This is a genomic window from Mycobacterium sp. GA-2829 (assembly GCF_001499965.1).
Lineage (GTDB): Bacteria > Actinomycetota > Actinomycetes > Mycobacteriales > Mycobacteriaceae > Mycobacterium.
Window position 1 is genome coordinate 57,272 of sequence record NZ_LQIT01000012.1, and the last position, 57,671, is coordinate 114,942.

Below are 57,671 nucleotides of genomic sequence, written 5' to 3' on the forward strand. Positions count from 1 at the left end.
TCGCAACGTAGGAGCGACATCGATGCGATCACCCGGCGTAGCTCCGCACGGGCTGCCCTGTGACACCCGGGCGGGTACTGAACAGTGACCCGGCAAGTGGGTCCTCACCGGGTTGCAGATTCTCGCGCGTGGTCGTGATGAACAGGGTGCCGAGGTCGTCTCCACCGAAGGTGCATGCGGTGACCTTGGGCGTCGGGAGCGTGATCACCGCGTCGAGACGACCGTCCGGGGTGTAGCGATGCACGGCACCGCCGTCGTACAGCGCCGTCCACACTCCACCTTCGGCGTCGACGGTGAGCCCGTCGGGCTTGCCGTCGTCCGGGATCTCGACGAAGGGTCGTCGATCATGCAGGCCGAGATCAGCACTCCACGAGAAGACGTCGATGCGGTGGGTGTCGGTGTCGTTGTAGTAGGCCAGTGTGCCGTCCGGCGACCAGTCCAGTCCGTTGGACACGGTGACCCCGGGGACGGCGACGCTGACGGTGTGGTCAGGGGCGAGCCGGTAGAGGTTCGCCGCGCCGGTTTGCTGGTCGTAAGCCATCGAGCCGCAGTAGAACGCGCCATCCGGGGCGCACCCGCCTTCGTTCATCCGAACACCCGGATCGTTCCACAGCGGCGGTAACGCTACCGTCGTGCCGTCCGGCTCCTCGAGCAGAAAGCCACGCTCGACGGCGATGACGGCTCCGCCGCCGTGCCGGGGCCGCACCGCTGCGACAATCGTGTCGACATGCGTCCGGGTGACCGAACCGTCGTCAGCGAACGCCAGAATGTCCCCCGCGGTCATGTCGACCCATCGAAGCCCACCCCACGAAGGGGACCACACCGGCCCTTCGCCGTGCGCAGCGATCGAGTCGGTGAGGCGATCGACCGTCATGGTCATACGGTGTCCCCGTGATTCGGTATTGCTAACCATCGTCCGGGTCGGCGATACCGCAGGGGTACGGCGGTAAGCCCGCATCACCGGTACTCGCCCCGTGCACGCTGTGCCCGTGCCCTACACCACGGTTGTGAATCGCGCGGCCACGCCGCGGATCGCAACCCTGGTGTAGGTCCGGCGCGCAAGGACGCATTTGCGGACACGTCTCGACGGCGACGAGCGTCCACACCGGCTCGCTTGAGAAGACGACCTAATGGGTAGGAGGGCTCAGTAATCGTTGCCGAGCAACGAGTCGACCATGAATGGAGAAGTGGCGAATGGCCCAACGTCAGTTTTCACGTCGTGTCCGTGTTGCCGCAGGGATAGCCGCCGGGCTCGCGGTCGCCACGCTGACCGTGGCATGCGGCGGAGACGACAGCGGTTCGGACGAGTCGACCTCGAGTACGACTCCGACGACCAGCGTGACCACGGAGACCACAGCCGCCACCACGCCCGCGGCGCCGCCTGCCGGTACCGGGGCGCCGGGCGCGGGCGCCGGACCGGGCGGCGCCACTGCGGGCGTACCGGGTGCCGGCGCCGAAGCCGGACCGGGCGGCGCCTCCGCCGGTGTGCCAGGTGCCGGTGCCGAAGCCGGGCCCGGTGGGGCCGGCGCCTGCGCCGGTGGCGTCTGCGTCGGCACGGGCGGGTAACCGCTCACGGATCCGAAAAAGTAGCCGTCTTGGGCGGCTGATCAGCCCTCGCGGATGCCGTCCAACCGCTTCGAGGCCTCGTCGAATCCGGACACCAGTTCGGCGATGATGTCGGCAACCGGCCGGATCTCGTTCATCCGTCCGACGATCTGACCCACCGGCATCGACACCGTGTCCGGATTGTCCGATTCGTTCATCCGCTGATGCGCCTCGCTGACGAGGATGTTCTGCAGCGGCATCGGCAGCGGTTCGGGTGCGTCGGGAGCGTCCCACGCCTCAGTCCACTTGGTCTTGAGCAGGCGGGCCGGCTTACCCGTGTAGATCCGCCGCCGCACGGTGTCGCTGGACGTCGCGCGCAGCATCGCCTCCTGGATCGTCGACACCCCGCTCGGTTTGCGGTGTCCCAGATCGTATTCCGCGGACGTCAGGAACGCCGAGCCCATCCAGACCCCGGATGCTCCGAGCGCCAGCGCCGCGGCGACCTGACGTCCGGTGCCGATACCCCCGGCGGCCAGCACCGGCGCCCTGCCGTCGATCGCATCGACGATCTCCGGCCACAGCACCATCGAGCCGATCTCACCTGTGTGCCCACCGGCCTCATGGCCCTGGGCAACGACGATGTCGACGCCGTTGTCGACATGCCGCTGCGCATGTTTGGCGCTTCCGGCCAACGCCGCCACGGGGACGCCCGCCTCGTGCACCTGCTCGATCACGTCCTTCGGCGGGGAGCCCAAGGCGTTCGCGATCAACTTGATCGGGTGCTTGAGCGCCACCTCCACGTGCGAGCGCGCCACCGAGTGCAGCCAGCCCAGCACGCCTTCGTTGCGCGCCTCGTCCTCCGGCAGCGGCGGGACGCCGAGGTCGGCGAGCGTCTTGTCCACGAATTCGCGGTGGCTCTGCGGGATCAGCTTGTTGATGTCGACGGCGGTGCCCTCGGTGGGGATCTTCGCCGGCATCACGACGTCGACGCCGTATGGCTTGCCATCGGTGTTCTCGTCCATCCACTGCAGGACGTTCTCGAGGTCGTCGGCGTCGTTGAACCGCACGCAGCCGAGCACGCCCATCCCGCCGGCGCGGGTGACGGCCGCGGCCACCTTCTCCGACGGTGTGAAGACGAAGATCGGATACTCGATGCCGAAGCGGTCACACAGTTCGGTACGCATTGTCATTTCGCTCCAACGTGATTTGCGTGCGTCTCGTCTGCGGGACGCGATTCGGTCTGTTCCTTGGCCCAGCGGTAGTCGGGCTTACCGGCCGGGGTGCGTTGGATCGCGTCGACCCACCAGATCTTGCGCGGCACTTTGTATCCGGCGATCTCGTTGCGGATGAAGGTGTCGAGTTCGGCCAGCGACGGGGTAGCGCCCTCGCGCCGGGCGATCACGGCCGCGACGCACTGCCCGTACCGCTCGTCGGGGACACCGACCACGAGCGCGTCGAACACATCGTGGTGGCCCTTGAGCGCGCCCTCGACTTCTTCGGGGTAGATCTTCTCGCCACCGCTGTTGATCGACTGCGAACCGCGCCCGAGCATGGTGACGCTGCCGTCCTCCTCGACCGTGGCGTAGTCGCCGGGGATGGCGTAGCGGACGCCGTTGATCGTGCGGAACGTCTCGGCGGTCTTCTTCTCGTCCTTGTAGTAGCCGACGGGGATGTGCCCGGACTTGGCGATCATGCCGCGCACACCGCTGCCGGGTTTGACGAAGTTGCCGTCGTCGTCGATCACGACGACGTTCTTGTCGATCGTCACCCGGGGTCCACCGGTGTGCGTCTGCCCCTTGGCCACCACGCTCGACCCACCGAATCCGGTCTCCGACGAGCCGATCGAGTCGGTGATGATGCGGTTGGGCAGCAGTTCGAGCAGTTGGTCCTTGAGCGCGGGCGAGAACAGCGCGGCGGTGCTGGCCAACAGGAACAGGTTGGACAGGTCGAATTCATCGCCGCTCTCCTGGTGGGCCACCAGTGCGTCGAGCAGGGGGCGCGCCATCGCGTCACCGGTGAAGAACAGCAGGTTCACCTTGTGCTTGGCACAGGTGCGCCACACCTCTTCGGGGTCGAATTCCGGTGCCAGCACGACGGTTTGACCGGCGAACAGCGCCATCCAGGTGGCCGACTGCGTTGCGCCGTGGATCATCGGCGGGATCGGGTAGCGGATCATCGGGGCGTTCTCTTTGGCCTGATTGGCCAGCCCGTACTCGTCGGCGATCGGCTCACCGGTCGCGAAGTCGGTGCCGCCGAACAACACTCGGTAGATGTCCTCGTGGCGCCACATGACGCCCTTCGGGAAGCCGGTGGTGCCGCCGGTGTAGAGCAGATAGATGTCGTCTTCGCTGCGCGGACCGAAGTCGCGCTCCGGCGACCCCTGGTCCAGCGCGGCGTAGAACTCGACGCCGCCGTAGCCGGAGAAGTCCTCGCCGCTGCCGTCCTCGACGACGAGCACCGTCTTCAGGCTCGGGATGTCGGGCAGCACGTTGGCGACGCGGGGGCTGTACTGGCGCTCGTGGATCAGCGCGACCATGTCGGAGTTGCCGAACAGGTAGCGCAGTTCGCCTTCGACGTAGCGGAAGTTCACGTTGACCGCGATGGCGCCGGCTTTGACGATGCCGACCATGCCGATCACGATCTCGATGCGGTTCCGGCAGTAGAGACCGACCTTGTCGTCCTTCTTGACACCTTGGTCGATCAGGTAGTGCGCCAGGCGGTTGGCCCGCTCCTCGAGCTGGCCGTAGGTCAGTGTTTCGTCGCCGCTGATCAGGGCGACACGGTCAGGCACGGCGTCGATGGCGTGCTCGGCAAGATCGGCGATGTTCAGGGCCACGAACCCAAACTAGAACGTGTTACATTTCCTGACAAGTCTGTGGCATCGACGCTGGAAAGAGAACCGTACGTGACCAACACAGAAATCTCTGAAAAGGGCCCGGACGCCCTCATTGAGCAGCGCGGACACACGCTGATCCTGACGCTCAACCGCCCCGAGGCGCGCAATGCGCTGTCGACCGAGATGCTCTCGATCATGGTCGAGGCGTGGGACCGCGTCGACAACGATCCGGAGATCCGCTCGTGCATCCTCACCGGGGCGGGCGGCTACTTCTGCGCCGGGATGGACCTCAAGGCCGCCACCGCCAAACCGCCGGGCGATTCGTTCAAGGACGGCAGCTACGACCCGTCGCGCATCGACGGGCTGCTCAAGGGCCGCCGCCTCACCAAACCGCTGATCGCCGCCGTCGAGGGTCCGGCGATCGCCGGCGGCACCGAGATCCTGCAGGGCACCGATATCCGCATCGCCGGTGAGAGCGCCAAATTCGGTATCTCCGAGGCGAAGTGGAGCCTGTACCCGATGGGCGGCTCGGCGGTCCGCCTGTCCCGGCAGATCCCGTACACGATCGCGTGCGATCTGCTGCTGACCGGACGCCACATCACCGCTGCAGAGGCCAAGGAGTACGGGCTCATCGGCTACGTGGTGCCCGACGGTACGGCGCTGGACAAGGCGCTCGAGATCGCCGAGGTGATCAACAACAACGGCCCGCTGGCCGTGCAGGCGATCCTGCGGTCCATCCGCGAGACCGAGGGCCTGCACGAGAACGACGCCTTCAAGATCGACACCAAGATCGGTATCGAGGTCTTTCTCTCCGACGACGCCAAGGAAGGCCCGCGGGCGTTCAAAGAGAAGCGGTCCCCGAACTTTCAGATGAAGTAGGTCGGCCTGGGCACGCCGAACGTGCGGTGAGTGCGACTTTCCGCCCGGAATTTCGCAGTGAGCGCACATTCGGCGGGATGTCGGACCACATCGGCACACTCCCGACATGGCGAAGCCATTCATCGGCAGTGAGGCCGTCGCGTCGGGGGCGCTGACGCCTTACGCGCTGCGCAGCAGGTTCCGCGCCATCTATCCGGATGTGTATCTGCCACGGGGCGTCGAGCCGACGGCGAGGCAGCGCGCGAAAGCTGCGTGGCTGTGGACTCGACGCCAGGGTGTGGTCGCCGGACAGTCGGCGGCTGCGTTGCACGGCGCAAAATGGGTCGACGCAAAGCAACCGGCCGAGGTCTTGTGGCCGAACCGGCGCCCGCCACCCGGCCTCCGAACGTGGTCGGACCGCGTCGCCGACGACGAACTCCAGATCGTCGACGGCATCAGGGTCACCACGCCGGCACGCACCGCGCTGGACATCGCCTGCCGCTACCCCCTCGGCCCTGCGGTCGCGGCGATCGACGCACTGGCCCGCGCCACGCACCTGAAGATCGCCGACGTCGAACTCCTGGCCGAGCGGTACCGCGGTCGTCGCCGAATCCGCCACGCGTACAGGGTGCTCGGACTCGTCGACGCGGGCGCCGAGTCTCCGAAAGAGACGTGGCTGCGCCTGCTGGTGATCCGCAACGGCTTCCCGCCCCCGCAGACACAGATCCCGGTGTACGACGAGCACGGTGGCCTCGTCGCGGTCGTGGACATGGGTTGGGACGACATCAAGATCGCGCTCGACTATGAGGGCGGCCACCACCGCACCCCGGACAAGTTCAACAAGGACATCCACCGCCATGACGCCGTGACCGGTCTCGGGTGGATCGACATCCGGGTGACCTCCCGCGACACCGAAGGCGGCATCGTTCGCCGGCTACAGGCGGCCTGGGCACGCCGAACGTGCGCTCACTGCGAAAAACTGCCCGGTTCTTCGCAGTGAGCGCACGTTCGGCGTGGACGTCACCGGTAGTAGCCGTGGAACCCGTAGGGCCGTGGGAACAACCACGGGTTGTAGTACGGCCGCGGGAAGAACTCGCGGCCCGGGTGGAACCCGTACCCGTACGCGGGCCGGAACTCGGCGAAACCGGTGTCCACCGCCGTCACATGCGTCTCGGGCACGGCGGACGGAGTCGGCACCGCGGCCTGCGCCGCGCCGCTGCCCAGCCCGACCGTCGCGGCCAGCACACCGCCGCACAGCACCGCACCGCCGACCCACCGGCGCACCTTCTGCGAACCGTTCATCTCTGCCTCCTGTCGATCGCGACAACACGCGATAACAGAAAGCCTTCGCCCGCACTATGTGATGCCGGTGCGCGGCGGGTGGGAGGTTGCTGTCAGTCCAGCACGCGGGCAGTTGGGGTGAACACCACCGGCATCGCCTCCGGTCCGCTGACGAAGTTGGCCGGCCGCAGCGGGACCGCGGCGTCGTCGGCCAGTCGCAGATCGGGTAGCCGCTGGAGCACCTTGGTCAGCATCAGCCGCAGCTCCAACCGCGCCAACTGGTTGCCGAGGCAGAAGTGGGTGCCGAAGCCGAAGGCCAAGTGGCTGTTCGGGTTCCGGTCGATACGGAAGTTCTCGGGGTCGCCGAACACCGACTCGTCGAAGTTCGCCGACTCGAACATCAGCATGAGTTTCTCACCCGATTTGAGCTCGGTGCCGTGGAACTCGGTGTCGGCGGTCAGCGTGCGGCACATGTTCTTCACCGGCGACGTCCAGCGCAGCATTTCCTCGATCGCGCCGGGCAGCAGCCCGGGGTCGGCCACCAGCGACTCCCACTGATCCCGGTGCCGGAGTATCTGTTCGGTGCCGCCGGACAAGGTGTGGCGGGTGGTCTCGTCGCCGCCGATGAGGATCAGCAGCGTCTCGAAGACGATTTCGTCGTCGGCCATCCGCGAGCCCTCGACCTCAGCGTTGACCAGTACCGAGAACAGGTCGTCGGTGGGTTCGGCGCGACGCTTGGCGATCACGTCCATCGTGAACGCGGTGTACGCGGCAAAGGTGTCCATCAGCTTCTTGATGGCCGCCTCGTCGACGTGTGAACTCAACCCGGAGACCAGGTCGTCGGACCAGGTGAGCAGCATCTCGCGTTCTTCTGGCAGCACGCCGAGCATGTCGCCGATGACGGCCATCGGCAGCGGCGCGGCGATGTCGCGGACGAAGTCACACTCACCGCGCTCGCACACCGCGTCGATCAGCGTGTCGCACAGCCGCTCGATCGAGGGCACCTTGTCCATCACCCGTTTGCGGGTGAAGCCGGAGTTGACGAGCTTGCGGCGCAACAGGTGTGCGGGATCGTCCATGTCGATCATGTACGGCATGCCCGGCTGGTCGGGTCGGATACCGCCGGTCGACGAGAACAGCTCCGGGTTGCGTTCGGCGTCGAGCACGGCCGCATACGTCGCGGCCGCGGCCTGCCCGTTGCGGTCGCGGAACACCGGCTCGTTGGCCCGCATCCACCGATACGCCTCGCGTGCGGCGGGCCCGTCGGCGTAGAACGTACCGTCGGTCAGATCGACGTCCGGTTTGATGCTCAACGTCTGGGTCATCGAATCTCCTGTGCGTCACCGAATGTCATCTCGACATTGGCAGATGCCTGGCTGGCGATGGCGCGTTTCGGCAAACCCAGTTCGGCCAGTTCGCGCGCGTAGGGGTGGGCGCCCAGCCGCAGCCGTGCGCCGCCGAGCCGTGCCGACATACCGGTATTGCGCATCTCCCAGGGGATTTCGCGAGTGACGCCGTCCAGACAGCTGTAGGTCCGCAGCACCTGCGGGCGTTTGGTGACCGCAGACGGAATCGGCACCCCGCGACTGAACTCGATGCCGGCGATGAGCGTGCCGTTCTCGCTGACCTCGAAATCGAACTTCGGCGTCTCGCGCACCGTGAAGTCGGCCATGATCTTCGGGAAGCCCCAGATGCTGCGTCCGGCCTCCAGCGTGAAGCCCTGGTCGACGGGCAGGTGGTGGATGAACGCCGCGGCGGAGGCGAGCGCCTGCGGCCCCCTGGCCTGCTGTCCCGGCGGGTTGACCATGACGGCCGTGCCGAACTCGTGATACTGCCCGAGATCGCCGTCGACGTAGCGGACCAGCATCAGCATCACGACCGCCCGCCCCGGCAGGTACTCACACACCGGCAGACCGGAGTAGTCGATCATCCGCTGGGCGGCCGGGGCGGCGACGGAGAACATCGCCACGTGGGTGTTGGCCTTGCGGATGCGCACCGGCATGGTGAGCACCGTGTCCTGGATCGTGTGCTGGGAGACCGAGTCCGTCATCCGGTCAATCTAGAACGCGTTCTAGACACGTCGCAAGAAGTGTTCACTCGCCTCAGACGAGCGCGGCGAGCTCCCGGATCTGCTCGGGCGACCGCGCGCCGACCACCATCATCGTCACGCCCGCCGCTTCCCAGATCTTGATCTGCTCGCGGACGTGGTCGATGTCGCCGACGATCGCGGCGTCGTCGACGAGTTCGTCGGGGATCACCTTCGCGGCCTCGTCCTTTTGTCCACTCCGGAACAGCTTGGTGACGTCCTCGACCACCTCCGCGTATCCCATCCGCCGGTAGACGTCGGCGTGGAAGTTGGTGTCCTCGGCGCCCATTCCGCCCATGTAGAGGGCGAGGAACGGTTTCATCATCTCGTAGGTGGCGGCCCGGTCATCGGTGATGACGACCTGGGCGGTCGCGCATATCTCGAAGTCCTCGCGGCTGCGGCGGGCGCCGGGCCGGGCGAACCCCTCGTCGAGCCACTCGTTGTAGGTGTCGGCCATCCGCGGGGTGTAGAAGATCGGCAGCCAGCCGTCGCAGATCTCCGCGGCCAGTGCGACGTTCTTCGGGCCCTCGGCGCCGAGCATGATCGGGATATCGGCGCGCAGCGGATGGGTGATCGGCTTGAGGGCCTTGCCCAGCCCCGTGGTGCCCTCGCTGCTCAGCGGCAGCGGGTAGTGCGGGCCATCGCTGGTCACCGGCGCCTCGCGCGCCCACACCTGGCGCAGGATGTTCACGTATTCGCGGGTGCGGGCCAGCGGCTTCGGGAACTTCTGCCCGTACCAGCCCTCGACCACCTGCGGTCCGGACACCCCGAGTCCGAGGATGTGGCGGCCACCGGAGAGGTGGTCGAGCGTCAGCGCGGCCATCGCGCAGGCGGTGGGCGTACGCGCCGAGAGCTGGACCACCGAGGTGCCAAGGCGCATCCGCTGCGTCGCCGACCCCAGCCAGGCCAGCGGGGTGTAGGCGTCCGAGCCCCACGCCTCGGCGGTGAAGACGGTGTCGAAGCCGGCCTCCTCGGCCGTGGCGACGAGTTCGGCGTGGTTCGTCGGCGGCTGTGCGCCCCAATAGCCGAGCTGGAGTCCGAGCTTCATCGTGTCGCCTTCCCTAGCCTGTCTAGATGGTCTCTTGAAACCATAGTTAGAACCTGTTCTACTTTGTGCTGTGACCGCCAGCCAAAGCAGCCCGGCGCTGATCGAGACCCACGAACCGCCCCTCTCGGCGCCGCTCAAACTGTCCTTCGACTACACCCGTTCGGTCGGGCCACTGCTCGGCCAGTTCTTCACCGCACTGCGTGACAAACGCATCGTCGGTGTCCGGGGCTCCGACGGACGTGTGCACGTCCCGCCCGCCGAATACGATCCGGTGACCTACGAACGGTTGACGGAGATCGTACCGGTGGCCGGTGTCGGCACGGTGGTGTCGTGGACATGGCAGCCCGAACCGCTCGAGGGCCAACCCCTGGACCGGCCGTTCGCATGGGCGCTGATCAAACTCGACGGCGCCGACACTCCGCTGCTGCACGCGGTCGATGCGGGCGAGCCCGGCAACATCAGCGCCGGCGCGCGGGTGCATGCGCTCTGGGTAGACGAACCCGTCGGCGCGATCACCGACCTCGCCTGGTTCGAACTCGGCGACGAGGCGGAGCCCGAAGCAGAACCGTCGGACAAGGATCCGGTGACCATGCTGGTGGTGCCGAGCGCCATCGAGATCCAGCACACCGCGTCCGCCCCGGAGAGCACGTTCCTGCGCGCGCTGCAGGAGGGCAAGCTGTTGGGCGCCCGCACCGGCACGGACGGCAAGCTGTATTTCCCACCGCGCGAAGCGGATCCGGCCACCGGGCGACCCACCACCGAGTTCGTCGAACTGCCGGACAAGGGCACGGTGACGACGTTCGCGATCATCAACATCCCGTTCGCCGGGCAGCGGATCAAACCGCCTTACGTCGCGGCCTACGTGCTGCTCGACGGCGCCGACATCCCGTTCCTGCATCTGGTCACCGAGATCGAGGCCGATCAGGTGCGGATGGGGATGCGCGTGGAGGCAGTGTGGAAACCCCGCGAGGAGTGGGGCCTCGGCATCGACAACATCAGTCACTTCCGGCCCACGGGTGAGCCCGACGCCGAGTACGACACCTACAAGCACCACCTCTAGAGGGATCAGGCGATGACAGGTTCGAATGATGTAGCAGTGGTGGGCTTCGCGCACGCCCCACATGTGCGCCGCACCGAGGGCACCACCAACGGCGTCGAGATGCTGATGCCGTGTTTCGCCGAACTGTACGAAGAGTTGGGCATCACGAAGGCCGACATCGGCTTCTGGTGCTCGGGGTCGTCGGATTACCTTGCCGGCCGGGCGTTCTCGTTCATCTCGGCGATCGACTCGATCGGCGCCGTGCCCCCGATCAACGAATCGCACGTCGAGATGGACGCCGCGTGGGCGCTGTACGAGGCCTACATCAAGATCCTCACCGGCGAGGTCGAGACCGCACTGGTGTACGGGTTCGGCAAGTCGAGTGCGGGCACGCTGCGCCGCGTGCTGGCGTTGCAGACCGACCCGTACACCGTCGCTCCGCTGTGGCCCGATTCGGTGTCGATCGCCGGCCTGCAGGCCCGGCTGGGGCTGGACGCAGGCAAGTGGACCGCCGAGCAGATGGCCCAGGTCGCGCTGGATTCGTTCGCCGTCAGTGAGCGGACCGACCGCGAGAAACCGGCCACGAGCATCGACGAACTGCTCGACCGCCCCTTCTTCGCCGACCCGTTGCGCCGCCACGACATCGCCCCGATCACCGATGGCGCGTCGGCGATCGTGTTGGCATCCGGGGACCGGGCCCGTGAACTGCGCGAAAACCCGGCCTGGATCACCGGTTTCGAGCACCGCATCGAGACGCCGATCCTGGGCGCCCGCGATCTGACCACCTCCCCGTCGACCGCCGCGTCGGCTCAGGCCGCCACCGGCGGGGACGCCGGGTCGATCGACGTCGCCGAGATCTACGCACCGTTCACCCATCAACACCTGATCCTCAAAGAGGCGATCGGGCTCCCGGATTCCACGAAGATCAACCCGTCCGGCGGTGCGCTGGCCGCCAACCCGATGTTCTCGGCGGGCCTCGAGCGGATCGGGTATGCCGCGCGCCACATCTTCGACGGCTCGGCGCAGCGGGTACTCGCCCATGCGACGAGTGGCCCAGCGCTGCAACAGAACCTGGTCGCCGTGTTGGAGGGAAAGAACTGATGGCCGGTAAGAATCTGGCCGCGGTGCTCGGCACCGGGCAGACCAAGTACGTCGCCAAGCGGCAGGACGTGTCGATGAACGGCCTGGTGCGCGAGGCCATCGACCGCGCGCTCGCCGACTCCGGCATGACGATGGACGACATCGACGCGGTCGTGCTCGGCAAGGCGCCGGACTTCTTCGAGGGCGTCATGATGCCGGAGCTGTTCCTCGCCGACGCCGTCGGCGCGACGAACAAGCCGATGATCCGTGTGCACACCGCAGGATCGGTCGGCGGTTCGACCGCGGTCGTGGCCGCCAGCCTGGTGCAGTCCGGGAAGTACCGCCGGGTGCTGGCGATGGCGTGGGAGAAGCAGTCCGAGTCGAATGCCATGTGGGCGTTGAGCATTCCGGTGCCGTTCACCAAGCCGGTGGGCGCGGGTGCGGGCGGCTACTTCGCACCGCACGTGCGCGCCTACATCCGTCGCTCGGGTGCGCCGACGCACATCGGGGCGATGGTCGCGGTGAAGGACCGGCTCAACGGCGCGAAGAATCCGCTGGCCCATCTGCACCAGCCCGACATCACGTTGGAGAAGGTGCTGGGTTCGCAGATGCTGTGGGATCCGATCCGCTTCGACGAGACCTGCCCGTCGTCCGACGGCGCGTGCGCGCTGGTGATCGGTGACGAGGCGACCGCGGACAGCCGTGCCGCAGAAGGACATCCGGTGGCCTGGATCCACGCCACCGCGCTGCGCACCGAACCGCTGGCCTACGCCGGCCGCGATCAGGTCAACCCGCAGGCCGGCCGGGATGCGGCCAAAGCGCTGTGGGCCGCGGCGGGTATCAGCAGCCCGATCGACGAGATCGACGTCGCCGAGATCTACGTCCCGTTCTCGTGGTTCGAGCCGATGTGGCTGGAGAACCTCGGCTTCGCCGCCGAGGGTGAGGGCTGGAAGCTCACCGAGGCCGGCGAAACCGCAATCGGTGGCCGGTTGCCGGTGAACCCATCCGGCGGTGTGCTGTCGTCGAATCCGATCGGCGCATCCGGCATGATCCGCTTCGCGGAGGCCGCCATCCAGGTCATGGGCAAGGCCGGCGACCACCAGGTCGAAGGCGCCCGCAAGGCGCTCGGCCACGCCTACGGCGGTGGCTCGCAGTACTACTCGATGTGGGTCGTCGCCACCGACAAACCCTGACTCGCCGGCGCTACGGTTGTTGACGCGAAACGGCCGAAATCCGTCAACAACCGTAGGCTCGGCGCACTCGGCGCACTGAAGTCAGCGGGTGAAGCGGTCGGCGGCGCTCATCGCCAGCCCGAACACCATCCGCTTACCGCGCCTGGCGACGTCGGCCAGGGGGCTGCGCCGGTGCGGCCGCAACGCCACCTCGTCGCCCACGGTCACCACGCCCCCGGAGTCCACCCAGCAATAGCTGCCCAGGCAGCGGTCCGCCCGCTGGGCCACCGCCTTGGTGATCCGGCGATCCACGTCGAGGCCCGGTTGCGCCCGGCTGGGGATCACGCAGCGGATCGTCGGCATCGTCACCTCGAGCACCGCGCCGCCGAGGGTCAGGTGGCCGCCGGTCCAGTGCGATTCCGGGAGGCCGTCGGCCGGGTCGTCGACGGCGAGCAGCACGTTGGGCCGGAAGCGTCGGACGTCGACGGCGTCCTCGCCGAGTTCGGCGCCGATGGTCGCCAGGCTCGCGGTGGTCATCACGTGCACGGGCGCGAGGTCGACGAACATCCCGGGCGGGGTCGAGTACCGCGCGAGCAGCGTGAGGTCGGCGATCCGCATCATCGACAGGTCGGGCAGCCGCTCCCCTTCGGCGATTCCGAAGTCCGAGCGCATCGAGGCGATCGGCGAATTGTCCGGATCGCCGCTGTTGAGCTTGTGCAGGCTGGTGTCCGACGCCGGCGGCAACGCGGTCAGCCGCATCTCGCGTCCCACCAGCTCGGACAGCTTCGCGTGCACGGCCGGGTCGTCGGAGCGCAGCACCGTGCCGTCGGGGAAGGTGATCTCGACGTCGGGCACCCGCCCCGGCCCGGCGTCGGGCGGGGGCGGCGCGCAGTAGCGGGCGGTGGCGGTCAGCAGTTTGGGGGTCCGGCGGGCGGTCGCGGTGATGTCGTGTTCGACGTCGCGGACCGCCCACAGCCGGTCGCCGTGGACACCCTGCGGCCCCAGCTCCACCTCGTCGACGGCCTCGCCGCCGAGGGATTTGACCGGATAGCGCCACATCGCGGCGACCTGACCCACTCGCATCCCGCAACCGTACGGCCGGACCGGAGCGGCCGCGCGGGAACCCGTTCAGAACCCCCGCCCACCGGGTATGCGCCAGGTCACGCCCCGATCATTGCGAGACCCACCGGCAAAACTGTAACGTGTTCTAGTTAGAGGCCCCGGGTTCGGGGCCGGGACTTTGGAGGCGCCCAGGTGAGTACCGAGACCGCACACAGCGGCATCCGCGAGATCGACACCGGAACTCTGCCCGACCGCTACGCCAGGGGCTGGCACTGCCTCGGCCCGGTCAAGGACTACGTCGACGGCAAGCCGCATTCGGTGGAGGCGTTCGGCACCAAACTCGTGGTGTTCGCCGACTCCAAGGGCGAGGTCAAGATCCTCGACGGCTACTGCAGGCACATGGGTGGCGATCTCTCGCAGGGCACCGTCAAGGGTGACGAGGTGGCCTGCCCGTTCCACGACTGGCGCTGGGGCGGCGACGGTAAGTGCAAGCTGGTGCCCTACGCCAAGCGCACCCCGCGACTGGCCCGGACGCGCGCCTGGACCACCGACGTGCGCAGCGGTCTGCTGTTCGTGTGGCACGACCACGAGGGCAACCCGCCCCCGCCGGAGGTCCGCATCCCCGAGATCCCCGAGTACGCCAGCGACGAGTGGACCGAGTGGCGGTGGAACTCGATCCTGATCGAGGGCGCCAACTGCCGCGAGATCATCGACAACGTCACCGACATGGCGCACTTCTTCTACATCCACTTCGGCCTGCCGACGTACTTCAAGAACGTCTTCGAGGGACACATCGCCAGCCAGTACCTGCACAACGTGGGCCGGCCCGACGTCAACGACATGGGTACCACCTATGGCGAGGCCCACCTCGATTCGGAGGCCTCGTACTTCGGCCCGTCGTTCATGATCAACTGGCTGCACAACAACTACGGCGGCTACAAGGCCGAATCGATCCTGATCAACTGCCACTACCCGGTGACCCAGGACTCGTTCGTGCTGCAGTGGGGCGTCATCGTCGAGAAGCCCAAGGGCCTCGACGACAAGATGACCGACAAACTCGCCCGCACGTTCACCGACGGCGTCAGCAAGGGCTTCCTGCAGGATGTCGAGATCTGGAAGCACAAGACCCGCATCGACAATCCGCTGCTGGTCGAGGAGGACGGCGCGGTCTACCAGTTGCGGCGTTGGTATCAGCAGTTCTACGTCGACGTCGCCGATGTCACCCCGGAGATGACCGACCGCTTCGAGATCGAGGTCGACACCACCGCGGCCAACGAGTACTGGAACACCGAGGTCGAGGAGAATCTGAAGCGGCGCGAAGCCGAGAAGGCAGAACAGCCGACGTCATGACGTCACCGGAGGAGCAGGACGCAGAGGTCGACCGGCTGGCCCGGTCGATGCTCCTGCTGCACGGCGGCCACGAGGACGACGACCACCACCATCCCGCACCCGCGGCAGGCGGTCGCAAGAGTTGGTCGAAAGCCCCGGCGTACCCGGACGACGATCCGCGCGCGGTCGCGGTGCGCGAGGCCACCCGGCGGGACCGCGACCGCTATCTGAATTCCGGTCTGGTCGAGGTGGACTGCCGGTTCTGCCACGTCGCGGTCAAGGTGAAGAAGCTGGGCCGCGGCCACACCTCGGTGCAGTGGAATTCCGAGGCCACGCAGCGCTGTGCGCACTTCACGGAGATCCGCGAGGCGGGCGGGCAGCCGGCGCGGACCAAGACCTGTCCGCGGTTGGCCGACAGCATCAAACACGCTGTGGCCGAGGGTTGCCTGGAGGAGAACTCCACAGCGCCCTCTCCCGGGGACGGTTAGGGCCCCGGCGACGTCTCACGCGGCGTCACCGCGGCGGACAGCTCGGCGCTGCCAGTCGGCACCGAGTGCGCTCTGCCAACCCTCGACGACCCGCATCCAGTGGCCGACCTGAGCCCCGCGATCTGGTAGACCATCGGCACCGGCGCGGCGACCTTCGCTAGCTTTCCCGCACCTTCGCCAACGCGGCCGCCCGCTCGGCCAGAAACTGTCGCAATGTGTCCTTCTGCGCCTTGATCTCCTCGGCGCTGAGGCCATCGGTGACGGGCACCTTCGCGACGACGGTGTCCAGCAGTTCCAGCGCCTGCCCGTCGGCATAGATCCGGTCGTAGAGATCCCAATACGCGGTGTCGTAGACCGCGGCGAAGGCCGGTGACGCCAGGAAGCGCTCCTTGAGCAGGTTGCCGCCGGGCGGCATCCCGCCGGGCGGACCCATGCCGGTCGGGGGTGTGAAACCCGGCGGCGTCTTGAGCTCCAGCCGATCATGCGGCCGGAGCTTCGGATCGCCCATCATGGTCGCGAGGTTCAGATCCCAGGAGACGACCGTGAACTTCCTGGTCCCCAGGTCGTACCACAGGAAGTAGTTCTGACCCGGTCCCGCCATGTCGTCGGAGTTGACCAGCAAATTCTGCGTCGCGGCGTAACGCGCGAACGATTCCACGTCGACCCAATCGCCCAGCGACCGCGCGAACTCGTCGTCGTCGGCGCTGTCCAACCACTTCAGGAAATTGATGAGCGGCTGCAGATTTCCGGTGTCGACGGTGTTGATCTGCTTGAACTGATCGGCGTAGGACGACTGGTCCGGGCCCTTGTACTCGAGCCGAGAGTTGGCGCGTGCCTTGTACAGATAGCCGGCCGAGTCGAACAGTGTGTTCGCGTAGTTCTCGTCGGGGTGCTCGAGCACCAGGCGGGTCGTGGTCGCGCCGTTCACCGAGTACGTGACGTAGGCGTAGCGCTGCGACGGCTGACCCGTCATCGCTGTCAGCGAGAGTGCCAAGGCCTCGTTGAGCACGGGCGCACCGGGGCGCACCGAGAGTTCGGTCAACCCCTGGTATCCGCGACCGTCGGCATTCCCGTTGAAGCTGATCAGCAGCGGCATCGACAGCGGATCGTCCTCGGTGACGCTGTCCATGGGGCCCATCGGGGGCGGGCCCCCCGGGCCCGGCGGCGGACCCCCCTCCCCCGGCGCACCGGGCGGTGGGCCGAAATGCACGCCGCGCAGGCCCATCAATGTCGAATTGCCTTTGAGCCGTACGGCGACGTCGTTGATCGTGGTCCCGTCGATCGTGATATCGGCCGTGACCCACTTCTTGTCGCCGTCGGCCTTGAACTGCTCGACCATGTCACGGTATTCGGCATCGGTCAGTCGGATCGCCAGCGAGTGCGGCACGGAGTCGTCGAACAGATCAACGGTGCCCGTGATGTTCTCGGTGATCTCCGAGGCGATGATCGTCGGATCGCCCGTGATGTACGGGCGGACGCGGATGTCACCGAACGCCAGTGCCACGGCGGCTACGAAGACGATGAACGCACTCAACAGCTTCCAGTGCTGACGCAGCGGTTTCGGGATCCGGTGCACGAACCGGCGCCGCCGCGAACTGGCAGGCGCCGTCATCAGATGTCGGTCTGGTCGTAGCCGGTCAGGACGGTGACGCGCTGGCCGGTGTTCACCGCGCTGAGCGCCGCGATGAGATCGCTGCTCTTCTTGTTCTTCTTCAGCTGCGCGGTGTAATACAGCTCCATGAGTGCACCGGCACGCACCGATTCGGTTGAGACGAGCTCGAATTCACTGCAGTATTCGATGAGGGTGTCGTCGACGCGGGCGGTGTACTCGGGCTCCGGCGGCACCTGCACCTTCACGACCTGGCGCTTGACGTCGAGCTTGAACATGTTGAACTTGTTCATGATCACGAGCACCAGGCAGATCGCGATGGTTGCGGCGATGGCCAGTGTGTAGAACCGGGTCCCGGTCGTCATACCGATCGCCATCACCAGGAAGACGAACCCGACGTCACGGGTTTCCTTGATGGCGTTGCGGAATCGGATCACCGACAGCGCGCCGACCAACGCGAACGCCCGGGCGATGTTCGACCCGACGACCAGCATGATGACCGAGACCACCATGCAGACCAGCACGAGCGTCTGCACGTAGGACTGGCTGTAGGACACGTTCTTGTGGGTGTAGCGGTAGACCCAGCCGATGATGACGGACAGGACCAGCGACAGCGCCAGCGACGCGACGACGTCGAACGTCGTGAAGGTGCCGCTGAGGTCCTGCAGGTTGATGTTCACGAATACTCCTGATCGAACGAAATGGTGAAGCTATGGGACGCAGCGGGATTCACGCCGAGGGCGCGGATTCCAGCAGGTCGTCCGGAACGGTGTCGCCTGCCCCGGCAGGCATGACGAGTTCGGGGGCGCCGAGCGCCGAGCGCGGCGCGAGGCCGAATGCCTGGACGGACTGGCAGTACTTCGACACCCGGATCACCGACATGTCGACGCGGGCCAGCAAGTCGGTGATCCAGTAGGGCACGCGTTCGTTGGCCTTGACCTCGACGATGGCCAGCTTGGGCGGGATGATGAAGCGGTTCTGTGCGCCCGAGGCGAAATGGAAGTCGCGGTCGCGGCCGTGCACTCTGTGGTCGATCGTGACGCGCAGGCCCAGATCGGCGTCCCGGCCGACGAAGGCCTCGCGCAGGTAGCCGGTCGTGACGATCGGCCGCAGGTCGAGGTTCTCCACGAGCGTCGACACTTCGTTGACGAACGGCTTCTGCGACGCGTCGCAGTCGATCTCCCTGCGGTGGTCGAGCCACTGCACGGCGGTCGCGTACGGCAGTTCGGTGCGCCGCTTCTGGGTAACGCGGTTGACGCGCTGCTTGATCTCGACCTGCACCGGGGTGTCGTCGGTGCACGCCGACGGCGCCCCGTAGAGGCGCATCCGCACCTTGCGGCGGAACCGCAGGCCCTCGATCTTCTCCCAGTAGAAGCGCAGGTCAGGCGTGTCGTAATAGAGCGAGGTCACCGGGTAGCCGCCGTGCGGCGAGTACGGGTCGGTGTCCATGTGCCCGGCGAGTTCGTCGCGCAGTTCCGGCACGCGTATCTCGTCGACGAAGTACTTGATCTCGTAGCGGTTGAACGCATGCATCTTGCTGGCGGTCTGCTGATAACCGCGCGGCAGCGTGGGCACGTCCTCGTACACGGGTGACTGTGTGGCCGACGGTTCCTCACGGGGCCTACGGAACCGGCCGAACACACGCACCGCCTTTCGGAGTCCTCGGCACCACCTTGCCGCTGCCTGCGCTCAGCTAATCGCTCGAAGCTATGCGTCCGCTGTGCAGAAGATGGTTAACAGCTGTCAAACTATAGGTAACTCCTTGAAGTGACCTTCGCCACGCATCGAACTGCAGGCTCAGAGTCCACGACGGCCGAGCCGTCTAGAGACCTCTAAACCGCTCCTTGACCTGCTCGGCGGTCAGGCCGTAGTCCGCCAGCGAATAGGTGTGCTTCGGGGCACGGGGACCCTTCTGGCTGTCAGCGTGGCTGGTCTCCATCGCCTGCCGGGCCGCGTCGGTGAACGGCAGTCCGAAATGCCGGTAGATCCGCTCCACTTCGGCCACCGGATCGGCGATGAAGTCGAAGTAGTCCATGTCGTAGAACTGGGCCGGGTTCTGCTTGGCCCGTTCGGTGGTGAACCGCTCGAGTCCCCGCGACCACGTCTCCATCGAGTCGGCGCCGATGACGTCACCGACGAAGGTGTTCGACCAGCCCGCGGTGGTGTGCTGGGCCAGCGAGCACATCGACGCCATGATGGTCTCGGCGGGCCGGTGGCACTGCACCACCAGCGCATCCGGGTAGGTGGCGAACAACGCGTCGAGCGCGAACAGGTGGCTGGGGTTCTTGAGCACCCAACGCTTGTCGGCGTCGTTGAGGCCGATCAGCTGCAGGTTTCTGCGGTGCCGCGCATACGGTTTCGTCCAGTCCTGCCTCGCGAGCCACTGCGAGTACGTCGGCACGTGGGCCAGCGTCTCGTAGGACACCGAGTGCAGCGACTGCCGCAGCAGCTGCCAGCACTCCTCGACCTCGTCGGCGGTCATGTAGTGGAGGCCGGTGTAGTCGGGGTTCTCCTCGTGCGCCTGCTTGAACCGGGAATCCAATTCGACGAAAACCGGGTTCTGCGACCAGGTCTCGCGCGGCGGGCGGGGTTGCGGGAATTCGGCCAGCCACAACTCGAGGCCCTGATGTGCGGGATCGGCCGACAGCAGACGGTGCAGCGCGGTGGTGCCGGTTCGTGGCAGCCCGGTGACGAACAGCGGCCGCTCGATCGCGACGTCGGCGTGTTCGGGATGCTGCTTCCACGCCGCCTCCGACAGCAGCCGTGCGACCAGCGCGTTGCGCAGGAAGAACCGCGACATCTTGCTGCCGATCTCGGTGAGGTCGGCGTCGCGCGCGTACGAGTCGAGCAGCACCCCCAGCGCTTCTCGGTAGTTGTCGTCGTCGGAGCCGAAATCGTCGAGCCCGCACGCCTTGGTCGCCGAGGCGTGGAGATCCTCGACGGTACCCACATCGGTGCGCGTCACGCCTTGTACTCCCCGCAGTTGACGTCGAGGGTCTGCCCGGTGATGCCGCTGGACAGATCGCTGGCCATGAACAGGATCGCCGAGGCGACCTCGTCCTCGGTGGGCAACCGCTTGAGGTCCGACGCCGCGGCGGTCGCCTCGTAGATCTCCTCGACCGTGGTTCCGTACTTGCCAGCCTGGTGGTTGAAGTAGCTCTTCAGCGTGTCGCCCCAGATGTAGCCGGGCGCAACGGAATTGACTCTAATGCCCTGCTCTCCGAGCTCGGTGGCCAGCGACTGCGACATCGCGAGCAGCGCCGACTTGGCCATCTTGTAGGCGCCGTACTTGGCCTGCGAGTGCCGGATGACCATCGAGTTGACGTTGACCACCGCACCGTTGGCGTCGGCGAGTGCGGGCGTGAAGCCCTGGGTGAGCCGCAGTGCACCGAGCACGGTGAGCTCGATGGCCTCGCGGATGTGCTCGAAGGTGGTATTCGCCAACGGTTTCATCGATGGCACCCGGAACGCGTTGTTGATCAGCACGTCGGCTCTGCCGTAGGCCTCCAGCGTCCGCTCGACGAGGTTGGCGACCTGTCCGTCGTCGGTGATGTCGGTGCCGACGGCGAGTGCGCGCCTACCGAGTCCGGTGACCTCCTTGGCGACGTCGTCGAGTCGTTCGACCGTCCGCGCCGCCAGCACCAGATCCGCGCCGGCCTCGGCGCACCGCCGTGCGAGCGTGGTCCCCAGCGCCGGACCCACGCCGCTGATGACGACGACCTTCCCGTCGAGCAGCCCGGACATCAGCCCACCATCCTGTTCTGAATCTGCAGTTGACGCAGGGCGATACGCGCGCGCCAGTCCTCGTCGGAGATCTTGTTCGACTCGTAATGCGGCAGTGCCGAGGCGACCTGGTCGATGTCGACGACCTCGGCGGTCGGACCGTCGGCCTCGGTGAGCTCCCGCGACAACCGCTGCCACCGGAACTGCAGATAGCCCTTGCGGTGGTCCAGCGTCTCGCACCAATTGGTCACGCCGGGATTCTCGTTCGAGACCACGATGCGGATCTTGCCGTCCGGATCGGCTTGGGCCTGCGTGCCGTTGAGCGAAGTCTGATGGTTGACGTAGTCCAGCGAGATGTACCAGAGGCTGCCCAGCTGGAATCCCATGTACGGCGCCTCGCTGACCGGCACGGTGATGATCATCGCCTGGTCCGGCGCCAGCTCGAAGTGCCCCACCGAGGAGTACTGGGTGGCGAGCCCACCCGGGGTGAGCCGCGGCGCGGTCAACGTGTTGACCGGCAGGGTGTCGTAGAACCACTGCGGGAACTGCAGCCACGTCTTCACCCGTTGCACGAGTTGTTTCCCGGCCACCGCGTAGCGCTTCTCGATGAGTTCGCGGGTCAGCGGTGGTGGCGCGGTGCCGGCAGTGTCGGTGCGCGCGATCGCGATGTGGCCGCGCTGCGCCGACCAGTCGTTGTAGACCTCACGGACCACCAGTTGCGACGGGCTGGTCGGGGTGACCCGCCATTCATAGGTCCCGTCGGCCGCGATGTCGAGTTCACGGTCGTCGAAGGCGGCCTGGCTGGCGGGCACGTTGTCGTCGGTGTACTCACCGCCGAGCATCTGGAATGCGAGATCAGTGGTGGTGCCGCGCTTGCCGGTGACGACGTACTCGTGGCCGGGGAGCACGCGGGTGCCGAAGTACAGCGCGTCGGGATTGTCCAGGCCCATCTTGGTGAACGGGCCGGTGCCCGACTGCATGAACGGATGGTCGCGGTCGTAGTCGAAGGCCAGGTGCTGACATGCCGCGATACCGCCCGCGAGGTACTGCAGACCCTCCAGGAGATCGGCTTCGGACTCGACGAACGGCGCTTCGGTGACGAGGCGTTCGGCCTCGGCGATCGCCTCGGCGAAAGGTGTGGAGAACACCACCCGAAACTAGAACCTGTTCTATCTCGACGTCAACGGTCGCGCCGGAACTAGTGTTTCATATTTGTACCGCAGAGGTACATTTCTGACGTGACCACTGATCGGGCCGGCCGCCGGTCGCCGCCCACCCAGCGCGTCGTGGCGGTCCTCGAGTTCCTCGCTCGTTACCCGCATGAGCGCTTCACTCTGTCCGATCTGGCCCGACGCCTGGAGCTGAGCAAGCCGACCTGCCTCGGCATTCTGACCACACTCGCCGATGCCGGATACCTGGTGCGAGACCCCCAGGACAAGTCCTACCGGTTGGGACCCGCCCTGATCGCGCTCGGTCACATCGCGCAGGAGGCGATGCGCGTCAGTCCCGCGGCGCGGGAGGAACTACGCCGCCTCTGCGCGGTTTCGGCCACGACCGCGGCGCTCTCCGCGGTGGTCGACGACCGCATCACCGTGCTCGACCTGGTGGCGCCGCCCGGCGTGCCACCGCCCGTTCAGGTGGGGCAGAGCTACCCGTTCGCACCGCCCGTGGGGTTGATGTTCGTGTTATGGGACGACGCCGCGGTGACGGCGTGGCTGGCCAAGCAACCGACCATCCCGCTGCGCACCGACGACGACCGCCTCGACCGGGTGATCGCCGAATGCCGCACGGACGGGTACCTGGTGGAACGCCAGACACCGGCCGGGCAGCGGCTGTACGCGTTGATGGCGGGGATGTCGAGCACACTGCCGCACGAGTTGCGGGCGCTGCTCGGGGAGATGGTGTCCGACATCGGCGAACGGGTGTACCTGCGCAGTGAGAACTCCGTAGCCGACGCCCGTCACCGGCACGACATCAGCGTGATCTCCGCACCGGTCTTCGATCAGCACCGCCGTCAGGCGATGGTGTTGTCCCTGCATGTCGGTCGTGCGCTCAGCGCCACCGAGATCACGCGGCGCGCCCGGCGGGTGGTGGCCGCCGCGGACGCCGTCACTCGCCAGCTCGGCGGCGCGAAACCCGCCTGGTAGACGCCCGTTGCTGTACGGGGTTGTTTCACACCGCAAGGTGTCGGGTATCTGGATCGGCGTCAGGGGGGTCTTCGAGACGAACCGCCGAATAACGGCGGTCGGACGTGAACAACAAGTCGGTGCGTGCCGCCTCGTGCGGCGCCGCCACTGGACAAGGAGTTCATCGATGAAGATCAAGACACTCGCGGTAACCTCCGCGATGGCCGGTGCGCTGGGGTTCGCGGCGTTGGGTATCGGCAGCGGTGTGGCACAAGCCGATCCGTATGGACCCAATCCGCATCCGCCGGTACCTGGTGACGACGTGTGGGTTCCGGGCGATCCGCCCGGGCACAACCCGTTCGGGCCGCCGGGGCAGGTCAAGAAGGATCCGTCCCTGGGCGTCGCGCCGAACCCGCTCTATGGGGTGCCACCGGGGCATTGGGACGATCCGGCGTACTTCGGCATCCCGACGGTGTGGCTGCCACCGGGCATCCCGGGTGTGACGGAGCCGCTGCGGGTCGTGTTCAACCCGGCCGCGACGGCATGGGGTGTGTGGGTCAACGACGGTCTGTTCGTCCCCCTCCCCCGGTAGACGGTTCGCGCGGCAGCCGCCCTGCGTTCGCGCAGGGCGGCTGTCTGCTGTCGCTCAGCTGACCGCGGCCAGCGCGAACGGCAGCACCTCGGATGCGCCGCCCGCCCGCACCACCCGCGCGGCCATGGTCAGCGTCCACCCGGTGTCGGCGAGGTCGTCGACGAGGAGCACGGGACCGTCCACGTCGACCGTCGGCGTCTCCCATGAATCAGCAAGTCCCGCAACGCGATACGCGGAGTTCGCCGCGGTCACCGGCCGCCGGCCCGGCCGGTACCGGAGCGTGCCGAGATCGGTGAGCCGCCCCAGTTCGGCGAGCCTGCGCGCCAGCGAGCCGATCAGCACCGGGTGGGTGTCGGAGTCCATCGCGAGCACCGCCACCGGCCGGGTCTGCCAATCCCACGCCGCCAGTACGTCGATGGCCGCGCGGACCACGTCGTCGGTGACCTCGCCGTCGGGTTCGTCGAGCACCCTGCGGAGCCGGGCGCCCCAGCCGAGGTCGGTCAGCCGGCCGATCACCCGGCCGGGCGCGGGGCCGTCGTTGATGCGTCCGCTCAGGTCGAGACCCAATTTGGCCAGCCCGGACGGCCACTGCTTACGCGGGCTGAGTTCGACGCCGGGCCGCATGAGCCTGCGGCGGGTGTCCTCGGCGGCGGCGGTGTCGACGTCGGCGGGCCATCGGTTGCCGGTGCAGTTGTCGCAGCGCCCGCAGCGATCGCCCTCGCGCAGCTCCGGATCGTCGAGTTGGCGCCGCAGGAACGCCATCCGGCAGCCGTCGGTGCGCTGATAGTCGAGCATCGCCTGCTGTTCGCGGCGGCGCGCCTCGTCGAGTTTGCGGTAGCGCGGTTCGTCGTAGGTCCACGGCACGCCGGTGCCGACCCACCCGCCCTTCACCCGGCGCACGGCCCCGTCGACATCGAGGACCTTGAGCACCATCTCCAGCCTGCTGCGGTTGAGGTCCACCAGCGGTTCCAACGCCGGCGTGGACTGCGGGCGGTCGGTCTCGAGCGCATCGATCACGTTGCGCACCATGGGTTCCGACGGGAACGCCACCGAGGCGAAGTACCGCCACACCTCCTGGTCCTCCCGGCCGGGCAGCAGGATCACCTCGGCGCTGGAGGTGGCGCGGCCGGCGCGGCCCACCTGCTGGTAGTAGGCGATCGGCGACGAGGGCGCCCCAAGGTGGATCACGAAGCCGAGGTCGGGTTTGTCGAAGCCCATACCCAGCGCCGAGGTCGCGACCAGTGCCTTGACCCGGTTGCCCAGCAGGTCGGCCTCGAGCTGTTCGCGTTCGGTGGGATCGGTCGATCCGGTGTAGGCGGCGACGGTGTGGCCGTGTTCGCGCAGTAGGGCGGCGATGTCGTGGGCCTGGGCGACGGTGAGGGTGTAGACGATGCCCGAGCCGGGCAGCTCGCCGAGGTGGGCGGCGATCCACGCCGCGCGCTGCGCGGGATTTCCGGCCTCGACGACGGACAGCCGCAGCGATTCGCGGTCGAGCCCGCCGCGCAGGACGAGGGTGTCCCGGCCGCCCACCCCGAGCTGGGCGGCCACGTCGTCGACGACGCGGTCGTTGGCGGTCGCGGTGGTGGCGAGCACCGGGATGTCTTGTCCGAGTTCGCTGATCAGCGTGCGGATGCGCCGGTAGTCCGGGCGGAAGTCGTGCCCCCAGTCCGATACGCAGTGCGCCTCGTCGACGACGACGAGCCCGGCGTCGGCCGCCAGCGCGGGCAGCACGTTGTCACGGAAGTCGGGGTTGTTGAGCCGCTCGGGGCTGACCAGCAGGACGTCGAGGTCGCCGGCCTGCACCCGCGCGTGGATGTCGTCCCATTCGGCGACGTTGCCGGAGTTGATGGTGGCCGCCCGCACGCCGGCCCGTTCGGCGGCGGCGACCTGGTTGCGCATCAGCGCGAGCAGCGGGGACACGATCACCGTCGGTCCGCGACCCGCGGAGCGCAGCAGCTTGGCGGAGATGAAGTACACCGCGGACTTACCCCACCCCGTGCGCTGCACGACCAGTGCCTGGCGGCGGTGGATGACCAGCGCCTCGATCGCGGTCCACTGGTCGTCGCGCAGGAGTGCCCGTGGGCCTGCGAGTTGTTCGAGGAGCGCCTGGGCGTCGTCACGAGTCGGCATGGCACCCATCGTGCCGGGTGGGTCCGACTACGGGATGACCAGCCAGATGGCGGCGAAGTGGCAGATCGCCGCGGCGGCGGTGAACGCGTGGAAGAACTCGTGGTGAGCGAAGGTGGCGGGCCACGGGTTGGGCCAGCGCGCCCCGTAGAAGACCGCGCCCAGGTTGTAGAGGACCGCGCCGGCGATCAGCAGGGCGACGACGGTGAGGCCGGCGCCGATCAGCAGCGTCTCGGCGAACAGCACCGCCACATACCCGAGCAGCAGATACAGCGGTACCCCGACCCAGCGGGGCGCGGACGGCCAGCACATCTTGAGCGTCACCCCGGCCACGGCGCCCGTCCACACGATCACCAGCATCGTGGTGCCGGCATCGGGCGGCATGGCCAACACCGCGAACGGGGTGTACGTGGCAGCGATGAACACGAAGATCACCGAGTGGTCGACGCGCATCATCCACTTCTGGGCGGCCACCGACGTCCAGTGCACGCGGTGATAGGTCGCGCTCACCGTGAACATCGTGACGATCGCGACCACATAGACCAGCGCCGCCCAACCGGCCCTGGCCGAGCCGGTGCCGCTCCACGCCGCCGAGACCAACACCGCCCCGGCCACGACCGCGACCACCGCGGAGACGAGATGGATCAACCCGCGTGCTCGCGGGCGGGCGATCACCTGCACTCGCGTCGTCACGACATCTCCGATATCGCGGTGAGGCCGTCGCTGAGGCGACGGCGCACCGCACAGACTACCGGCACGCGGCCGTGGTCATACGCCGAATCGCCGAACGACGGCGGACTACCCCGAGGTTTGCTGACCAGCCGTTTCCCTATTGTCGAGGGTATGGACGTCGCCGCCGCCCCGGAGATCGGAGGGATCGCCGGGTGGGCGGTCCAGTTGATGGAGAAGCTGGGCGGCATCGGGGCGGGCATCGCGATCGCCGCGGAGAACGTCTTCCCTCCCCTGCCCAGCGAGGTCATCCTGCCGCTGGCCGGGTTCGCGGCTGCGCGCGGCGACATCACGGTCGCCGAGGCGATCGCCGGCAGCACCGCGGGTTCGGTCGTCGGCGCGCTGCTGCTCTACCTCGTCGGCGTGGCTTTCGGCCGCGACCGGCTCTACCGACTGGCCGACCGCATCCCGTTGTTTTCTGCCGAAGACCTGGGCAAGAGCGAGGACTGGTTCCAGCGGCACGGCTCCAAGGCGGTGCTGTTCGGGCGCATGATCCCGGTGGTGCGCAGCCTCGTCTCGGTGCCCGCCGGGCTCGAACGCATGCCGATCCTGCGCTTCATCGCGCTGACCGCGGTCGGCAGCGCCATCTGGAACACCGCGCTCATCGTGGCGGGCTACCACCTCGGCGACCGCTGGGAGGCGGTGTCCGGTTGGGCGTCGCGCTATCAGCTCGTCGTGTTCGCCGCGGTCGGTGTCGCGGTCGCGTTCTGGCTCTTCCGACGGGTCCGCGCCCGCTCCGCCTAAGCCGTTGCGCCGGCGTCCTGTTCGCGCTTGATCTCCAGCGCGATGTCGATCAGCTGGTCCTCCTGGCCGCCGATCAGCTTGCGCTGCCCGGCCCGGTGCAGCAGCTGGTGCGCGGGCACCCCGTACCGCTCTGACTGCCGGATCGCGTGCTTGAGGAAGCTGGAGTACACGCCCGAGTAGCCCATGATGAGCGCGTTGCGGTCGAGCAGGCATTCGGCGGGCATCGCGGGGGCGACGACCTCTTCGGCCGCGTCGGCGATGTCGAAGAAGTCGATACCGGTCTTGACGCCGATCTTGTCGAACACCCCGATGAGCGCCTCGACCGGCGCATTGCCTGCACCGGCGCCGAAGCGGCGGCACGAACCGTCGATCTGCTTGGCGCCGGCACGCACCGCCTCGACCGAATTCGCCACGCCCAGACCGAGATTCTCGTGGCCGTGGAAACCGACCTGGGCGTCGTCGCCCAGCTCGGCGACCAACGCGGCCACCCGGTCGCGCACGCCCTCGAGTACCAGCGCGCCCGCGGAGTCGACGACGTAGACGCACTGGCAGCCGGCGTCGGCCATGATGCGCGCCTGCTTGGCGAGCTTCTCCGGCGGGATGGTGTGGCTCATCATCAGGAAGCCGACGGTCTCCAGGCCGAGTTCGCGGGCCAACCCGAAGTGCTGGATCGACACGTCGGCCTCGGTGCAGTGGGTCGCGATCCGGCAGATGGATCCGCCGTTGTTCTGCGCCTCCTTGATGTCCTCCTTGGTGCCCACCCCGGGCAGCATGAGAAAGGCGATCTTGGCTTCCTTGGCGGTCTCGGCCGCGAGCTTGATCAGTTCCTGCTCAGGGGTTTTCGAGAATCCGTAGTTGAAGCTCGAACCGCCGAGGCCGTCGCCGTGGGTCACCTCGATCACCGGCACACCCGCGGTGTCGAGTGCGGCGACGATGGCCCCCACCTCGTCCTTGGTGAACTGGTGCCGTTTGTGGTGGGACCCGTCGCGCAGCGACGTGTCCGTCATGCGAACGTCCCAGATCGGGTCGAAGAAGATGTCTTTGGTGCTCATGCCTGTGCACCTCCTGCCAGAGAGAGGGATTCCTTCGCGATCTCCTCGCCGACCTTGGCCGCGGCCGCGGTCATGATGTCGAGGTTGCCCGCGTACGGCGGCAGGTAGTCGCCTGCGCCTTCGACCTCCACGAACGTCGTCACGACGGCCTGTCCGCCGGAGTTGATCGAGGGGTCGTCGAACTGGGGGTCGTTGAGCAGCCGGTAACCGGGCACGTACGTCTGCACCTCGGCGACGACGTCGCGGATCGACTGGGCGATCGCGTCCCGGTCGGCGTCCTCGGGGATGGCGCAGAAGATGGTGTCGCGCATGATCATCGGCGGATCGGCGGGGTTGAGGATGATGATCGCCTTACCGCGCTGCGCGCCGCCGATCGTCTCCACGCCCTTGCTGGTGGTCTTGGTGAACTCGTCGATGTTGGCCCGGGTGCCGGGGCCCGCCGAACTCGACGACACGCTGGCGACGATCTCCGCGTACGGCACCGCCGAACCCTGCTCGGCGACGGCCCGCGACACCGCGTAGACGATCGGGATGGTGGCCTGGCCACCGCAGGTGATCATGTTGACGTTCGGCGCGTTGAGATGCTCACGCAGGTTGGCGGGCGGGATCACCGCCGGGCCCACCGCCGCGGGGGTGAGGTCGATGGCGCGGATGCCCGCCTCCTCGTAGCGGGGCGCAGCCGCCTTGTGCACGTAGGCACTGGTCGCCTCGAAGACGAGATCGGGCTTTTCGTCCTGGGCGAGCAGCCAGTCCACGCCTTCATGCGACGTCTCCAGGCCGAGTTTGCGCGCCCGGGCCAGACCCTCGGATTCGGGGTCGATGCCGATCATCCAGCGCGGTTCGAGGTAGTCGGACCGCTGGAGCTTGTACAGCAGGTCGGTGCTGATGTTGCCGGACCCGACGATCGCGACTTGAAGCTTCTCCGGCATATGCCTCTCCCTGGACTCGAAAAGCTCACTCGAAAGTGAGTTGGACTGAACCTAACCCGGCGAAGTCGGCGACGAAATGGCTCCCGGGAGGTGCATCTATCGCACGCGTGCAGGAGCCCGGCAGCACGATGTCGCCTGCCTTGAGCCGGACCCCGAAACTCTCGACCTTGCGGGCCAACCACGCCACGGCGGTGACCGGATTGCCCAGCACCGCATCGCTGCGGCCCTCGGCGACGGTCTCACCGTTGTTGGTCAGCACGGCGTCGATGGACTTGATGTCGATGTCCTTCGGCGACACTCGGGCCTCGCCGAGCACCCACCCCGCCGACGAGGCGTTGTCGGCGATCGTGTCGCACAGCTTGATCTTCCAGTCGGTGATCCGGGTGTCGATGAGCTCGATCGCCGGGGCGAACGCGGCGGTGGCCGCGAGCACGTCCTCCTCGGTGCACCCGGCGCCGGGCAGATCGTCGGCGAGGATGAAACCCACCTCGACCTCGACGCGCGGGTAGAGGTAGTTGGCGCTCTTGACCGGCTTGTCCTCGTAGACCTGCATGCCGTCGAGCAGGTGGCCGTAGTCGGGTTCGTCGACGCCCATCATCTTCTGCATCGCCTCCGAGGAGAGGCCGACCTTGTGGCCGATCACCCGGGCGCCCTCGGCGACTTTCTGGCGGATGTTGATCAGCTGGATCTCGTAAGCGTCCACCACGTCGATGTCGGGGTGGCCGTCGGTGAGAGGTTTCATCGGCACCCGGCTGCGCTCGGCCTGGGCAAGGTCTGCGGCGAGCTGCTCACGGAGATCGGAACTGAGCATCTAGGTGAAGTCCCCTCGTTTCGTCGACCGGCACAGTTGTGGGTCGGCCGGGCAATTCTATAACGTGTTCTACATGACGGAGCAGGAGTATGACGTCGTTGTGGTGGGTAGCGGTGCCGCCGGCATGGTCGCCGCCCTCACCGCAGCTCACCAGGGTCTCTCGACGATAGTCGTGGAGAAGGCTCCGCACTATGGGGGTTCCACTGCGCGGTCAGGTGGCGGCGTCTGGATCCCGAACAACGAAGTCCTCAAGCGCGACGGGGTGAAGGACACCCCGGAGGCGGCCCGCCAGTACCTGCACGCGATCGTCGGCGACGTCGTCCCGGCCGAGCGGATCGACACCTATCTCGAGCGTGGGCCCGAGATGCTGTCGTTCGTGCTGAAGCACTCGCCGCTGAAGCTGTGCTGGGTGCCGGGCTACTCGGACTACTACCCGGAGACCCCGGGCGGGAAGCCGAGCGGACGCTCGGTGGAGCCCAAACCGTTCGACGCCAAGAAGCTCGGCGAGGATCTGCCGGGGCTGGAACCGCCGTACGGCAAGGTGCCGCTGAACATGGTGGTGATGCAGCAGGACTACGTGCGGCTCAACCAACTCAAACGGCATCCGCGCGGCATGCTGCGCAGCCTCAAGGTCGGTATCCGGTCGGTGTGGGCCAACGCCACCGGCAAGAACCTCGTCGGGATGGGACGTGCGCTCATCGCCCCGCTGCGGATCGCATTGCGCGAAGCCGGGGTGCCGGTGCTGCTCAACACCGCGCTGACCGACCTCTACATCGAGGACGGTGTGGTTCGCGGAATCTACGTGCGGGATATGACGGCTCCCGAGGCGGCCGAGCCGCGGCTGATCCGCGCGCGGCGCGGGGTGATCCTGGGTTCCGGCGGGTTCGAGCACAACGAGCAGATGCGGGTGAAGTACCAGCGCGCCCCGATCACCACCGAGTGGACCGTCGGCGCGAAGGCCAACACCGGCGACGGCATCGTGGCCGCCGAGAAACTCGGCGCCGCACTGGATGTCATGGAGGACGCGTGGTGGGGGCCGACGGTCCCGCTGGTGGACGCGCCGTGGTTCGCGCTCTCGGAGCGCAACTCCCCCGGGTCGATCATCGTCAACATGTCCGGCAAGCGGTTCATGAACGAGTCGATGCCGTATGTCGAGGCGTGCCACCACATGTACGGCGGCCAGTACGGGCAGGGTCCGGGGCCCGGGGAGAACATCCCGGCCTGGCTGATCTTCGATCAGCAGTACCGCGACCGCTACATCTTCGCCGGACTGCAGCCGGGGCAACGGATTCCGCGTAAGTGGCTGGAGTCGGGCGTGATCGTGAAGGCGGATACGCTCGCGGAACTGGCCGAGAAGGCGGGGCTGCCCGCCGAAGCGCTGGCCGCGACGGTCGACCGGTTCAACGGGTTCGCCAGGACCGGCGTCGACGCCGACTTCCACCGCGGTGAGAGCGCCTATGACCGCTACTACGGGGATCCGACCAACAAGCCCAATCCCAACCTCGGCGAGATCAGCCACGGACCGTTCTACGCCGCGAAGATGGTGCCCGGCGACCTCGGCACCAAGGGCGGCATCGTCACCGATGTGCACGGCCGCGCCCTGCGCGACGACGGTTCGGTGATCGAAGGGCTCTATGCGGCAGGCAATGCCAGCGCGCCGGTGATGGGTCATACGTATCCCGGTCCGGGCGGCACGATCGGACCCGCGATGACGTTCGGGTACCTGGCGGCGCTGCACCTGGCTGGTAGGAAGTAGAGCCATGCCGATCAATCTCGATGAGGCGCTGGGCGCCGAACTGCCGCCGGCCGAATTCTCCTGGACGAGCAGCGATGTGCAGCTCTACCACCTCGGGCTGGGCGCGGGTGTCGACCCGATGGACAAGCGCGAGCTGCGGTACCTGGTGGACAGCACCCCGCAGGTGCTGCCGACGTTCGGCAATGTCGCGCAGAGCTTCCACATGACCGAACCGCCGTCGGTGAAGTTCCCCGGCATCGACATCGAACTGTCGAAGGTGTTGCACGCCAGTGAGGCTGTGACGGTGCCCGGGCCGATCCCGGCGTCGGGAACGGCGACGGCGGTCACCCGGTTCACCGACATCTGGGACAAGGGCAAGGCGGCGGTGATCTGGTCGGAGACCACGGTCACCGCTCCGGACGGCACGCTGCTGTGGACGCAGAAGCGATCGATCTTCGCCCGCGGTGAGGGCGGTTTCGGCGGCGAACGGGGTCCGTCGACGTCGGTGGAACCGCCCGAGCGTGCCCCCGACGCGGAGATCGATCTGCCGATCCTGCCGCAGCAGGCGCTGCTGTACCGGCTGTGCGGCGACCGCAACCCGCTGCACTCGGATCCGGATTTCGCTGCGGCCGCGGGCTTTCCACGGCCCATCCTGCACGGGCTGTGCACCTACGGCATCGCGTGCAAAGCGATCGTCGACGAGTTCCTCGACGGGGACGTAGCGCGGGTGAAATCGTACGGCGCCCGGTTCGCGGGGGTGGTGTTCCCGGGTGAGACACTGCGGGCCAACGTGTGGAAAGAGAACGACACGCTGGTCGCGACCATCACCGCGCCGAGCCGTGACAACGCGGTGGCGCTCTCCGGTGTGGAACTGGTTCCGGCCTAGATTTCGCTGACTAACAGGCGTTTCCGGTAGGACGAGCGGTTGCCATTGTGAATGGGCCCCGGCCCCATGCTCCTCGACAGAGCCGCCGCCTGCGCTCTGGTCCTGACACCGAGCTTGTTCAGCAGGCTGTGCACGTGGTTCTTCACCGTGTGGACCGCGATACACAGTTCCGTGGCGATATCGCGGTTGGATAACCCCAACTCGAGCAGATTGAGGATTTCGGCTTCGCGCGCCGTCAGGAGCCATTCGGCCGGGTCGTGCCGTTGAGCCGCCAGATCGGACAACCGCCGCAGGAGAATTGCGGAGATCTCCCGCGAGCACACCGCCTCACCGGCGGCGACGCTCGTGATCAAGGAGAGTAGATCGTCGAGGGAATCCATCCGCATGTGGTAGCCGGCCACACCCGCCTCCGCACACGCGATCACCTGTGCCTCATCGTCTTCGGAGATCCCCACGACGATGACCCTCGCTTCGGGACACTCGCGTCTCAAGAAATCGAGAAGTGCGAGGCTTTCTCGGCTCCCCATGTTGAGTACGACCATCTCGGGCGCTACCTGGCTCACCGCGGAGCGCAGGGTGGTGAGGTTCTGGGCGACCGCGAGCTGCGACGCACCTAGATCGAGGAGAACGGATGCGAGATTGTCTCTGTAGAGCATGCAGTCGTCGACGAGCAGGAAGTGGACGTCAGGCAGCTGCGTCCCGGCGGATGTGCCCGCGACGACGGGCGCCAGCGGCCGGTGTCCGGACAGCGCTCGTACCGCGGCAACTTCCCCACGCGAGACTTTGCGGGAATTTTCGTGGAAGGGATTCGCGAACGCAGCGGCCGAGCGATGATGCCGGCCGGTGCTGTTCGACGGTGACTGAGCCATTGTCTTGACTCCTGGTTGTGTTCGACGCGATAGGTGATGGCTGTCGAGGTCGCGACTTGGACGCACGTGCATGAGCTTGGTGGCCGATCTGCACGGCGGGGTGACGAGAACCGGCCAGGGTGCTCGCGCACCAAGCCGGGATGGAGTCCTGCACGAACTCCGCACCGTGGGCGACCTCGAGCCGTCTGGCATCGGTCGTCCCCTTGCGGTGACCCCCTTGTTCGGTTGTGCCCCTCTGGGGTGGACCCATGGTAGGCATTTGCCAGCAACGCGGTCAACCGACGAATACGCACGAACACCGCAAATATTTCAACCGGAACTAGGTCGGCCTAGCCCATGGGAACCTCATATTGACTTAAGCGCTGATGAGAGTTCATGTCAGATCCTGCCACTTTCTGCGTAGGCAAGAAACAGTAGATGAAGACTGGCATTCAGGCGATGGCCGTGCGCCCGGCGTTATCCTCGATCCCGCAAAGTGAGGATTTCTTAGCCTAACCTGCCTTCGTTGACGCGACCCTGAACTCGGACCAAGCCATATCCGCGCCATGCCGTGAGAACCGATGACTTGTGCGCGGAACTTTGCTGGATTGTTCCGGGCCCCGCTCGACGTGATCGGCGATTGCCGGCGCTCTGACGAACTACCATCAGCTGGCAACGTGTCATCGCGAACAGGGACAGACACACTGTGAACAATCGCAGGCGGCGTTGTCGCACCGCGGTAGGACTGATCGGATCGTCTGCGGTCCTCTGCGCCCTGGCCGCACGACAGCTGCCGATCACCGATCACGGGCGCTTGATCACGGCGGCATTCTTCCCGTATCTCACGGTCTTCGGACTTCTGTCGGTCGTCTGTCTCCTCACGGCGAGGCATCTTGTTCTCGCCCTTGTCGCTGTCGGCCTGACGACCTCGGCGGTGGCGACGCAGGTTCCGCTGTACGTCAGCTCGGAGTCCACCCACCCGTCGAGCGCTTCGTTGCGGGTTGTCTCCGCGAACATGCGGGAAGGACAGGGCGACGCGCGCGAAGTCGTGAACTCGACCCGTGATCACGCCGACGTGGTGGCCATCCAGGAACTCACCCCCGACGCCGTGGACCGACTGGTCTCAGCGGGAATGGACACGGCCTTCCCCTACCGTTGGCTGGACGCGCGGGACTCCAGCCACGGAGTGGGGCTGTGGAGCCGCTACCCGCTCGAGACGCCACAACGGATCCAGGGCTACACCTTTGCGATGGTCAGCGCGCAGATTCCGCTCATGGACGTCGCGACGGCCCCCATCGTCGTGGTCCTGCACGTGGCCGGTCCATGGCCGAATACCGTCGACGACTGGCGGCGGGACTTCGAGCGCTTGCCCGCTACGCTGCACGATGCCGCCGAGCGAGGAGGCGATGGTTGCGTCATCGTCGCCGGGGACTTCAACGCGACGACGGATATGCGACAGCTCCGGGATCTGTTCACAGACGGATACCGCGATGCGGCGGAGCAGTCGGGAGCGGGCATCATGCCCACCTTCCCCGCCGATTCACGGCTACCGCCGCTGTTGGCCATCGACCGGGTCCTCACTCGGCAGTGTGACGCGACATCGATGAGAACCCTTCCTGTTCCCGGGTCCGACCACCGGGGCGTCGCCGCGACGATCCTGATCGCGCGGAAGGCGGAGCCCCCCGGTCCGGGACGATCGGGTGGTCGGCGCCCAATTCGATCACCCGGGTGAGTGCATCCTCGACCTTGCCGGCGTCGAACACGCTCGGGAAGAACGTCGCCGTCATCTGCAACTCGCCCTCGGATGGCGAACACAGCAGCACCGAGATGTGGGAACGGCTGGCCGGCGGCAACGCCGCCGCAAAAAGCGGTGCGCTGCCTTGTTTCCACCTGATGTGCGCCATCTCGGGCAACCTGCTGATGTCGGACAAGGTCACCGATGCCGCCGCTTCGGGGAAGGCCACGTCCGGTGGCTGCTCCTCACGACCTCGACCGGCCGTGAGCAGTCCCGACAGGCGCGATCTGGCGACGTATCCCACCGCCTCCACCAGGGGCCGCGCCGAGGCGAGGGCTGCTACAAGGTCTGCACCGAATGCCTCGGGTGTGGTGCCCGGGTGGTATCCGACCCGCGAAAGTGATTGGAAATTCGACCAGGTGGAGCACCCGGCGGACAGGTACCTTCGCAGATCGACCAGTACCTCCACGGGGGACAACACGCGAATCCCCGTATCGCTCAGCGACTGGCAGAGGGCGTGCATGACCAATGCGGAAGCGGAGATGTCCAGGTGGTAGGCGGCGCGGTAGCGGCGCAGACCTTCGAAGAAATACCGCGTACTTCTCACGAAGACTGCACAGTACGGTTCGGCCTCGGCGGCGTGTACCACTTGCTCGCCACGACGCCCAGACCCACGACGGGAGGCGGTGATCAGATCCCCCGCCCTGCTCCGCAATACCGACCAGCCCGCCTCGGTGAAGGCCGCCGGGGCCGTTCTCACGGTGTGCACCACGGCCCGCGTCATCGGATGAAGGACGTTCGGTAGGTCAGGTTCCGGCGGCAGTCCGTCAGTCCCGAAGCGGGAATGCGAAACCCTGCAGACCATCTTCATCAACGCGTGCGCATCAGCGACACCGTGGTCGAAGCGGAACACCACGTAGTCCCCGTCGGGGATCACGATGACGGGAGAACGGATCTCGGGGCAGGCCGACAAGATCGAATTCAAGCTGGCCGTCACGCCCACGGCGGACCCCACCACCGGAAGCATCGACTCGGGCGCTCGAACAGTGGCGCCGTCGAGTGATCCCATGTCGAACGTCCACTTGCGAGAATGCCTGCTCGGAATCAAGCCCACACGGCGGAGCGGATCGCCTTCGGAGAGCGATTTGAGGCTGGTCGCAATGGCGTCGGCTCCACCCGGTTCCATCGGCCCGGCAACCACCCAGATGGGCAATCCGCTCATGAGGACGTCCAGCTGTCCAGCTGACACCGTGTGCCTTCTCATCGCGGTACCGGACACTTCGATGCCGCTGGTGCGCCGGCGAAACGATCTGCGATCCAGGTGATCACCATACGAGTGACGTCCTCGGTCAATTCCGCGTGGTCAGCGTGCGGGACCTCCACGTATTCGATCTGGCCACCCAGATCACAACTCCGGATCGTCGCGTCTTCGACCCACTCAGGAAGCACGATCTTGTCCTGCATGGTGTTGACCACCAACATGGGCCGGTCCAGAGGCCGCTGCGGCAGCGCGATTCCGCGCAATGCACCGCGCAGTCTGTTGCGGTCCTCGAGGGTGCGCGGAATGAAACGGCGTGGGAGTAGGGGTATTCCGCGCAGGCTTTCGGGTGGGACATATGCCCCGCAGTCGGCGAAAGCGTTGTCGTAGTCCGCGGTTCGCCGATGCAGTAGTCCGCTGAGCTCGGCGTTGTATCGCTCCAAGCCGGCGATGACCATCGGGTAGTACTCCTGTTGGTCCCTGGTCATCGCACCGCTCGACGCCAGATCGACCAACCCACTGACATTCGCCGCCGGGGAGACCGCGACACTGCCGACAAGCTCGAGACCGTCGCCGTAGAAGGCGTTCAATTCGTCGGCCGCCCACGCCGCCTGTCCACCCTGTGAAGCGCCGTACGCGGCCCACCGAGGCGACACCGCCGGGGAGATCTCGCGCAATGCGCGTACCGCGTCGGTGATGTTGAACGCTTCGGTGCGCGGCTCGAGATAGGGATGCAATCCGGTTCCCCCCAACCCTTCGTAGTCGGTGAAGGCAACCGCGTAGCCTTGCGCCAAGAACATCCGGATGTCGGGCCAGTAACCCCTCAGATTCGGATCCGTCGACGGACCACAGCCGTTCGCGATACCCGTGGTTCCGTGCGCGAGCGAGACGACCGGCCATCCGTCCTGTGGCGGTACGCCGCTGGGAGTGAAGAACGTGCCCGCAACCTGTCGGACGCCACCGTCAGTACCCGACACCGAGGTGTACACGGCGCGCCAAGACTCGCCGACGACCGGGTCGTCGCGATCGTCGAGCGGTGGCAGCATGGGGTGCCGCTCGACCACATGACCGCGGCTCGCCCACACATCAGGCGCCACATCGGGCAGCTGGACCACGATCGGAGGTCCTGGAAGCGCGGAATGTGCTCTGCCGCAACCGCTCATCAGGCAGACGAGGGCCACTGCGGTGATCACCGCAAGGCAGGTGGTCGAGCCGCGCTTCACCATGTCCCCCGCGACTCACGCCGATTGCCGGAGATCTGAGCGCCGCCGGACTCCTGCTGACGAGGCCTTGCCATAGAGGCGGTCGACGAGACGCACGGCGAAGGCCACGATCATGAAGGTCGGATTCGCCTGTCCGGAGGTCACGAACACCGAACTGCTCACGACGTGCAGATTCGGCACCCCGTGCACAGCCAGATTCTCGTCGACCACACCGTCCGCCGGGTCCTTCGACATCCTCGTGGTTCCGACCTGGTGGAAGCCACCACCCGTGCGTCCGCGCACAGCCGCGGCCAGATCGCCCGAGCGGTACTCGAGCCTCCCCACGCCGGCCGCGCGCAGATACCGATCCCAGTGTCGGTGCGCTTCGAGCACTCCCTCGATGTCGGAGTCGTCGAATCGGATGTCGATCTCGAGCCGGGCCATGTCGAGATCGTCGACCTCGTCGCTGAGTCTCACGCGGCTCTCGTAGCGCGGTAGATGCTCGGCGTGATACTGGAGCGGGAATCTGTTCGCGGCGTTCGCTACGAAGAATCCGGGTGGTTTCCTCCCGCGAGCGAAGGCGCGGCGGATGCCGAAGCCCGCGATCATCCGCAGCGTGTCGACAGGATCACGCACGATGTTGAGAAGATGTTGCCACACAGACGATCTGACGGCCCGGCCGTACGGGGTTCCCGGAATCTCGGTACCCGTCAGTGAGAGTCGCTGCGCCGGTGGGGCGAAGAGGGATCCGACCGGAGAGATGAGGACGAGGTAGATGAAGGACAGCCGGGCATTACCGTGCGATGCGTCAGACAGTTCCGGATTCGTCATCCATCCGGAGATGTTGGGTAGGTTGTGCTGGAGCAAGTACTCGTCGTCGAAGGTGAATCGGCGCCGGACATACGAGCCGTCGAGGTCACGCTCATAGTCGTAGATCGTGCGATCAACCGGTGTGGACAACACCAGGTCGGCGATCACCCCCTCCAGGTGAGCCATGTACCAATGGCCCAGGTGCCCCGAGTGGTCACCGATGCTCCTACTGTCTCGGCCTGGTGAGCACATCAACAACCGCGTGGCTTCCAGCCCACCCGTGGCCAGGACCATGTCATCGGCGGACACCGTGAAGGAACCGCCGGACAGCGTCCGGCAGTCGAGGTGGGACGCCCGCGTCTGTTCGTCGTTCAAGTTGATCCGCACGCAGGTCGTGTCCGTGATCACGATGAGGTCAGTCGCGTCGCGGAGTTCCTTGTAGTAAACCTTGCCGAAGTCCGTCGGAAGCGACCACCGCTCGAGTGCCGATGTGCGCACCGATCCGTCGTGCAGTCCGGGCACCATCTGCGCCGGCAGATGTCCGAGCTGATGCACATCGAAAGCGGCACGCCCACAGAACATCCAGTCACACGCCCGGCCGAAGTAGCCGGACAGTTCTTCATACGTCACCGGCCACACGGAGCCCGGCGCCACCTCACGTTCGACGAAGTCCACGCGATCGTAGGGGACGCACCGCCCGCCCCACATCGTGGAAGTGCCACCGAGTCGTCGACCGACAGCCATTTCGACGGGCGCGTGCATGTCTGGGTCACGTCTCCGGGCAACCGACAGGTTCTGGCATCTCGCACTGTGTTTGGCGTTTCCCGTCTCGATCAAGATGACGTGAACGCCGCGCCGGGAGGCCTCCAACGCCGACGTGATGCCCGCGGGACCGGCGCCCACGACGACGAGATCCGCGTGTAGGCGCGTACCCGATTCGATATCATGCCCAGAAGTGATCATTTCTCATCCGATGTGTCTCTGCATGTGCGTCGGATCAGGTCCGCGACTTCTGCCTCATGCGGCAACGCAGCGCGTGCAGCGGAGCACAGGAGCTCGAGATGCCGTGGCTTCGTCGATGAGATGAGGACCGTTCCCCCGGTGCGCTGTCCCGACATGTTCTGCCTCACCGCGTCACGGATGAGCAGCCTCACGAGGGTGCTCCCGTCGGCGAGGTCCGCATCGAGCAGCTCGTTGCACTGCCGTTCGAGCTGTGGATGCTGGGTGAGCGCGTCCCTGACGCGCTGTAGCGCCCCCGCGACCACGCCGTAGACGACGGTGGCTTGGCCCGCTGCAGGACACGGTCCGCAGTGGCCGGATATCAGGTCGTAAGGCATCTGCAGCAGCGGAGCTCGACGGCTTAACAACGCGAGCGCGGCATCCATTCGCGAAAGGTTCCCGGCCAGACCCCAACTGCCGATCCTGCCGCCGTCACGTTCGCGTTCCAGGAATTCGACGAGTTCGTTCCGATCTTCCAGCGACGCCCCGGCGGGTTCATGGAGCATGAAATGGCTCAGGCGGTCGGTTCGAAGTGCCCGCAGGCTGGTGTCGAGTCGGTGCCGGGCGTACCGGACGGTGTAGTTGCGGGGCCGATACAGTAGGCGTCCGATCGCACCGCTTCCGGGTCCGCCGCCCGCCCGCTTGACGCGTTGTCTCAATGACGTCGACCTCTGCAGTACTCGCCGAACAGGTGGCTGGACGTGGCCCGCGAGATACCCCAGTCGTGTCGGCTCGATACCGAACTTCGTGGCAATGCGGACGTCGGGATGTGCGACGGCGAAATCCCCCAATTCCGATTCGGCGATGCCGAGTCCGTACATGGGTGCGACATCGAAATGCCTGATGCCCAGGTCGTACGCTGTCTCGACTACTGCTCGCCGGTCCCGACGCGACGGGAGACCATACAAGGTCGCGCAGCCGAATCCGAGTACACAGTCCGCGGCTGCGGCCCGCTCCGTCGAGGCTTCGGTTGCCTCGATGAGCTCGGCTCCGTTCCGCTGCACAGGGACGACGTTGTGGGACACGGTCATTCCCCCTCTGACCCAGACGTCGTTGGGCGCATTTGCCGAACGGCGGACCGGGTTCGCCGCGCGACCGCCCACCCGGCGGTGAGCGTGCGGGCCGGCGCGTACTGGACCGCCACCCTCTTCAACCGCACCGTGCGGGCGAACGCGCTCATCGACGTCGAGCGACGCACAGTGAGGCGGGGGACGCGAAACGCGTCGACGTGATCGCTGGACACCCGGTTCGCGACGGCGGCGGCTTGTAGATACCCGACTTCGCGGCAGACTTCTCGGACGTGCCTGTTCGAGTAACCGTACGGGTAGGCGAGACTTCGGATCGTCTGCCCCATACGGTCTTCCAAGATGCGTCTCGGTTCACCGAGCTCGGCCCGCAATCGCCGCTCCGAGATCTGGTCGAGCTCCGGGTGATTGTCGCTGTGCGCCCCGATCTCGATTCCGGCCGCAGCCGCCTCCGCGACCTGTGTCCAGCACAGCATGCGGTCCGGTGGGGCGGTGAGAGGGTCGCGGCCCGCGCCACGCAGCCATCCCGTGGTGACGAAGACAGTTGCCGGAAATCCCCACGCGCACAAGACCGGAAGTGCTTCTTCCACGAAGTCGGCGTAACCATCATCGAAGGTCAGGACGATCGGCCGCGACGGAAGCGGGACACCTTCCCGGCGTCGTTCGCAGAGGTCACCGAAGGTGATACCGGTGAACCCTTCACGACGCAGGTATGCGAGCTGCTGCGCGAAGGCCGCTGGGTGAACGGATAGGGCCCGTGTCGCAGAGCGAGGTACCTCGTTGACGGAGTGATACATCAAAATCGGCACCGACACTGCCCGGGCCGAAGCCGCGCCCGTCTCGTACTCAGAATCGGTCGACATCTGCGCCCCGTCTCGGTATCCGCGACACGCCGTCCAGCTCCGAGGCGGAAGGCACCCGTATCGGTGCGGGATTCATCAAATCATCCCCTCTCGCATCCTGCATTCAGCAAACATAGGACGCTTGCCGCAAATACGCTTTCAGGCTCGGCCCGGCGTTGATTTTCCGAAGCTATCATTCGCCCCACCTATCGACAATCAAATCTGAGCAACCATTTTTACAAACTTGACTATTCACGTACGAGCCCTGGCACGGTGGACGCCGCAAGCGCCCTTGCGAAGGTATAACTGCACGTTAACAGGGCTATATCGCCGGTCAGGCGGGAACGGGCACCTGCGCCGACCTCGCCGCGGGGCCGCGCACTCTCGCAAATATGAAGATCCAACCCTCCGTCGACTGATGGGCCACTCAATGAACACGCTGCCCAGCTGGCACAGCACGCTTCCAGTTAACCGCTCACGCGGTATCGCAGCTCCCCCCGAGTTGCGCTCATCGAACATCAGGGCGTGTACCGGAACCAATCGACCAGCATGGTCGCCGGAAACGGTGTCGAGTCGTCGGGGGCACCCGGCCAGTCCCCGCCGACTGCCACATTCAGCACCGCGAACATGGGCTGCTCGAACACCCACTCGGCGTACGAGGGCAGCGACGCCGGGGTGAAGACGGCAAGCGTGGTTTCGTCCACGCCGATGGTGATACGGTTCGGCCGCCGGTCCACCCAGTACTCGTGGAAATCGGTGGTCAGATCTGCGATCTGGCCCTTCGCGGTCACCGCGTCCCGATGGGAGAAATCCGAGTTCGGCGGTGGCCCCTGCAGCGACACGTGGTACGTGGTACCCGTGTTGACCAATTCCATGATGTCGACTTCACCGCACTCGGGCCAGCCGACCGTGCCGAAGTTGGACCCCAGCAACCAGAAGGCCGGCCAGATGCCCTTCCCGGACGGGAACTTGATCCGAGCGGCTGTGGTGCCGTACGGCATGTCGACCTTGCCCCGAGTGTTGAGACGGCCGGAGGTATATCCGTTCGCGGTTCTCTGCGCCTGGATCACCAGGTTGCCTGCTCCGTCGAGCCGGATGTTCTCCGATGAGTCGGTGTAGGTCTGCATCTCGTTGTTGGCGGCGCCCGGGTGGCCGGACTCGTAGTTCCAATAGTGGCTGTTCGGCCGAGAGCCGGCGGCACCGTCGAAACCGTCGAAAACCGGGCTGGTGGTCTGCACGTCGCCAGCCGGTTCGCCATTCCCGACACCACCGCATGCCAGCAGCGCCGTCACGACGACGACCGACAGCAGCGACGATCTCTTCAGTACGTTGCGGGCGGTCACGCGGTTCACTTTGCCGACCCCTCACCGCGGGTCTCGCGGCGTTGCTCCACCACACCACGGATGTAGGAGAAGAATCCCTTACTCATGCCCATCATCTCGGTGCGCAGAAGGTGATCGGGAAAGTCGCGCATGGTGGCCGTCCGAACCGAGTCCTTCCCGGTCAGATCTCGTATCGCGGTGGGGACCAGTCGCATCAGGGGAAGGAGAAGCAACGGCTCGTAGAGTAGCAATGCGGCGTAGAAGGCCGTGAGCCCCGTACCGTACCCGTACAGCTGCTTCTCGAGACCGGCCATCGTGTCGCGGTGGTAGTGCCACGCCAGGGCCGTCGGCTGGTAGACCATGGTGTGTCCGGCGAGAAGCGCTCGCGTGAAGGCGAATTGGTCCTCAGCTCCCATGGCCCGCGTGCCCGGCCCCAGTGCGACATCGAACCCGTTGATATCCATCAGGGCTTCTCGGCGGAAGGCCATGTTGGCGCCCGCGCCGAACGGCGGGAGCGGGTATAGAGGACTCTGCGGGTGTCCCGGCGCGAAGATCTCCCGATCGAACCCGCGCCCCTTGTTCATCCCGCCGAACTCTTCGAACCACAGCTGGCACTGAGTCCTCAGCTCGGCCGGAAGCACCGCCCCCGTCACACATCCCACCGCAGGCCGGGCGGAGAATCCCCGCACGATCTCGGCCAACCAGTGACGGTCGGGGATCGCGTCGTCGTCGACGAAGGCGATCAGGTCGGCATGCGCCGTCCGCCACCCTGCGTTGCGGGCGCGCGACACACCCGGTCGGCTCTCCAGCACATATCGAACGGGCACCCGTGCGTCGAGCGACTCCAGCGCCGCCGGGACCGCGCTGGGATCGAACGGGGTGTTGTCCACCACGATGATCTCGTAGCTGGGGTACTCCTGCCGCGCCAGGTGACGCACACAGTCCGCCAGGCGCTCCGGCCGATCGTGCGTACACACCACAACCGACACCTGAGGCGGATCCTGCAGTAGCCGTTCGCGTTCCGCGACGAACGGGAGCACGCGGGCATCGATCGGCACACCGCCCTCGGGGATGTCACTGACCAGCGGTAGCTCACCCGCCGCGAGTCGGGCGTTGATCCGACTCAGGAAATCCTCGGTCACCGCGGCGGCGGCGATGCCCGCAAGTGAAGCAGAATCGTCGAATTCGAAGTCCGTGAATCCGAGCGGTTCGGTGCCCAGCAGCACGAGCAGGTGCACCGCGCCGTCTCGTTGCCCGTCGAAGTCGTCGACAGGGAAGGGCTCCAACACATCCCACCGATGAACTCGTACCGGCCGGAATCGGTCCGCGACGGGCACCGGTGTGTCCGCAGGAGGTGTCGACGACCGCGCGGCCCTGCCGGTGCCTGCGAGCATCTCCGTCAGCATCCCAGCGGCGGCGAACAGCAGGCCCAGTGCGATCGCACTACCACGTTGGAGTCTCGCGACGTCGCTGCGCACGAGTCCGAGGACGAGCTCCCTGACGAACGCGCGCGGGAGTATCCGCGTCGCGTAGCGCCGCTCGGAGACGGTGCTGGTGTTGATACCGACCAAGCGGGCCAAGGCGGCCTTGCCTCTCCCCTCGTTCCAGCACCGCTTGAGGAAGAACGCCGGCGTACTCCTGTCCACCGGCACCTTGTGGGCCACCAGCGCCGAGGGCTCGTACATCCAACAGCCCGACGGGAGTGCGCGTTGCACCCGAAGGCACAGGTCCGTGTCTTCGGGCCGGGACACGCTGCCGGATTTGCCGAAGCCGGGGCGGAAGCCGTGCACGGAATCGAATGCCGTGCGACGGATCGCCATGTTGCCCGACCAGACGTTCCTCACCGGCGCCCCCTCTTCCGGCATCCCGGTGTACGAACCGCCGACGACCCAGTCGAACTCCTGCGGAAACCACGGGGGCCGCTCCTTCGGCCACGCCGGCGTGAGGCCTCCGCCGACACCGACCACCTCGGCAGCGCGGAACGGCCGACACAGCCGGCTCAACCAGTCCGGTGTCGCCACCGCGTCGTCATCGAGGAAGACGACGATTTCGCCGTGGCTGTTGACCACCCCGGTGTTGCGCGCTCCGGAGGCCCCTTTGAGACCCGTGTTCTCGAGCACCGTGACACCGCTGAGTTCAGCCCGGGCGCGTTCGGCCAGGTGCGGATTGTGGTCGATCACCAACAGCACTTCCTGGGCGGGCTGGGACTGGCGCAGCACCGATGTCACTGCCTCCACCGTGTCGCCCCAACGATCCTCCGTATAGGCGGCGATGATGACCGAGACCGACGGTGCCGTCGGCGGTTCACCGCCGTGAGCCGAACGCTGGTCCTCCGCCGCGGGGCGGGCTGTTTCCGATAGATCGGTGAATATGGTCATTGCTGTCCCTCGAATTCGGGCTGAAGTGGTGCTTGGCGGGCGCACGACTCCTCCGCGTCGGCGACCCGGGAGTTGCGGTGCGTCCGTTCGTCATCGGGCAGTTGGTTCTGCACTCTGCGGATGCTCGGCCAGAACACGGCCGCTTCGAGCATCAACGCGATGCCGACGCCTATCCCGACTCCGGTGACGCCCCAGAGCGTCAGTCCGATCTCGGCTGCTCCGAGCTCGATGCCGGCACCGAAAAGTGCTGCCATCGCGGCCTTTCCCAACATCCCCTGGGCTCTGCCGACCGCGATGTAGATCGACTTCATCGCGCTGCCGATCGTGCATATCCCCAGTGCCATGAGGCAGTACGAGGCGCGCACATACTCGGGTCCGAAGATTGCCAACAGTGGCCGCGCCAACACCGGTGTTCCGACGGCCGCGAGTAGCGACACCCCGGCCGACAACCGAACAGCGGTACTGAGACCACGCCGGAAATGGTCAGGATCGTCACTTTGGATGGCGAACATGCCGGTAGCCAGATGGTGGGGCACCACCCATACGAAACTGATCAGCAGGAGCGCCGCGTAGAACCCCGCGTTGGCTTCGTTGCCCAGCTGGGCGGCGACCAGTATGGGCAGGGCGAACCGCGGTGTCTCGGTGGCCACGTTCACCCAATGATGACCCGCAGCCGTCCGCCAGATCGGATAGAACCCACGTGGGGACGGCAGGGTCGTCAACCACTCGCGCCGGGTCTCGGTCCGCAATGCCACGATCAGGAGAGAGACGAAGTTACCGAGCAGCCAGACCGAGAAGATCGCGTGCGGTGACAACCCGATGGCGAATGCCGCGATGGGCAGGGCGACCAACTTCACGACGGAGAAGATCAGATTTCGCGACACTTGGCGGCTGCCTTGCCGGACCCCGATCAGCGCGCCGTCCAAGACGATCGTTACCGTGGTCAGCGCTGTGCCCGCGCCGAACAGCACCACCCCGAGCGGAGTGGTGTAGATCCATTCGCTCGTTCTCCCCGTCAGCTGACTGACCAATGCGTATGCCGCGGCGACCGAGAATGCGACGACGCCTGCGATCGTCATCCCGGTGACGACGAGGCGCCGGACACTCGGGCCGTTGCGACGCGGGAGCTCTGCGATGAGCAGTGTGTGCATTCCCAGAGTGCCGAAGGCGCCGATGAGTTGCATCGCGGCGATGACGGCGGATGCGCGGCCGACCACCTCGGTGGTGGTGACACGCGCGGCCACGGCCCAGAAGACGAAACCGAGGCCGGCGGTGACGACGGTCGTACTCATCAGCGAGAGCGCGATCCTGATGACCAGAGATCCACCCGTCGGAGCTTGGGTGTCGTTGTGCCTCAGCGCGATCCGTCGGCGATGCGACGTCTCGGGCGGCTGGCAGCGCGTGAGCGCACTATCGTGTGACAAACCACACCGTCCTGTACGGGTCATCTGCGTCGCCGTCTCGGTACACGGTGGCCAGCGCCTTGTCGCCGTGGACGGATACCGCATGTGTCCAGATCTGCCCGGGTGCGAGGGTGATCCGTTTCCGCTCCATCTGTCTGCCGGTTTCCACGACGACCGTGAAGGCCTGCGTCGTCGACTCGTGGCTCTTCATCCCCAGTACCGCACTGGATGCACCCAGGGGGTCGTGTTCCGGCCCGTCCGGCAGGAGCCATACTTCGGTGAAGGCTTCCTCTCCCGCCCGGCTGGCCATCGACAGTGCGATCGCCGTGATCAGCATGAGTGCCGAGATCATCGCTTTGGCAACGGTATTCGCGGACGGGCGCCTTGATGTGGCACGTTTCGGATGCCAGGGTCGGTCCCCGCCGCGCGCCCACGCAGCCGTGTACGCGACGAGCACTGTCACAAGACCGAGCTGCAACCAATTCGGCCTGGTGACGCCTGATTCGTAGTGGTTGAGCACCTCTCCACCGACCACGCCCACGGCGAGCACGCCTGCGGCCACGGCGACGAAGCGCGCCACCAAACCTGACCCTCCCGGGAGGAGGGCGGCGGCCACGGCGACACCCGCGAGACCGAAGCAGAGAAGCGTGCCCGCCGCTATCGACAGCAGCCGAGGAACCGAGGGCACGACCGCCGCCACGTAACACACGATTGCGGCAAGAGCGACGCAATCGGCTTTGCCGACGTCAACCATAGTGCGTCCTCCGCAGAGTCCGGAGATCGTAGAGGCGGTCGTAGCCGGAGTCGTAGATCCGGGATGCGCCGGGAAGGACGTCGAACTTGTCCAGGAACTCCCGATCCATGGGCTTGTCGCGGTAACCGTCGTAGAGGTCGACCGGGAAATACCGACCGGTGATAGGCGGCTGCTGTGACATCCGAAGGTCGACGTCCAGGTACACGGCTTGCTGGTTGTCGATGAGTGCCGAGTCCTCCGGCGTCAGACGATCGCTGTAGTACAGGGTGCCTGGGTCGAGGATGGGGTCCAGCCGCGCCAGCGTCGAGAGCAGGGTGACCGACGTGAAGTCACCGAAGTAGCGCGTGCCCGGCTGCAGATTGGCGGCCGCCCATTCGGCCCTGCTCACACCGACGGCGTCGATTCCGCTGGCGTGGCCGGCTACCCGGAAGGTTCCCGGAAGTCGCTCCCACCATTCCGGCATACCGGTGGTGATGGCTCCCATGAGCAGCAGGACCGCCATCGCCGTCGCAGTACAGACACCAGTCCGAGCGCACGCCACGATCCGTTGGAGGACGATGGCCGCTGCCAATGCCGTGATCAGCGATACGAACGTGAGCAGTCGTGTCGACAGCTCCGCCCCGTTGCCCACGAACAGTCGGACTGCCAGGACGAGTCCGTAGGATCCGAGCGCCAACCAGGCGAACGTGCGCTCCAGCGCCGACAGCGACCGCGCGATCCACACAGACGTCAGGAGAAGGCCGAGCATGAGAGCGACGGCCAGCGGTGGAAAGACGCGATCCACCAGTGGGGTAAGCGGATTCGACAGCGCGACCTTTCCCTCGACCTGCCCGAACGTGCCCAGCCCGTTCATGAGTTGTTCGACAGCGTCACTGAAGTAATCGCCGGTCATCGGCGCGACGTAGTAGACCCACATCGCCACGATCAGCGCCGACGACACCGCACAGGTCAGGAGCCGAGGCGCCATGTGCCGGCTGCCGCGAAAGACGAGGACGGCCAGCGAAAGGCCGCCCAGTAGCACCACCGTGGCGAATGCCGACAGATGATGCGTCATCGCGACGACCCTGGCGCAGATCAGAACACCGAGGAAATACAGGTAACGCGCGCGGACATCGGATGCGAAACGGATCGCGAAGAAGATGCACAGGACCACGAACGGCAGTGCGACAGTTCCGTAGGAGAAGGACGTGGTGAAGTACTGTGCACTCGGATCCAACAGGTAGATCAGGACCCCGATGCACGCGGTCCAGGACGACCGGGTCAATTCCCGATACAGGAGCAGAAGGCATCCCGCGAGCAACACATGGGCGATGCCGGCGATGAGCACACCCGCCGCGAAGCTGCCCATCGAGGACACCTGCACGAGTTCGGCGGTGACATTCTCCGTTCCCGGGTATCTGGGACTGGCGGGCAGGCTGTAGTTCGCCTCGTTCGGGTGGTGGGTCGCGAGCAGGTTGGCCAGCGACCGCCAGTGCTGCAACTCGTCGACGAAGGTGAACATCTGCGGGCTGTACGCCCACCGGATCATCGACTGTGCCCCGGCATACGCCAGTACGAGGAACTCGCGCTCCCGAGCAGGCGTACCCGGACGCAGCACGCGGTAGGACACGAAGGCGAAGAGTCCGAGCTGCCCGCTCCAATACAACGGAGCGGCCATGCTCAGACCAGCCCTCGAGCACACGTACGCCAGGGTCACGACGAAGATCCCGGTCGAAACGACCAGGAGAGCATCAGAGATGCCCGCACGCGGATCTTTCACCGGTGCACGGGAAGCGCCCCCCTCCGAGCGACGAGCGAGGTCATCGACTCGGTGCGTGGACGGGCTCACCTCGGTGCTCACCATCCACCCGTGGCCTTCCGCGGGCCACGCCCACTCCTGCAGTCAGTCACCGGAATCCCCCGTAGAATCGCCGCCCTGGCCGCCCCCGGACTCGCCGCCTGACCCGTTCCCGGAGCTGCCGGCCGAATCGTTGCCGGAGTGGTCGGTGGGTTCCGATCCGGAGTCCTTACTCGATGCGTCCTCGGAATCTTCGCTCGGCTCCGACTTCGAACCCACGGTCGACTGTTCCTCGGAGCTCGTGACCGATGGTTCTTCGGAAGTCTTGGTCGACACGCCACCAGGCGCCTCGCCGTCGAACCCCACCGTGGGACTGGGACCGACGTCGACCGTTGCGGTCGGCGACGCGGGCGGCGTCACGGAAGGCTGCACCACAGCGGACGCGGTCGGCGTGGTGGAGAAGGTCGCCGCGGTGGGTACCGGAACATCGCTTGTGGGTTGCGCCGAGGGTGTCACCGTAGGCGGTGTCGAGACCGCTGCCGGAGCCGGCGCCACCTGCCGGGGTGGCTCAGGGACGGGCGCGACGGGAGGTGTCTGAGTCGTCATGACGGGGAAACCCGCTGGTATTCGTGCGCTCAGGGGGGCCGTGGCCGGATCGAGCAGAACCGCCACGGACGGGGTTGCGTTCAGCGGAGTAGGAACCCCTTCCGGGAGCAAGCCCGGCAGCGAAACCTGGACGAGCTGAATCACGTTCAGCAGCAACGACTGTCCGTTCGCAGCTGCGGCCCCGAACAGCTGGAGCAGTGTCCTTTGAAGGAAGGCGACCAACTCGGCCATGATCGGCGACCCGCCGGGCATGACCGCCGACCACCCGCCGCCACCGCCGCCCGAATAGGCCGCGAACTGAGGCTCCAGGAGCGCGATGAGATTCCAGAGAGTCGGCATCTCCTGCACAGGCGTACCGGCCGAACCACCTCCCGGCACAACGAACGGTCCGTGACTCAACACGTCGAACAACTGCACCTGGGCTCGCGTTTCGGGGCTGCCCGGCAGCGGCCGGATGTCCTTGTCCGGTGCCAGTTCGGTGAGGAAGCGGATGGACAACGACGGCCACGGGAGGACTACGCGGGTCGGCGATCCGGGTCCGGGCTGAGGCGCTTCGGCGATCAGCGAGGGACCCGGCAGTGGATACAGCGCCGCACTGAACGCGAAGCCGGCCGCGACGATGGCAGCACCGAGCGCTCGATACGAAGAGTGTTCCGTCGCAGCGTGTTTTGCCGCCGGCCGAACCGTGGGGAGAACGGGGTGCGAGCGCTCGATGAAGTCGAAAGTCGTCACTTCGAATTCCCTTCAATCGATCGAAAGCGACCGCTCGTCGGCGTGAGACTGGGAACGGCGGCGGTGACCCGAAGCGCCGGAGCTCCCAACGCGCGTCAGCGAGTGGCTGGTAGGTGGGTCTCGTTGGACATGGCGTGCGCGAGGAATTCGCAAGGCCCGGACCCGTGACCGTCTAAGACGGTGCGCAGCACCCTGAAGCCGTCCCGGATGGCATGCAGGTTTGACTTACCCGATCTCCTCGGCATCTCCAGACTCGGGACCTCGGCAATCCGCAACCCGGCGCGAGTCGCCCGCACGACCATCTCCGCCTCGATCTCGAACCCGGTGGCGGAGAGCGCCAGGAGATCCAGATACCGGCGGTGGAACGCGCAGAACCCGTAACACAGGTCGGTGAGGTCGGAGTCGTAGAGGGAGTTGAACACCGCGAGCAGCATGCGGTTGCCCAACCGCCGGAACGCAGTGATGTCCAGCGACCCCCCACCTCCGACGAACCGCGAGCCCTTGACGAAGTCGTAACCGTTGGTGAGGAAGTGGACGTAGTGGCGGATCTCCTGGGGAGCCATGCTGCCGTCGGCGTCCATCATCACGATGATGTCGCCCGTCGCGGCCGCGAAGCCGGTCCGCAGCGCGCTCCCTTTACCCATGCCCTCTTGCGCGACGACCTTGACGTCGGGTCGGTAACTGCGGGCGGTGATCAACGTTGCATCGGTGGAGTTCCCGTCGACGAGGATGATTTCGTCGATGTCATCGGCGATCTGCTCGAGCACCCAGGCGATGTTCCTGGCCTCGTTGCGCACCGGAATGACCAGACTGACGGTGCCACCGCGGATGGCGAGCGGTGTTCCGGACCGCTTTCTCCGCTGATTGCGGGCGAGCGGTGCAGGGTCGGCGGCGCGGACCGCGACGCCCGTGCCCACGAACTGCGTCAATGAGGAACCACCCCCATGTCCGTTGGTGGTTGACAGATCCGTCATGACGATCTCCAATCTTCCTTCAACTTCATCTCGAAAAGCGTTTGGCCACAGCCGCACAGCGCGCATTCGGGCATCACGCCACCACCGATACAGGCGCAGCGCTGCGGTCGAGGGCGCGCGGCCACTGAGCGGTTCGCCGGATGCCCTCGGCGAGATCGACGTCCGGTGTCCACCCGAGTTCGATCTCGGCCTTGGTCCGGTTCATCGCCACGCCCCGTATCCGACCCGCAGTGCCGTACACGTGCGAGGAGGAACCGCCGAGCGCCGCGCAGATCAGTTTGCGCACCTCGGTCGCGGTTGTCAGTTGCCCGGATCCGATGTTGTACGTCCCAGTCACGGTGACGGGCGCACGCCCGGCCAGGAGGAAGGCGTCGACCACGTCGTCGACGTAGACGAGGTCATACGCCTCGGCTGCGTCCGGACACACGGTGCAGCTGTTTCCGGTCATCGCGGCGTCGAAGAGGGCTGCCACCACACCACCACTTCGCGGCATCTGACGGGGGCCGTAGACGGTGCCCAGTGCCAGGCTCGTGGGGGCCAGGCCATACCTTGCTGCGTACGCACGCAGGTACCCCTCCACGGCGACCTTCCCCGCCGCGTGCGGTGATCGCGGGTCCGTCGGCGCGTTCTCGTCGACCAGCGGTAGGTCAGAGCTCCCGTACCGTGTGTCCCCGGAGGCGGCATAGACGATCCTGCGTACGCCACTGAGCCGCATGGCTTCGCAGAGGTTGATGGTGCCCAATACGTTGCTGCGGGCGTCGAATACCGGATCGAGGAGTGAGGTATCGAACTGCGCCTGCCCGGCGAGATGAAAGACGATGTCGGGGTTGGCGCCCGCGACGATGCCGATCAGTTCGGGTGCTTGCAGGTCGACCTCGATGAGGGTGAACCGTCGTCGGCAGGCCTCGTTGACGCGTTGGGCGTCGTCGAGATTGTCGATCACACCGGAACTGCCGTTGTCGACCCCGATCACCTGGTGTCCGTCGGCCAGTAGACGGTCGACCAGCGTCGAACCGATGAAGCCGGCAGCGCCGGTGACCAACGACCGCATCATCTTTCGCCCCCCGGATGGCACATCGGTTCACTCCACCGTGACCGATTTGGCGAGATTGCGCGGCTTGTCGACATCAAGGTCCAAGGCGAGAGCCATTGTGCGTGCCAGGATTTGCAACGGGACCGTCGCTTCGATGGGCCCCCAGGGAGCCGACGGATCGCTCACGACATCGACTGTGCTGCCCGCGGTCCCGAGAGTGACGACGCGCCCGCCACGGGCCTCGACTTCGGCGACGTTGCTGGCCAGCTTGGTACTGCCGTTGTCGATGACCACGACGGGCGTTCCCCTGGTGACCAATGCCAGCGGCCCGTGTTTGAGCTCTCCGGCGGGGTAGTGCTCAGCCCATCGGTACGTAAGTTCCTTGAGCTTCAACGCGCCCTCGGCCGCGTACGGGAGGCCGGACCCTCTCGCGATGAAGATGAATCCGCCACAGTCCTTGAGTTGATCGACAAGCGGTGGGATGTCGCACTTTGCGACTCGGATCGCCGCGGCGATCCGTTCGGGCAACCGGCGGAGGTCGTCGACGACTCGTACGGCGGTCCGCGCGTCGATACGCCCGGTCGCAGTCAGCGCCGACACGATGAATGCGGTACCGGCGATGATTTGGCAGAGGAAAGTCTTGGTTGCCGCGACACCAATCTCGGGGCCGGCATCACAGCTGAGAACCGCATCCGCCCGACGCGCCAACGACGAGTGGAGGTTGTTGGTCAGGGCGAGAAGCGGAGCACCGACCACCGCTTTGGTTGCCACCGCGTGCAGGACGTCCGCGGTCTCACCGGATTGACTGACCGCCAGGCACAGCTCATGGGTATCCGGTACTTCCTCGCCCGCCTCGCTCGCCGTGGTGAACATGACCGGGATGCCGCCGAGCCGGCGAGCCAGATTGCCGATCACCTGGCCGGCGTTCAGCGAACTGCCACAACCGATCACGCGTAGCCGGTCGAAAGATGCAAGCCCGGTGTCTGACCACAGCGCTCCGGATGCAACCGAACCAGCGAGCGCATCGATCACCCTGCTCGCGGCAGCGGGCTGTTCGTCGATCTCCTTGGCCATGTGGTCGCTGTATCCGTCGAGGTCGGTTCCTCGCCCGAACCAGACGCACCTGCTGGTCGCCACCGGCGCGAACTCGCGTCCGCCGCGGGCCCACCGACCACCGTCACCGAGCTCGACGACGTCTCCGTCGTCGAGGATCCGATACTCGTCGGTCCAGTCTGCGATCGCCGCGATGTCGCTGGCAGCGAAGTCACCCTGGGGTGTATGGGCGACCAGGAGTGGGGAGCGCCTCGCCGCCACTATGATTCGGCCGCTCCCCCCTTCCAGCGCGGCCAGGGCCCATGATCCTTCCACCTTCGACAGGGCGCCTTGCACCGCGTCGAAGAAGTCACCGCACCGGTTGCGTTGTTCCTCGATGAGATGGCAGAGCACCTCGCTGTCGACGGACGAGGTGAATCGGTGACCTGTCGCCGATAGCTCGTCTGTGAGTGCTGCGGCGTTCTCGATGATCCCGTTGTGCACCAGACTGATCTGCGCGGTGCAGTCGGTGTGCGGATGCGCGTTCGCTTCATTGGCTAAACCGTGTGTGGCCCAACGGGTGTGCCCGAGGCCGACGCCGTCGAATTGCGGCCCGGTCCACGCGTCGATCATGCGGTCGAGCGCTTGAATCCCACCTGTCGTCCGCAACCGGGTGACCTCGCCGGTCGAGGTGCGCAGCGCCACACCGACGGAGTCGTACCCGCGATACTCCAGATGGCGCAGCGCTACTCGGAGATACTGGAGCGCCGGCGTGCTGGTCCGGCATGCGATTACTCCACACATCAGCCCACGGCCCATTTCGAGTACCGCAACGGTGTGCCGGCCGCGACCTGGTCAGGTAGCTCGGCACCGACAGATCCGGCCGGTGGATTCTCCACCCGGCGGTGCCGGGGCAAGTCTTCGAGCGACCCGCTGAACGTGCGCCGAGTTAACCAAACGAGCATGTTTTCACTATGGTGACATTCGCCACTGTCGTACATGGGCCGTCGGATCGATCTTTCCCTGGGCCCATGGACTAGTTCCCGCGATCGCCGTCACCACGCGGCGACACCAGAGTCGACCGATGCGCGGGGAACGGTCCGAGCGATGTACTGCGCACTTCAAATCCGGCGCATCGGAACGTTTTACATAACCGGTCGGTACGGTGGTACCCATACGGGTCTAGTTCGGGGGATCCCGAAGATCCAAGCCTCCCGATCCCTCGGGACTAGTTCGCTCCGGACCGCTTGGCTACAAGCGAGCCGAGCCCGGCAGCCGGAAACAAGAGAACCGGGACGAATCCCGGCGAACACATCGGTGCTCCCTCAGCAATCCTTCCGCCGAGGAGAGCAACCTTCAATGTGCCTGCGCCGCCGCGACCGCCCGCACCGACCGCCCGTACGCAGCTGCCTGCGCACGGGTCCTGACGCCCAGCTTCCCGAGCACCGCGTGCACATGGTTTTTCACCGTATGCACGGCGATGCACAAGTCATCGGCGATCTCACGATTCGACAGGCCGAGTTCGAGCAGCTTGAGAATCTCGAATTCTCTTGCCGTGAGCACTAACTGGCGAGGCTCCGGTGCCCGTTGGGAGGCGATGACCGAGAAGCGCTTGAGCAGAATCGCCGAAACCTTCGGTGAGCACGAGTATTCGTCGACTGCCACTCTGGCGATGAGCCTACGTAGGTCGTCGAGCGATTCGGTCCTCAGGTGATAGCCGCAGACTCCGGCTCCCGCACACGCCAGGATCTCGGCCTCGTCATCCTCGGCCAGTCCCACGGCGACCACCTTCGCGGCCGGGCACATCTGCCTGACCACCCGCACAAGACTAACGCTGTTTCGGGTGCCCATGTTCACCAGGACTATCTCTGGAACGGTCGAGCCCAGAGTCGCGCACAGCGACGACAGATCCCACGCGACGGCCGGACCGGACTCCGCGAATACCGCCGCGAGACTCTCACGGTGCAGCGTGCAGTCGTCGATGATGAGGAATCGAGCACGAGGACTCGACCCCGCGCAGGTCTGATGTTTGACGGCCGAGCTGATCGCTTCCTCCGCGAGTGCGCTGCTGAGATTCCCGCCTTCGTGGACGACCGGATAGCCGGCGTGCGGACGACCGTTGCCCCAGGCCCGCCACGATTCGTGTCCCTCTCGCAGCACTCCCCAGCCGGCCTCCGCGCGATCCCCGGCGACGAGTCCGTATGGCCCGCCTTCGGCCGGATCTGCGTAGTGAGCCATTTCTCGACTCCTTCTTCCGCAATCTGCGTGTGGTCTCGTCGGGCACCCGTCACATGCGGGGAACCGCCCGCCGATCGCGGCGCCCTGTCCGAGGCCACTCCCATGAGTGCTCATGTTATGGGTTTGCCAGGATTACGGTCACCGAACGAGTAAGCAAGTTGTCGCAAATTTTGCGATCGAAACCGGTTCGCTCCAGCCAGCGGCCACAGCCCCGCCGCGAACAGCCTGCTAGAGGGCAGATTCCACACTATCGCCGACATGGGGCGGTGAAGTGAAATGTGCGGTAAATCGAAGAAGCTGCGGACGCCGAGAGGAGAACGCACATGGTTGTTCGGTTCTCGCAACGTAATGACATCGTCCGACACAACTTCGGAATATTTGCTGCCGCCCCGGCCGCAGTGGCGGTATCCGGCAGCCTTCCCGCTACAGCATGCGCCGCGCGAGGTCCTCGATCTCGGCGTCGGTCGCAGGGGTATGCGGCGGCACCGGCACCGCGCCGGTGTGCGGCCGATCCTGGTCGGGTCCGGCGCCTTCGGCGTGCTGCAGCGGGGTCTTCCGCTCGTCTTCGCGTTCCTGCTCTTCGTCGCGTTCGGGTTCACCCTCGCGGGCTTGCGGCACCTGAGGAGGCGCCGCAGGTGCCTGACTGGCCGCGGGCGCCTGACCGCCCGGTGCCTGCTGCCCCGCACCACCTGCGGTCTGCGCCCCGCCGCCCTGACCACCGAACTGCTGAGCCATCCCCATTGCCTGCTGCATCATCTGGCCGAACATGCCCCCGCCCTGACCACCACCGCCGGCCTGCCCGGCCTGGCTCGCCGCCTGACCGCCCATCTGCCCGAGTTGGCCCAGCATGCTGGTGAGCTGGCCGACCGCCTGCCCGCCCGAGTCGTCGGCGTTCTGGTACGCCGACTGCGCGGCGGTCAACTTGCCCGAGAACATGCCCTCTTTCGCCTGCAGCGCAGCCACATTCGCCATCAACGGCGCCGCCAGCGTGGGCAGCACCGCGGAGATCGTCGCGCTCATCGCGTCCTGCCCCGGCGGCACCATCGGCATCTCCGGCAGCTCCACCGTCGCGGCGTCCCATGAGATGCCCTCGGGCTTCTTCAGCGGATCCATCAGCGACCCTCCCCTCCCGCGACCGTGTCACCACTCATCGTCGACGTCCTCGTCGAGGTCGTAATCCAGCGCCTCCGGTGCGGCCAGTCCGGCGGTCGTGCCTCCACTGCCGCCCGAACCGCGGTTGCCCATCATGCCCATCGGCGCGCCCATACCGCCGCCCATTCCCATCCCGCCCGCCGGGACCGGCGCGGCGCCACCCACGGCGGCGCCCGCGATCGCCACCTCGGGGGCCGGTGCCACCGACACCGCGTTGGTGCCGACCAGACCCGCCATCAGCGGCGTCTGCGCGGAGAGTCCTCCTGAGCCCGGCAACGACGCGGCGCGCATCATGCCGCTGCCGCCGCCGGCTCCGGACCCGCCGGCGAGTGGATGGTTGGAGAACGAGGAGAACGGCAGGCCGGCCGCACCGAGCGAGTCGGACTTCCCGCCCTTGCCGAACATCGACGTCATCTGCTGCAGTGGTTGGGACAGCTGCTGCAGCGGCTGCATCATCTGCTGCGGCACCTGGCTGACCATCTGCCCCAGCTGTTGCGGCAGTTGCCCAGCCATCGACATCATCTGGCCCATCATCTGCATGCCCTGGTCCGAGCCCTGCCCGCCCGCCTGGCCCGCCTGTTTGGCGGCATCCTGCGCGAGCTGCTGACCGGGCACGGTCGGTGGGGCGCCGGGGGTGGGGATGCTCGGCGGCACCCCGAACGAG

Annotated in this window: 50 protein-coding genes (1 of these 50 cut by a window edge); 14 read left to right on the forward strand and 36 right to left on the reverse strand. The window is 66.5% G+C overall.

Going from position 1 to position 57,671, the window contains the following annotated elements:
• Window positions 1-28: 28 nt before the first annotated feature.
• Window positions 29-874, reverse strand: coding sequence for an SMP-30/gluconolactonase/LRE family protein (locus AU194_RS08740; RefSeq protein WP_059089052.1), 846 nt, complete (start codon window positions 872-874; stop codon window positions 29-31).
• A gap of 464 nt (window positions 875-1,338) precedes the next feature.
• Between AU194_RS08740 and AU194_RS32175 the strand changes: the two genes are divergently transcribed.
• On the forward strand, window positions 1,339-1,566 hold the full coding sequence (locus AU194_RS32175) for a hypothetical protein (RefSeq protein WP_197417558.1): 228 nt from the start codon (window positions 1,339-1,341) through the stop codon (window positions 1,564-1,566).
• 41 nt (window positions 1,567-1,607) lie between these two features.
• Here AU194_RS32175 and AU194_RS08745 read toward each other — a convergent pair whose 3' ends face one another.
• Window positions 1,608-2,729, reverse strand: coding sequence for a nitronate monooxygenase family protein (locus AU194_RS08745; RefSeq protein ID WP_059088839.1), 1,122 nt, complete (start codon window positions 2,727-2,729; stop codon window positions 1,608-1,610).
• A gap of 2 nt (window positions 2,730-2,731) precedes the next feature.
• Window positions 2,732-4,381: an acyl-CoA synthetase gene (locus AU194_RS08750; RefSeq protein WP_059088840.1), complete on the reverse strand. Its 1,650-nt coding sequence runs from the start codon at window positions 4,379-4,381 to the stop codon at window positions 2,732-2,734.
• An 84-nt stretch (window positions 4,382-4,465) separates the two neighbouring features.
• Here AU194_RS08750 and AU194_RS08755 point away from each other — a divergent pair, with 84 nt between their 5' ends.
• On the forward strand, window positions 4,466-5,260 hold the full coding sequence (locus tag AU194_RS08755; RefSeq protein ID WP_059089053.1) for a crotonase/enoyl-CoA hydratase family protein: 795 nt from the start codon (window positions 4,466-4,468) through the stop codon (window positions 5,258-5,260).
• A 106-nt stretch (window positions 5,261-5,366) separates the two neighbouring features.
• Window positions 5,367-6,239: a type IV toxin-antitoxin system AbiEi family antitoxin gene (locus AU194_RS08760; protein WP_059088841.1), complete on the forward strand. Its 873-nt coding sequence runs from the start codon at window positions 5,367-5,369 to the stop codon at window positions 6,237-6,239.
• 20 nt (window positions 6,240-6,259) lie between these two features.
• Here the strand turns inward: AU194_RS08760 and AU194_RS08765 are convergent, their stop codons facing one another.
• The 4 genes from AU194_RS08765 to AU194_RS08780 form a co-directional block, all read right to left on the reverse strand.
• Complete coding sequence (locus AU194_RS08765) at window positions 6,260-6,541, reverse strand: hypothetical protein (RefSeq protein ID WP_059088842.1); 282 nt, start codon at window positions 6,539-6,541, stop codon at window positions 6,260-6,262.
• Window positions 6,542-6,633: 92 nt separating this feature from the next.
• On the reverse strand, window positions 6,634-7,833 hold the full coding sequence (locus AU194_RS08770; protein ID WP_197417572.1) for a cytochrome P450: 1,200 nt from the start codon (window positions 7,831-7,833) through the stop codon (window positions 6,634-6,636).
• A gap of 8 nt (window positions 7,834-7,841) precedes the next feature.
• Entirely contained in the window at window positions 7,842-8,570 is a 729-nt protein-coding gene (locus tag AU194_RS08775; protein WP_059088844.1) for an acetoacetate decarboxylase family protein, read from the reverse strand.
• A gap of 52 nt (window positions 8,571-8,622) precedes the next feature.
• Window positions 8,623-9,654, reverse strand: coding sequence for an LLM class F420-dependent oxidoreductase (locus tag AU194_RS08780; RefSeq protein ID WP_059088845.1), 1,032 nt, complete (start codon window positions 9,652-9,654; stop codon window positions 8,623-8,625).
• Between the two features lie 70 nt (window positions 9,655-9,724).
• Here AU194_RS08780 and AU194_RS08785 point away from each other — a divergent pair, with 70 nt between their 5' ends.
• From AU194_RS08785 to AU194_RS08795, 3 genes are read left to right on the forward strand one after another with little or no spacing between them, the layout of a single operon-like run.
• Window positions 9,725-10,714: a Zn-ribbon domain-containing OB-fold protein gene (locus AU194_RS08785; RefSeq protein WP_059088846.1), complete on the forward strand. Its 990-nt coding sequence runs from the start codon at window positions 9,725-9,727 to the stop codon at window positions 10,712-10,714.
• A 12-nt stretch (window positions 10,715-10,726) separates the two neighbouring features.
• Window positions 10,727-11,794, forward strand: coding sequence for a thiolase domain-containing protein (locus AU194_RS08790; protein ID WP_059088847.1), 1,068 nt, complete (start codon window positions 10,727-10,729; stop codon window positions 11,792-11,794).
• Window positions 11,794-12,966, forward strand: coding sequence for a thiolase domain-containing protein (locus AU194_RS08795; RefSeq protein ID WP_059088848.1), 1,173 nt, complete (start codon window positions 11,794-11,796; stop codon window positions 12,964-12,966). The genes AU194_RS08790 and AU194_RS08795 overlap by 1 nt, the downstream gene beginning before the upstream one ends.
• Before the next feature lie 81 nt (window positions 12,967-13,047).
• Here the strand turns inward: AU194_RS08795 and AU194_RS08800 are convergent, their stop codons facing one another.
• Window positions 13,048-14,028, reverse strand: coding sequence for an MOSC domain-containing protein (locus tag AU194_RS08800; RefSeq protein ID WP_197417559.1), 981 nt, complete (start codon window positions 14,026-14,028; stop codon window positions 13,048-13,050).
• 171 nt (window positions 14,029-14,199) lie between these two features.
• On the opposite strand from AU194_RS08800, the gene AU194_RS08805 reads away from it, so the two are divergent.
• Together AU194_RS08805 and AU194_RS08810 are read left to right on the forward strand one after the other, a co-directional pair.
• The gene (locus AU194_RS08805; RefSeq protein ID WP_059088849.1) at window positions 14,200-15,357 is read left to right on the forward strand and encodes a Rieske 2Fe-2S domain-containing protein; all 1,158 of its coding nucleotides are present in this window, start codon (window positions 14,200-14,202) and stop codon (window positions 15,355-15,357) included.
• Entirely contained in the window at window positions 15,354-15,824 is a 471-nt protein-coding gene (locus AU194_RS08810) for a hypothetical protein (protein ID WP_059088850.1), read from the forward strand. Before AU194_RS08805 ends, AU194_RS08810 begins: the two co-directional genes overlap by 4 nt.
• Window positions 15,825-15,981: 157 nt before the next feature.
• Here AU194_RS08810 and AU194_RS08815 read toward each other — a convergent pair whose 3' ends face one another.
• The 6 genes from AU194_RS08815 to AU194_RS08840 form a co-directional block, all read right to left on the reverse strand.
• Window positions 15,982-17,436 carry a CotH kinase family protein gene (locus tag AU194_RS08815; RefSeq protein ID WP_059088851.1) on the reverse strand — a complete coding sequence of 485 codons (1,455 nt, stop codon included), beginning with the start codon at window positions 17,434-17,436 and terminating at the stop codon, window positions 15,982-15,984.
• Window positions 17,436-18,113 (reverse strand): DUF4956 domain-containing protein, encoded by a 678-nt coding sequence (locus AU194_RS08820; RefSeq protein ID WP_059088852.1) that lies wholly within the window; start codon window positions 18,111-18,113, stop codon window positions 17,436-17,438. Before AU194_RS08820 ends, AU194_RS08815 begins: the two co-directional genes overlap by 1 nt.
• Before the next feature lie 49 nt (window positions 18,114-18,162).
• On the reverse strand, window positions 18,163-19,080 hold the full coding sequence (locus AU194_RS08825; RefSeq protein ID WP_369804059.1) for a polyphosphate polymerase domain-containing protein: 918 nt from the start codon (window positions 19,078-19,080) through the stop codon (window positions 18,163-18,165).
• A gap of 175 nt (window positions 19,081-19,255) precedes the next feature.
• A complete protein-coding gene (locus AU194_RS08830) occupies window positions 19,256-20,398 on the reverse strand; it encodes a sulfotransferase (protein WP_059088854.1) in 1,143 nt (380 codons plus the stop codon).
• Complete coding sequence (locus tag AU194_RS08835; RefSeq protein ID WP_059088855.1) at window positions 20,395-21,177, reverse strand: SDR family oxidoreductase; 783 nt, start codon at window positions 21,175-21,177, stop codon at window positions 20,395-20,397. The genes AU194_RS08830 and AU194_RS08835 overlap by 4 nt, the downstream gene beginning before the upstream one ends.
• Window positions 21,177-22,304: a hypothetical protein gene (locus AU194_RS08840; protein WP_059089055.1), complete on the reverse strand. Its 1,128-nt coding sequence runs from the start codon at window positions 22,302-22,304 to the stop codon at window positions 21,177-21,179. The genes AU194_RS08835 and AU194_RS08840 overlap by 1 nt, the downstream gene beginning before the upstream one ends.
• A 90-nt stretch (window positions 22,305-22,394) precedes the next feature.
• Here AU194_RS08840 and AU194_RS08845 point away from each other — a divergent pair, with 90 nt between their 5' ends.
• Complete coding sequence (locus AU194_RS08845) at window positions 22,395-23,303, forward strand: helix-turn-helix domain-containing protein (RefSeq protein WP_059088856.1); 909 nt, start codon at window positions 22,395-22,397, stop codon at window positions 23,301-23,303.
• A 166-nt stretch (window positions 23,304-23,469) separates the two neighbouring features.
• Window positions 23,470-23,874 (forward strand): hypothetical protein, encoded by a 405-nt coding sequence (locus AU194_RS08850; protein WP_059088857.1) that lies wholly within the window; start codon window positions 23,470-23,472, stop codon window positions 23,872-23,874.
• Between the two features lie 54 nt (window positions 23,875-23,928).
• Here AU194_RS08850 and AU194_RS08855 read toward each other — a convergent pair whose 3' ends face one another.
• Window positions 23,929-26,004 carry a RecQ family ATP-dependent DNA helicase gene (locus tag AU194_RS08855; RefSeq protein WP_059089056.1) on the reverse strand — a complete coding sequence of 692 codons (2,076 nt, stop codon included), beginning with the start codon at window positions 26,002-26,004 and terminating at the stop codon, window positions 23,929-23,931.
• A 27-nt stretch (window positions 26,005-26,031) separates the two neighbouring features.
• Window positions 26,032-26,694: a hemolysin III family protein gene (locus tag AU194_RS08860; RefSeq protein WP_231743233.1), complete on the reverse strand. Its 663-nt coding sequence runs from the start codon at window positions 26,692-26,694 to the stop codon at window positions 26,032-26,034.
• A 150-nt stretch (window positions 26,695-26,844) separates the two neighbouring features.
• On the opposite strand from AU194_RS08860, the gene AU194_RS08865 reads away from it, so the two are divergent.
• Window positions 26,845-27,474, forward strand: a complete 630-nt coding sequence (locus tag AU194_RS08865; RefSeq protein WP_059088859.1) for a DedA family protein — start codon at window positions 26,845-26,847, stop codon at window positions 27,472-27,474.
• Here AU194_RS08865 and dmpG read toward each other — a convergent pair.
• The 3 genes from dmpG to AU194_RS08880 are packed head-to-tail and all read right to left on the reverse strand — an operon-like array spanning window position 27,471 to window position 30,266.
• Complete coding sequence (gene dmpG, locus AU194_RS08870; RefSeq protein ID WP_059088860.1) at window positions 27,471-28,526, reverse strand: 4-hydroxy-2-oxovalerate aldolase; 1,056 nt, start codon at window positions 28,524-28,526, stop codon at window positions 27,471-27,473. The genes AU194_RS08865 and dmpG overlap by 4 nt on opposite strands.
• Entirely contained in the window at window positions 28,523-29,455 is a 933-nt protein-coding gene (locus AU194_RS08875) for an acetaldehyde dehydrogenase (acetylating) (RefSeq protein WP_059088861.1), read from the reverse strand. The genes dmpG and AU194_RS08875 overlap by 4 nt, the downstream gene beginning before the upstream one ends.
• 25 nt (window positions 29,456-29,480) lie before the next feature.
• Window positions 29,481-30,266, reverse strand: coding sequence for a 2-keto-4-pentenoate hydratase (locus AU194_RS08880; protein WP_059088862.1), 786 nt, complete (start codon window positions 30,264-30,266; stop codon window positions 29,481-29,483).
• Window positions 30,267-30,339: 73 nt separating this feature from the next.
• Here AU194_RS08880 and kstD point away from each other — a divergent pair, with 73 nt between their 5' ends.
• Both kstD and AU194_RS08890 read left to right on the forward strand, forming a co-directional pair.
• On the forward strand, window positions 30,340-32,022 hold the full coding sequence (kstD, locus tag AU194_RS08885; RefSeq protein ID WP_059089057.1) for a 3-oxosteroid 1-dehydrogenase: 1,683 nt from the start codon (window positions 30,340-30,342) through the stop codon (window positions 32,020-32,022).
• Window positions 32,023-32,026: 4 nt separating this feature from the next.
• Window positions 32,027-32,887: a MaoC family dehydratase gene (locus tag AU194_RS08890; RefSeq protein WP_059088863.1), complete on the forward strand. Its 861-nt coding sequence runs from the start codon at window positions 32,027-32,029 to the stop codon at window positions 32,885-32,887.
• Here AU194_RS08890 and AU194_RS08895 read toward each other — a convergent pair.
• Complete coding sequence (locus tag AU194_RS08895; RefSeq protein ID WP_231743234.1) at window positions 32,884-33,756, reverse strand: response regulator transcription factor; 873 nt, start codon at window positions 33,754-33,756, stop codon at window positions 32,884-32,886. The genes AU194_RS08890 and AU194_RS08895 overlap by 4 nt on opposite strands.
• A gap of 793 nt (window positions 33,757-34,549) precedes the next feature.
• Here AU194_RS08895 and AU194_RS08900 point away from each other — a divergent pair.
• A complete protein-coding gene (locus AU194_RS08900; protein ID WP_231743235.1) occupies window positions 34,550-35,467 on the forward strand; it encodes an endonuclease/exonuclease/phosphatase family protein in 918 nt (305 codons plus the stop codon).
• A gap of 1,263 nt (window positions 35,468-36,730) precedes the next feature.
• Here AU194_RS08900 and AU194_RS08905 read toward each other — a convergent pair.
• From AU194_RS08905 to AU194_RS08980, 16 genes are all read right to left on the reverse strand, one after another.
• Complete coding sequence (locus tag AU194_RS08905; protein WP_059088864.1) at window positions 36,731-37,843, reverse strand: lipase family protein; 1,113 nt, start codon at window positions 37,841-37,843, stop codon at window positions 36,731-36,733.
• 123 nt (window positions 37,844-37,966) lie between these two features.
• Entirely contained in the window at window positions 37,967-39,703 is a 1,737-nt protein-coding gene (locus AU194_RS08910; RefSeq protein WP_082698549.1) for a GMC oxidoreductase, read from the reverse strand.
• The gene (locus AU194_RS08915) at window positions 39,700-40,764 is read right to left on the reverse strand and encodes an aldo/keto reductase (RefSeq protein WP_197417560.1); all 1,065 of its coding nucleotides are present in this window, start codon (window positions 40,762-40,764) and stop codon (window positions 39,700-39,702) included. The genes AU194_RS08910 and AU194_RS08915 overlap by 4 nt, the downstream gene beginning before the upstream one ends.
• A 2-nt stretch (window positions 40,765-40,766) precedes the next feature.
• A complete protein-coding gene (locus AU194_RS08920; protein WP_059088867.1) occupies window positions 40,767-41,627 on the reverse strand; it encodes a polysaccharide deacetylase family protein in 861 nt (286 codons plus the stop codon).
• Window positions 41,628-42,124: 497 nt separating this feature from the next.
• On the reverse strand, window positions 42,125-42,949 hold the full coding sequence (locus AU194_RS08925; RefSeq protein WP_231743236.1) for a glycoside hydrolase family 16 protein: 825 nt from the start codon (window positions 42,947-42,949) through the stop codon (window positions 42,125-42,127).
• Between the two features lie 5 nt (window positions 42,950-42,954).
• Complete coding sequence (locus AU194_RS08930) at window positions 42,955-45,306, reverse strand: glycosyltransferase (protein WP_059088868.1); 2,352 nt, start codon at window positions 45,304-45,306, stop codon at window positions 42,955-42,957.
• Window positions 45,303-46,385, reverse strand: coding sequence for a teichoic acid transporter (locus AU194_RS08935; protein ID WP_231743237.1), 1,083 nt, complete (start codon window positions 46,383-46,385; stop codon window positions 45,303-45,305). Before AU194_RS08935 ends, AU194_RS08930 begins: the two co-directional genes overlap by 4 nt.
• A gap of 331 nt (window positions 46,386-46,716) precedes the next feature.
• Window positions 46,717-47,463 carry a hypothetical protein gene (locus AU194_RS08940; RefSeq protein WP_059088870.1) on the reverse strand — a complete coding sequence of 249 codons (747 nt, stop codon included), beginning with the start codon at window positions 47,461-47,463 and terminating at the stop codon, window positions 46,717-46,719.
• Window positions 47,456-49,120: a glycosyltransferase gene (locus AU194_RS08945; RefSeq protein WP_157575958.1), complete on the reverse strand. Its 1,665-nt coding sequence runs from the start codon at window positions 49,118-49,120 to the stop codon at window positions 47,456-47,458. Before AU194_RS08945 ends, AU194_RS08940 begins: the two co-directional genes overlap by 8 nt.
• Before the next feature lie 225 nt (window positions 49,121-49,345).
• A complete protein-coding gene (locus tag AU194_RS08950; RefSeq protein ID WP_059088872.1) occupies window positions 49,346-50,578 on the reverse strand; it encodes a hypothetical protein in 1,233 nt (410 codons plus the stop codon).
• A 95-nt stretch (window positions 50,579-50,673) separates the two neighbouring features.
• Window positions 50,674-51,552 carry a glycosyltransferase family 2 protein gene (locus tag AU194_RS08955; protein WP_059089059.1) on the reverse strand — a complete coding sequence of 293 codons (879 nt, stop codon included), beginning with the start codon at window positions 51,550-51,552 and terminating at the stop codon, window positions 50,674-50,676.
• Window positions 51,553-51,625: 73 nt separating this feature from the next.
• A complete protein-coding gene (locus tag AU194_RS08960) occupies window positions 51,626-52,606 on the reverse strand; it encodes an NAD-dependent epimerase/dehydratase family protein (RefSeq protein WP_369804061.1) in 981 nt (326 codons plus the stop codon).
• A gap of 27 nt (window positions 52,607-52,633) precedes the next feature.
• Window positions 52,634-54,421 (reverse strand): glutamine--fructose-6-phosphate transaminase (isomerizing), encoded by a 1,788-nt coding sequence (gene glmS, locus AU194_RS08965; protein ID WP_059089061.1) that lies wholly within the window; start codon window positions 54,419-54,421, stop codon window positions 52,634-52,636.
• 552 nt (window positions 54,422-54,973) lie between these two features.
• Window positions 54,974-55,855, reverse strand: a complete 882-nt coding sequence (locus AU194_RS08970) for a response regulator transcription factor (protein WP_059088873.1) — start codon at window positions 55,853-55,855, stop codon at window positions 54,974-54,976.
• A gap of 423 nt (window positions 55,856-56,278) precedes the next feature.
• The gene (locus AU194_RS08975) at window positions 56,279-56,968 is read right to left on the reverse strand and encodes a PE domain-containing protein (RefSeq protein ID WP_059088874.1); all 690 of its coding nucleotides are present in this window, start codon (window positions 56,966-56,968) and stop codon (window positions 56,279-56,281) included.
• Window positions 56,969-56,995: 27 nt separating this feature from the next.
• Window positions 56,996-57,671, reverse strand: the 3' portion of a protein-coding gene (locus tag AU194_RS08980; RefSeq protein WP_059089062.1) for a hypothetical protein. Its footprint extends 473 nt past the window's final position; the window shows 676 of its 1,149 coding nt (coding positions 474-1,149); the start codon falls outside the window, past its right edge — the gene reads right to left on this strand; the stop codon is at window positions 56,996-56,998.

Bases quoted from the DNA above. Each gene is read 5' to 3' on its own strand.
- AU194_RS08740 (WP_059089052.1), bottom strand. From the start codon at position 874: ATGACGGTCGATCGCCTCACCGACTCGATCGCTGCGCACGGCGAAGGG.
- dmpG (WP_059088860.1), bottom strand. From the start codon at position 28,526: ATGAGCACCAAAGACATCTTCTTCGACCCGATCTGGGACGTTCGCATG.
- AU194_RS08890 (WP_059088863.1), top strand. From the start codon at position 32,027: ATGCCGATCAATCTCGATGAGGCGCTGGGCGCCGAACTGCCGCCGGCC.
- AU194_RS08930 (WP_059088868.1), bottom strand. From the start codon at position 45,306: ATGACCATATTCACCGATCTATCGGAAACAGCCCGCCCCGCGGCGGAG.
- AU194_RS08910 (WP_082698549.1), bottom strand. From the start codon at position 39,703: ATGATCACTTCTGGGCATGATATCGAATCGGGTACGCGCCTACACGCG.
- AU194_RS08835 (WP_059088855.1), bottom strand. From the start codon at position 21,177: ATGTCCGGGCTGCTCGACGGGAAGGTCGTCGTCATCAGCGGCGTGGGT.
- AU194_RS08940 (WP_059088870.1), bottom strand. From the start codon at position 47,463: ATGGTTGACGTCGGCAAAGCCGATTGCGTCGCTCTTGCCGCAATCGTG.
- AU194_RS08810 (WP_059088850.1), top strand. From the start codon at position 15,354: ATGACGTCACCGGAGGAGCAGGACGCAGAGGTCGACCGGCTGGCCCGG.
- AU194_RS08935 (WP_231743237.1), bottom strand. From the start codon at position 46,385: ATGACGATCGCAGGCGTCGTCGCATTCTCGGTCGCCGCGGCATACGCA.
- AU194_RS08800 (WP_197417559.1), bottom strand. From the start codon at position 14,028: ATGCGAGTGGGTCAGGTCGCCGCGATGTGGCGCTATCCGGTCAAATCC.
- AU194_RS08855 (WP_059089056.1), bottom strand. From the start codon at position 26,004: ATGCCGACTCGTGACGACGCCCAGGCGCTCCTCGAACAACTCGCAGGC.
- AU194_RS08815 (WP_059088851.1), bottom strand. From the start codon at position 17,436: ATGACGGCGCCTGCCAGTTCGCGGCGGCGCCGGTTCGTGCACCGGATC.
- AU194_RS08945 (WP_157575958.1), bottom strand. From the start codon at position 49,120: ATGGCCGCTCCGTTGTATTGGAGCGGGCAGCTCGGACTCTTCGCCTTC.
- AU194_RS08790 (WP_059088847.1), top strand. From the start codon at position 10,727: ATGACAGGTTCGAATGATGTAGCAGTGGTGGGCTTCGCGCACGCCCCA.
- AU194_RS08865 (WP_059088859.1), top strand. From the start codon at position 26,845: ATGGACGTCGCCGCCGCCCCGGAGATCGGAGGGATCGCCGGGTGGGCG.
- AU194_RS08880 (WP_059088862.1), bottom strand. From the start codon at position 30,266: ATGCTCAGTTCCGATCTCCGTGAGCAGCTCGCCGCAGACCTTGCCCAG.
- AU194_RS08920 (WP_059088867.1), bottom strand. From the start codon at position 41,627: ATGTCGACCGATTCTGAGTACGAGACGGGCGCGGCTTCGGCCCGGGCA.
- glmS (WP_059089061.1), bottom strand. From the start codon at position 54,421: ATGTGTGGAGTAATCGCATGCCGGACCAGCACGCCGGCGCTCCAGTAT.
- AU194_RS08780 (WP_059088845.1), bottom strand. From the start codon at position 9,654: ATGAAGCTCGGACTCCAGCTCGGCTATTGGGGCGCACAGCCGCCGACG.
- AU194_RS08745 (WP_059088839.1), bottom strand. From the start codon at position 2,729: ATGCGTACCGAACTGTGTGACCGCTTCGGCATCGAGTATCCGATCTTC.
- AU194_RS08875 (WP_059088861.1), bottom strand. From the start codon at position 29,455: ATGCCGGAGAAGCTTCAAGTCGCGATCGTCGGGTCCGGCAACATCAGC.
- AU194_RS08960 (WP_369804061.1), bottom strand. From the start codon at position 52,606: ATGATGCGGTCGTTGGTCACCGGCGCTGCCGGCTTCATCGGTTCGACG.
- AU194_RS08760 (WP_059088841.1), top strand. From the start codon at position 5,367: ATGGCGAAGCCATTCATCGGCAGTGAGGCCGTCGCGTCGGGGGCGCTG.
- AU194_RS08765 (WP_059088842.1), bottom strand. From the start codon at position 6,541: ATGAACGGTTCGCAGAAGGTGCGCCGGTGGGTCGGCGGTGCGGTGCTG.
- AU194_RS08895 (WP_231743234.1), bottom strand. From the start codon at position 33,756: ATGGCTCAGTCACCGTCGAACAGCACCGGCCGGCATCATCGCTCGGCC.
- AU194_RS08850 (WP_059088857.1), top strand. From the start codon at position 23,470: ATGAAGATCAAGACACTCGCGGTAACCTCCGCGATGGCCGGTGCGCTG.
- kstD (WP_059089057.1), top strand. From the start codon at position 30,340: ATGACGGAGCAGGAGTATGACGTCGTTGTGGTGGGTAGCGGTGCCGCC.
- AU194_RS08970 (WP_059088873.1), bottom strand. From the start codon at position 55,855: ATGGCTCACTACGCAGATCCGGCCGAAGGCGGGCCATACGGACTCGTC.
- AU194_RS08775 (WP_059088844.1), bottom strand. From the start codon at position 8,570: ATGACGGACTCGGTCTCCCAGCACACGATCCAGGACACGGTGCTCACC.
- AU194_RS08795 (WP_059088848.1), top strand. From the start codon at position 11,794: ATGGCCGGTAAGAATCTGGCCGCGGTGCTCGGCACCGGGCAGACCAAG.
- AU194_RS08975 (WP_059088874.1), bottom strand. From the start codon at position 56,968: ATGGATCCGCTGAAGAAGCCCGAGGGCATCTCATGGGACGCCGCGACG.
- AU194_RS08955 (WP_059089059.1), bottom strand. From the start codon at position 51,552: ATGACGGATCTGTCAACCACCAACGGACATGGGGGTGGTTCCTCATTG.